Annotated in this window: 44 protein-coding genes (2 of these 44 running past the window's edge); 19 read left to right on the forward strand and 25 right to left on the reverse strand. The window is 62.0% G+C overall.

All coding sequences use genetic code 11. From position 1 onward, the window contains the following. Positions 1-329, forward strand: the 3' portion of a protein-coding gene (locus CKW37_RS04325) for a hemagglutinin repeat-containing protein (protein WP_095154207.1). The gene continues 4,204 nt to the left of window position 1, outside the view; the window shows 329 of its 4,533 coding nt (coding positions 4,205-4,533); its start codon lies beyond the left edge, outside the window; the stop codon is at positions 327-329. Between the two features lie 111 nt (positions 330-440). Here the strand turns inward: CKW37_RS04325 and CKW37_RS04330 are convergent, their stop codons facing one another. Together CKW37_RS04330 and purL are read right to left on the reverse strand one after the other, a co-directional pair. Then, entirely contained in the window at positions 441-752 is a 312-nt protein-coding gene (locus CKW37_RS04330; protein ID WP_095154208.1) for a YqfO family protein, read from the reverse strand. Between the two features lie 3 nt (positions 753-755). Next, positions 756-4,655, reverse strand: coding sequence for a phosphoribosylformylglycinamidine synthase (gene purL / locus CKW37_RS04335; protein ID WP_095154209.1), 3,900 nt, complete (start codon positions 4,653-4,655; stop codon positions 756-758). Positions 4,656-4,901: 246 nt separating this feature from the next. Between purL and mltF the strand changes: the two genes are divergently transcribed. Then, positions 4,902-6,362 (forward strand): membrane-bound lytic murein transglycosylase MltF, encoded by a 1,461-nt coding sequence (gene mltF, locus CKW37_RS04340; protein ID WP_095154210.1) that lies wholly within the window; start codon positions 4,902-4,904, stop codon positions 6,360-6,362. Here the strand turns inward: mltF and tadA are convergent. The 6 genes from tadA to CKW37_RS04370 form a co-directional block, all read right to left on the reverse strand. Further along, positions 6,359-6,838, reverse strand: a complete 480-nt coding sequence (gene tadA, locus CKW37_RS04345; RefSeq protein ID WP_095154211.1) for a tRNA adenosine(34) deaminase TadA — start codon at positions 6,836-6,838, stop codon at positions 6,359-6,361. The two genes, mltF and tadA, sit on opposite strands and share 4 nt — an antisense overlap. Further along, on the reverse strand, positions 6,838-8,220 hold the full coding sequence (locus CKW37_RS04350; RefSeq protein WP_095154212.1) for a multicopper oxidase family protein: 1,383 nt from the start codon (positions 8,218-8,220) through the stop codon (positions 6,838-6,840). The genes tadA and CKW37_RS04350 overlap by 1 nt, the downstream gene beginning before the upstream one ends. A gap of 158 nt (positions 8,221-8,378) precedes the next feature. After that, positions 8,379-9,269 carry an alpha/beta hydrolase gene (locus CKW37_RS04355; protein ID WP_095154213.1) on the reverse strand — a complete coding sequence of 297 codons (891 nt, stop codon included), beginning with the start codon at positions 9,267-9,269 and terminating at the stop codon, positions 8,379-8,381. A 64-nt stretch (positions 9,270-9,333) separates the two neighbouring features. Then, the gene (locus tag CKW37_RS04360) at positions 9,334-11,562 is read right to left on the reverse strand and encodes a TonB-dependent siderophore receptor (RefSeq protein WP_095154214.1); all 2,229 of its coding nucleotides are present in this window, start codon (positions 11,560-11,562) and stop codon (positions 9,334-9,336) included. A gap of 76 nt (positions 11,563-11,638) precedes the next feature. After that, positions 11,639-12,985 carry a sensor histidine kinase gene (locus CKW37_RS04365; RefSeq protein WP_095154215.1) on the reverse strand — a complete coding sequence of 449 codons (1,347 nt, stop codon included), beginning with the start codon at positions 12,983-12,985 and terminating at the stop codon, positions 11,639-11,641. After that, positions 12,985-13,680, reverse strand: coding sequence for a response regulator transcription factor (locus CKW37_RS04370; protein WP_095154216.1), 696 nt, complete (start codon positions 13,678-13,680; stop codon positions 12,985-12,987). Before CKW37_RS04370 ends, CKW37_RS04365 begins: the two co-directional genes overlap by 1 nt. Positions 13,681-13,896: 216 nt before the next feature. Between CKW37_RS04370 and CKW37_RS04375 the strand changes: the two genes are divergently transcribed. The 4 genes from CKW37_RS04375 (at position 13,897) to CKW37_RS04390 (ending at position 18,099) form a co-directional block, all read left to right on the forward strand. Further along, a complete protein-coding gene (locus tag CKW37_RS04375) occupies positions 13,897-14,508 on the forward strand; it encodes a glutathione S-transferase family protein (protein ID WP_095154217.1) in 612 nt (203 codons plus the stop codon). Positions 14,509-14,543: 35 nt separating this feature from the next. Further along, positions 14,544-16,589 carry a pyridoxamine 5'-phosphate oxidase family protein gene (locus CKW37_RS04380; protein WP_095154218.1) on the forward strand — a complete coding sequence of 682 codons (2,046 nt, stop codon included), beginning with the start codon at positions 14,544-14,546 and terminating at the stop codon, positions 16,587-16,589. 27 nt (positions 16,590-16,616) lie between these two features. Further along, positions 16,617-17,081, forward strand: a complete 465-nt coding sequence (locus tag CKW37_RS04385; protein ID WP_095154219.1) for a DUF1348 family protein — start codon at positions 16,617-16,619, stop codon at positions 17,079-17,081. A 115-nt stretch (positions 17,082-17,196) separates the two neighbouring features. Continuing rightward, entirely contained in the window at positions 17,197-18,099 is a 903-nt protein-coding gene (locus CKW37_RS04390) for a LysR family transcriptional regulator (protein ID WP_095154220.1), read from the forward strand. Between the two features lie 102 nt (positions 18,100-18,201). Here the strand turns inward: CKW37_RS04390 and CKW37_RS04395 are convergent, their stop codons facing one another. The 9 genes from CKW37_RS04395 to CKW37_RS04435 form a co-directional block, all read right to left on the reverse strand. Beyond that, positions 18,202-20,052, reverse strand: coding sequence for an amidohydrolase (locus CKW37_RS04395; protein ID WP_177454396.1), 1,851 nt, complete (start codon positions 20,050-20,052; stop codon positions 18,202-18,204). A gap of 247 nt (positions 20,053-20,299) precedes the next feature. Then, complete coding sequence (locus CKW37_RS04400) at positions 20,300-21,190, reverse strand: WD40 repeat domain-containing protein (RefSeq protein ID WP_095154221.1); 891 nt, start codon at positions 21,188-21,190, stop codon at positions 20,300-20,302. After that, complete coding sequence (locus CKW37_RS04405; protein ID WP_095154222.1) at positions 21,190-23,097, reverse strand: hypothetical protein; 1,908 nt, start codon at positions 23,095-23,097, stop codon at positions 21,190-21,192. The genes CKW37_RS04400 and CKW37_RS04405 overlap by 1 nt, the downstream gene beginning before the upstream one ends. 3 nt (positions 23,098-23,100) lie before the next feature. After that, a complete protein-coding gene (locus CKW37_RS04410) occupies positions 23,101-23,406 on the reverse strand; it encodes a hypothetical protein (protein ID WP_143501875.1) in 306 nt (101 codons plus the stop codon). A 661-nt stretch (positions 23,407-24,067) separates the two neighbouring features. Next, positions 24,068-28,690: an ATP-binding protein gene (locus tag CKW37_RS04415; protein ID WP_177454397.1), complete on the reverse strand. Its 4,623-nt coding sequence runs from the start codon at positions 28,688-28,690 to the stop codon at positions 24,068-24,070. A gap of 147 nt (positions 28,691-28,837) precedes the next feature. Beyond that, positions 28,838-30,415, reverse strand: coding sequence for a glutamine-hydrolyzing GMP synthase (gene guaA, locus CKW37_RS04420; protein ID WP_095154225.1), 1,578 nt, complete (start codon positions 30,413-30,415; stop codon positions 28,838-28,840). Positions 30,416-30,495: 80 nt separating this feature from the next. Then, positions 30,496-31,965 (reverse strand): IMP dehydrogenase, encoded by a 1,470-nt coding sequence (gene guaB, locus CKW37_RS04425; protein WP_095154226.1) that lies wholly within the window; start codon positions 31,963-31,965, stop codon positions 30,496-30,498. Between the two features lie 85 nt (positions 31,966-32,050). Then, the gene (locus CKW37_RS04430; RefSeq protein ID WP_095154227.1) at positions 32,051-32,608 is read right to left on the reverse strand and encodes a sugar ABC transporter ATPase; all 558 of its coding nucleotides are present in this window, start codon (positions 32,606-32,608) and stop codon (positions 32,051-32,053) included. A gap of 18 nt (positions 32,609-32,626) precedes the next feature. Then, a complete protein-coding gene (locus tag CKW37_RS04435; RefSeq protein WP_095154228.1) occupies positions 32,627-33,409 on the reverse strand; it encodes a sulfite exporter TauE/SafE family protein in 783 nt (260 codons plus the stop codon). Positions 33,410-33,511: 102 nt separating this feature from the next. Here CKW37_RS04435 and CKW37_RS04440 point away from each other — a divergent pair, with 102 nt between their 5' ends. From CKW37_RS04440 to CKW37_RS32310, 6 genes are all read left to right on the forward strand, one after another. Beyond that, the gene (locus CKW37_RS04440; RefSeq protein WP_095154229.1) at positions 33,512-34,411 is read left to right on the forward strand and encodes a LysR family transcriptional regulator; all 900 of its coding nucleotides are present in this window, start codon (positions 33,512-33,514) and stop codon (positions 34,409-34,411) included. 40 nt (positions 34,412-34,451) lie between these two features. Further along, on the forward strand, positions 34,452-35,228 hold the full coding sequence (locus CKW37_RS04445) for a transglutaminase family protein (protein WP_095154230.1): 777 nt from the start codon (positions 34,452-34,454) through the stop codon (positions 35,226-35,228). Between the two features lie 162 nt (positions 35,229-35,390). Further along, complete coding sequence (locus tag CKW37_RS04450) at positions 35,391-35,585, forward strand: PAAR domain-containing protein (RefSeq protein ID WP_095154231.1); 195 nt, start codon at positions 35,391-35,393, stop codon at positions 35,583-35,585. 665 nt (positions 35,586-36,250) lie between these two features. Next, on the forward strand, positions 36,251-36,679 hold the full coding sequence (locus tag CKW37_RS04460; protein ID WP_095154233.1) for a hypothetical protein: 429 nt from the start codon (positions 36,251-36,253) through the stop codon (positions 36,677-36,679). A 210-nt stretch (positions 36,680-36,889) separates the two neighbouring features. Next, positions 36,890-37,318, forward strand: a complete 429-nt coding sequence (locus CKW37_RS04465; RefSeq protein WP_095154234.1) for a hypothetical protein — start codon at positions 36,890-36,892, stop codon at positions 37,316-37,318. Positions 37,319-37,847: 529 nt separating this feature from the next. Beyond that, positions 37,848-38,279, forward strand: a complete 432-nt coding sequence (locus tag CKW37_RS32310; protein ID WP_143501877.1) for a hypothetical protein — start codon at positions 37,848-37,850, stop codon at positions 38,277-38,279. Between the two features lie 57 nt (positions 38,280-38,336). Here the strand turns inward: CKW37_RS32310 and CKW37_RS04475 are convergent, their stop codons facing one another. Genes CKW37_RS04475 through CKW37_RS04510 form a run of 8 tightly spaced genes read right to left on the reverse strand, consistent with a single transcriptional unit; the run spans position 38,337 to position 48,659 of the window. Beyond that, positions 38,337-39,551 carry a DUF1302 family protein gene (locus tag CKW37_RS04475; RefSeq protein WP_095154236.1) on the reverse strand — a complete coding sequence of 405 codons (1,215 nt, stop codon included), beginning with the start codon at positions 39,549-39,551 and terminating at the stop codon, positions 38,337-38,339. 3 nt (positions 39,552-39,554) lie between these two features. Next, on the reverse strand, positions 39,555-42,701 hold the full coding sequence (locus CKW37_RS04480; protein ID WP_095154237.1) for an outer membrane lipoprotein-sorting protein: 3,147 nt from the start codon (positions 42,699-42,701) through the stop codon (positions 39,555-39,557). Between the two features lie 29 nt (positions 42,702-42,730). Continuing rightward, positions 42,731-43,780, reverse strand: coding sequence for an NAD(P)/FAD-dependent oxidoreductase (locus CKW37_RS04485; protein WP_095154238.1), 1,050 nt, complete (start codon positions 43,778-43,780; stop codon positions 42,731-42,733). Further along, positions 43,781-44,125, reverse strand: a complete 345-nt coding sequence (locus tag CKW37_RS04490) for an acyl carrier protein (RefSeq protein WP_095154239.1) — start codon at positions 44,123-44,125, stop codon at positions 43,781-43,783. It abuts the gene before it with no gap. Then, the gene (locus CKW37_RS04495; RefSeq protein WP_095154240.1) at positions 44,122-45,897 is read right to left on the reverse strand and encodes a fatty acyl-AMP ligase; all 1,776 of its coding nucleotides are present in this window, start codon (positions 45,895-45,897) and stop codon (positions 44,122-44,124) included. The genes CKW37_RS04490 and CKW37_RS04495 overlap by 4 nt, the downstream gene beginning before the upstream one ends. After that, on the reverse strand, positions 45,894-47,084 hold the full coding sequence (locus CKW37_RS04500; RefSeq protein WP_095154241.1) for a cysteine desulfurase family protein: 1,191 nt from the start codon (positions 47,082-47,084) through the stop codon (positions 45,894-45,896). The genes CKW37_RS04495 and CKW37_RS04500 overlap by 4 nt, the downstream gene beginning before the upstream one ends. An 11-nt stretch (positions 47,085-47,095) precedes the next feature. Continuing rightward, positions 47,096-47,455 carry an iron-sulfur cluster assembly scaffold protein gene (locus CKW37_RS04505; RefSeq protein WP_095154242.1) on the reverse strand — a complete coding sequence of 120 codons (360 nt, stop codon included), beginning with the start codon at positions 47,453-47,455 and terminating at the stop codon, positions 47,096-47,098. A gap of 28 nt (positions 47,456-47,483) precedes the next feature. After that, entirely contained in the window at positions 47,484-48,659 is a 1,176-nt protein-coding gene (locus CKW37_RS04510) for a LuxE family acyl-protein synthetase (RefSeq protein WP_095154243.1), read from the reverse strand. Positions 48,660-49,088: 429 nt separating this feature from the next. On the opposite strand from CKW37_RS04510, the gene xseA reads away from it, so the two are divergent. The 7 genes from xseA to CKW37_RS04545 all read left to right on the forward strand — a co-directional run. Beyond that, on the forward strand, positions 49,089-50,468 hold the full coding sequence (gene xseA / locus CKW37_RS04515) for an exodeoxyribonuclease VII large subunit (RefSeq protein WP_095154244.1): 1,380 nt from the start codon (positions 49,089-49,091) through the stop codon (positions 50,466-50,468). Positions 50,469-50,472: 4 nt separating this feature from the next. Continuing rightward, a complete protein-coding gene (locus CKW37_RS04520) occupies positions 50,473-51,297 on the forward strand; it encodes a peptidoglycan DD-metalloendopeptidase family protein (RefSeq protein ID WP_095154245.1) in 825 nt (274 codons plus the stop codon). A 324-nt stretch (positions 51,298-51,621) separates the two neighbouring features. Beyond that, positions 51,622-53,295, forward strand: a complete 1,674-nt coding sequence (gene leuA / locus CKW37_RS04525) for a 2-isopropylmalate synthase (RefSeq protein ID WP_095154246.1) — start codon at positions 51,622-51,624, stop codon at positions 53,293-53,295. A 225-nt stretch (positions 53,296-53,520) separates the two neighbouring features. Next, positions 53,521-54,861 carry a hypothetical protein gene (locus CKW37_RS04530; protein ID WP_143501879.1) on the forward strand — a complete coding sequence of 447 codons (1,341 nt, stop codon included), beginning with the start codon at positions 53,521-53,523 and terminating at the stop codon, positions 54,859-54,861. A 9-nt stretch (positions 54,862-54,870) separates the two neighbouring features. Next, on the forward strand, positions 54,871-56,013 hold the full coding sequence (locus tag CKW37_RS04535; RefSeq protein WP_095154248.1) for a merozoite surface protein 3b: 1,143 nt from the start codon (positions 54,871-54,873) through the stop codon (positions 56,011-56,013). Then, on the forward strand, positions 56,010-56,414 hold the full coding sequence (locus tag CKW37_RS04540) for a DUF6384 family protein (protein ID WP_095154249.1): 405 nt from the start codon (positions 56,010-56,012) through the stop codon (positions 56,412-56,414). Before CKW37_RS04535 ends, CKW37_RS04540 begins: the two co-directional genes overlap by 4 nt. A gap of 153 nt (positions 56,415-56,567) precedes the next feature. After that, positions 56,568-57,671, forward strand: the 5' portion of a protein-coding gene (locus CKW37_RS04545; protein ID WP_095154250.1) for a hypothetical protein. It continues 228 nt past the right edge of the window; the window shows 1,104 of its 1,332 coding nt (coding positions 1-1,104); it begins with the start codon at positions 56,568-56,570; its stop codon lies beyond the right edge, outside the window.

Consider the following 57,671-nt stretch of genomic DNA (forward strand, 5'->3'; position numbering starts at 1 on the left):
GCCGGCTGAGCGGGCAGGAAGGCGTTGCCTTGCAGGTCGGCGGCGATGTGAAGCTGTCGGGGGCGGATGTTCGTTCAAGCCAGGGAAAGGTCGAACTGGGTAGCGAGCGGATCAGCCAGGAAACCCTGAACGGCCGCGATGTGCGGCGAGTGGTGGGGACCAACCTGTCGAATGCGCCAGTGGAGCTGGGCAGCGATCTGGTCAATACCTACAAGAATGGCGGGATGAATCTGGAGGACGGGGATTCTTCGCTGGATCTGGGGCTGTTGCGCACCGGGGGACATGATCGGGAGGTGAGGCTGGAGTCGGGGATTATTGAGAAAAAATGAGGTTCCGCCCGTCAGTTAAACCAATTGGGGCCCCATCGCGAGCAAGCTCGCTCCTACATCCTGTAGGAGCGAGCTTGCTCGCGATGCGCCGCCGAACCGTCGCGAAGAGCCTCAGATATCCGCCAATTTCCACGCCTCATACGCCGGCGTTTCATACGGATGACTCTGCTTCAGCGCACCGACGACCTGATGAATCAGCTCGTCGGCCACCACCAATTCCACTCGCCATTCTTCCACCTGCTCGACCACCCCGCTCTGCCCGATAAACGGCTGGCTGCCGTCCAGCGGGCGGAACTGACCCTGGCCCAGCACTTGCCAGGCGCAGCAGTCGTAGTCGCCGATGCGCCCGCCGCCCGCGGCGAACACGGCCTGCTTGACCGTGTCGACGTGGCTCGGCGGAACGAAGAAGGCGAGCTTGTACACCCTTTAGTTCACCCACACCCGCGCGTTGCGGAACATGCGCATCCAGGCGCCGTCTTCGTTCCAGTCGTCCGGACGCCAGGAGTTCTGCGCGGCACGGAAGACCCGCTCAGGGTGCGGCATCATGATGGTGACGCGACCGTCGCGGCTGGTCAGGCCGGTGATCCCGCGCGGCGAGCCGTTCGGGTTGGCCGGGTAGGTTTCGGTGACCTTGCCGTGGTTGTCGACGAAGCGCAGTGCCACGCAGCCGGACAGATCGGCTTCAAGCAGGGCTTCTTCGCTGGCGAACTCGGCATGGCCTTCGCCGTGGGCGATGGCGATCGGCATGCGCGAACCGGCCATGCCCTGCAGGAAGATCGAGTTCGACTTCTGCACTTCAACCATGGCGACACGGGCTTCGAACTGCTCGGAACGGTTACGCACGAAGTGCGGCCAGAACTCGCTGCCCGGCACCAGTTCGTGCAGGTTGGACATCATCTGGCAACCGTTGCACACGCCGAGGGTGAAGCTGTCGGTACGTTCGAAGAAGCCCTGGAAAGCGTCGCGGGCGCGGCTGTTGAACAGCGCCGACTTGGCCCAGCCTTCACCGGCACCGAGGACGTCGCCGTAAGAGAAGCCACCGCAGGCCACCAGGCCCTTGAATGCGTCCAGGTCGACGCGACCGGCGAGGATATCGCTCATGTGCACGTCGATGGCGTTGAAGCCGGCGCGGTCGAAGGCCGCGGCCATCTCGACCTGACCGTTGACGCCCTGCTCACGCAGTACCGCCACCTGTGGACGCACACCTTTCTTGATGAACGGCGCGGCGATGTCCTGGTTGACGTCGAAGCCCAGCTTGGCGCTCAGGCCCGGGTTGTCTTCTTCCAGCAGCAGGTCGAATTCCTGGTCGGCGCACTGGGCGTTGTCGCGCAGGCGCTGGATCTGGTAGCTGGTCTCGGCCCACTGACGTTGCAGCAGACGACGATTGCCGTCGAACAACACCTCGCCATTGAGGCTGATGGAGACGCTATCGCTGTTGACCGGCTTGCCGATCACCGCGACGCAGTCTTCGCCGAGGCCGGCGGCGCTGAACTGGGCCAGCACGTCCGGGGTAGCGTCCTGGCGAACCTGGATCACCGCGCCCAGCTCTTCGTTGAAGAGGATGGCCGAGACTTTCTCGCGCTTGCTGGTCAGGGTGTCCAGTTCCAGGTCCAGGCCGCAGTGACCGGCGAAGGCCATTTCCAGCACGGTGGTCAGCAGGCCACCGTCGGAACGGTCGTGGTAGGCCAGCAGGTGACCGTCGGCGTTGAGGCCCTGGATTACCGCGAAGAAGGCCTTGAGGTCTTCGGCGTCATCGACGTCCGGCGCCTGGCTGCCCAGCTTGCCGTAGGTCTGCGCCAGGATCGAGGCGCCCATGCGGTTCTGCCCGCGGCCCAGGTCGATCAGGATCAGGTCCGTCTCGCCCTTGTCCATGCGCAGCTCTGGGGTCAGGGTCTTGCGGATGTCCGTGACTGGCGCGAAGCCGGTGACGATCAGCGACATCGGCGAAGTAACGCTCTTCTCCGCGCCCTCGTCGCTCCAGCGGGTTTTCATGGACATGGAGTCCTTGCCCACTGGAATGGTAATGCCCAGCTCAGGGCACAGTTCCATGCCCACGGCCTTGACGGTGTCGTACAGACGGGCGTCTTCACCCGGATGGCCGGCGGCGGACATCCAGTTGGCCGACAGTTTGATGTCGGAGAGTTTTTCGATGCGCGAGGCGGCCATGTTGGTCAGCGTCTCGCCGATCGCCATGCGACCGGATGCCGGAGCATCGAGCAGCGCCAGCGGAGTACGCTCGCCCATCGCCATGGCTTCACCGCTGTAGACGTCGAAGCTGGTGGCGGTCACGGCAACGTCGGCTACCGGAACCTGCCACGGGCCGACCATCTGGTCGCGCGCGACCAGGCCGGTGATGGTGCGGTCGCCGATGGTGATCAGGAAGCTCTTGCTGGCCACGGCCGGGTGACGCAGCACGCGCTCGATCGAGTCGGTCAGTTCCAACTGGGCCGGGTCGAAGTCATCGCCCAGCTCGGCTTCGCGGGTCACCGAACGGTGCATGCGCGGCGGCTTGCCCAGCAGGACTTCCAGCGGCATGTCCACCGGGGTGTTGCCGAAATGGCTGTCGGTGACGGTCAGGTGCGCTTCTTCGGTGGCTTCGCCGACCACCGCGAACGGGCAACGCTCGCGTTCGCAGATGGCCTGGAAGCGCTCGAAGTCGACCGCGCTGACGGCCAGCACGTAACGCTCCTGGGATTCGTTGCTCCAGATTTCGTGCGGGGCCATGCCCGGCTCGTCGTTGGGCACGTTGCGCAGTTCGAAGCGGCCGCCGCGGCCACCGTCGTTGACCAGCTCGGGGAAGGCGTTGGAGATACCGCCGGCGCCAACGTCATGGATGAAGGCGATCGGGTTGTTGTCGCCCAGTTGCCAGCAGCGGTCGATGACCTCCTGGCAACGGCGTTCCATTTCCGGGTTTTCCCGTTGCACGGAAGCGAAGTCGAGGTCAGCGGAGCTGGCGCCGGTGGCCATCGACGAGGCAGCGCCGCCGCCCAGACCGATCAGCATGGCCGGGCCGCCGAGCACGATCAGCTTGGCGCCGACGGTGATTTCGCCCTTCTGCACGTGGTCTTCACGGATGTTGCCCATGCCGCCGGCCAGCATGATCGGCTTGTGGTAACCGCGCACTTCTTCGCCGTGCGGGGTGTTGATCGACTGTTCGAAGGTACGGAAGTAGCCGGTCAGGGCCGGACGACCGAACTCGTTGTTGAACGCGGCGCCGCCCAGCGGGCCTTCGATCATGATGTCCAGCGCGTTGACGATGCGCTCGGGCTTGCCATACGCCTGCTCCCACGGCTGTTCGAAACCCGGGATGCGCAGGTTGGAAACGGTGAAGCCGGTCAGGCCGGCTTTCGGCTTGGCGCCGCGACCGGTGGCGCCTTCGTCGCGGATCTCGCCGCCGGAGCCGGTGGAGGCCCCCGGGAACGGAGCGATGGCGGTCGGGTGGTTGTGGGTCTCGACCTTCATCAGGATGTGCACCGGCTCCTTCACCGCGCCGTACTGGCGGGTTTCAGGATTCGGGAAGAAGCGGCCGGCGACCGAACCGACGATCACCGAGGCGTTGTCCTTGTACGCGGACAGGACGCCTTCGCTGTGCATCTGGTAGGTGTTCTTGATCATGCCGAACAGGCTTTTTTCCTGGCTTTCGCCGTCGATATCCCAACTGGCGTTGAAGATCTTGTGACGGCAGTGCTCGGAGTTGGCCTGGGCGAACATCATCAGTTCGATGTCGTGCGGGTTGCGCTTGAGGCCCTGGAAGGCGTTGACCAGGTAGTCGATCTCGTCTTCGGCCAGGGCCAGGCCCAGCTCGACGTTGGCCTTGGCCAGGGCTTCGCGGCCACCGCCAAGGATGTCGACGGCGGTCAGCGGCTTGGGTTCGGCGTGGCTGAACAGGCCCGCGGCCTCTTCCAGCCGGGCCAGCACCACCTGGGTCATGCGGTCGTGCAGCAGCTCGGCAACGCCAGCGGCGTCGGCTTCGCTCAGTTCACCACTGATATAGAAGGCAATGCCCCGCTCCAGGCGACGGACGTTTTCCAGGCCGCAGTTGTGGGCGATATCGCTGGCCTTGCTCGACCAGGGCGAGATGGTGCCGAAACGCGGCATGACCAGGAACAGGCGACCGGCAGGTTCCTGTACCGGTACGCTCGGGCCGTACTTGAGCAGGCGCGCGAGCACTTGCTGTTGGTCGGCGGTCAGATCGCCGTCAACCTCGGCGAAATGAGCGAATTCAGCGTACAAACCACTAACAGCGGGGACTTTCTGGCTCAATTGCTCGAGTAATTTACCGTGGCGAAAGGCAGAAAGGGCAGGAGCGCCGCGCAGGATCAACATCGTCGGGACAGCCTCAGGAAGGGGGTGTGCTTAGAGGCCGTGCATTCTAGCCTAAACCTCTGCGTCAGGCACCCGAAACGCTGCATTGGCGGCCATCCGAATGTCGGCAAGTGCGTTCCAGGGCGGCCGTCCGTCCGCAAGCAAGCTGCAACTGCGCTGAAAAGTCGCAAGCACAGGCGGCGATAGCAGACAAGCTATCAGTTGTCGAGATATGGCGCGGCAGGCCCTTTGCGTATACTGCACGTTATGTTTGCCCAGACTGCTTTGCGCCAGCGTTGCGCCAAATGGCTCATCGCAACCGGACTCTTCCTGATGCTCGGTGCCTGCGTTGAAAAACCCAGCACCCTCGAACGCATCAAGGAGGATGGTGTATTGCGCGTGGTGACCCGCAACAGCCCGGCCACCTATTTCCAGGATCGTAACGGCGAGACCGGCTTCGAATACGAGCTGGTGAAACGCTTCGCCGACGATCTTGGCGTTGAACTGCAGATCGAAACCGCTGACAACCTCGACGACCTGTTCAGCCAGCTCGGCAAACCGTCAGGCCCGGTGCTGGCCGCCGCCGGCCTGGTCAGCAGCGAGCAGCGCAAGGGCCAGGCGCGCTTCTCCCACCCTTATCTCGAAGTCACCCCGCAAGTCATCTATCGCAACGGCAAGACCCGCCCCACCAATGCCGCCGGTCTGGTGGGCAAGCGCATCCTGGTGCTCAAGGGCAGCAGCCACGCCGAACAGCTCGCCGAACTGAAGAAACAATACCCGGGCCTGGAATATGAAGAGTCCGACCAGGTGGAAGTGGTCGACCTGCTGCGCATGGTCGATGAAGGGCAGATCGACCTGACCCTGGTGGATTCCAACGAACTGGCGATGAATCAGGTGTATTTCTCCAACGTGCGGGTGGCCTTCGACCTCGGCGATGCCCGTGACCAGCGCTGGGCCGTGGCCGCCGGCGAAGACAACAGCCTGCTCAACGAAATCAACGAATTCCTCGACAAGGTGCAGAAGAACGGCACCCTCCAACGCTTGAAAGACCGCTATTACGGGCACGTCGACGTGCTCGGTTATGTCGGCGCCTATACCTTCGCCCAGCACCTGCAGCAGCGCCTGCCGCGCTTCGAAAAGCACTTCCGCACCTACGCCAAGCAAGAACAGGTGGACTGGCGCCTGCTGGCGGCGATCGGTTATCAGGAATCCATGTGGCAGCCGGAGGTGACCTCCAAGACCGGCGTGCGCGGCCTGATGATGCTGACCCAGCGCACCGCCCAGGCCATGGGCGTTTCCAACCGCCTCGATCCGGTGCAGAGCATCCGCGGCGGCGCCAAGTACTTCATGCACGTCAAGGAACAGCTCGACGACTCGATCAAGGAGCCGGACCGCACCTGGTTCGCCCTGGCCGCCTACAACGTTGGCGGCGGTCACCTGGACGACGCGCGCAAGCTAGCCGAGCGCGAGGGCCTGAACCCGAACAAGTGGCTGGACGTGAAAAAGATGCTGCCGCGGCTGTCGCAGAAGAAGTGGTACAGCAAGACCAAGTACGGTTACGCCCGCGGCGGCGAGCCCGTGCATTTCGTCGCCAACATCCGCCGCTACTACGACATCCTCACCTGGGTGACCCAGCCGCAGCTCGAGGGCAGCCAGGTCGCCGAAGGCAATCTGCACGTGCCCGGCGTGAACAAGGACAAGCCGGCGGAGCAGACCCCGCCGCTTTAAGCCTTGGCTCTTCGGGCCTTGAAGAACTCGCTCAGCACCGTCCCGCATTCCTCCGCCAGCACCCCGCCTTCATAGATCACGCGGTGATTGAGAAAACCCTGGGTGAAGAACTGTCCCTGGCTCTGCACGATCCCGGCCTTGGGCTCCAGCGCGCCATAAACCACGCGGTTGACCCGCGAATGCACGATCAGCCCGGCGCACATGCTGCACGGTTCCAGCGTCACATACAGGGTGCTGCCCGGCAGCCGGTAGTTGCTGGCGGCCTTGGCGGCGGCGCGGATGGCGACCATTTCGGCGTGGGCGCTGGGGTCGCTGTCGATGATCGGCCGGTTGAAGCCCTGCCCGATCACTTCGCCGTGCTGCACCAGCACCGCGCCTACCGGCACTTCGCCGAGGGCGGCGCCCTGGGCGGCCAGTTCCAGGGCCAGGCGCATGAATTCCTGATCGCGGCTGCGATCGATGATCTGCGGCCGCATCAGACCACCGCGATCGCGGCCATCAGGCCGGTTTCCATGTGGTCGATGACGTGGCAGTGGAACATCCAGGTTCCCGGGTTATCCGCCACCAGCGCCACCTGGGCGCGTTCATTCTTGCCCAGCAGGTAGGTGTCGGTGAACCACGGCTCGACAATGTTGTGGCGATTGGACGCGATGACCTTGAAGCTCATGCCGTGCAGGTGAATCGGGTGCTGGTACTGGGTCATGTTCTTCAACTCGAAGATGTAGCTCTTGCCCTTCTGCAACGTGGCGATCGGGCGGTCAGCGCAGGTCTTGTCGGTAATGTCCCAGGCCTGGCCGTTGATCTGCCAGAGGCTCGGCGGCCTGCCGTTATCGGTATCCACCGAGACCTTGCCGGCCCATTCGAAATTGAAGTTGAGTTTCTCGGCGTTCTCCAGGTCTGGCTCGGCGACCGGATTTTGCGGCAGCGCTGGCGGCCAGTCGCCCGGCTTGTCGGAGCTGGCGACCGAACGCAGGGTGCCGAGGCGCACGAAGCCGTCGCGCAGGGACACTTCCTCGCCCGCCTCGGGAATGCGGATCGCCAGGCAGATGCGCATGCCCGGGCCGAGCCAGTAGTCGTCTTCCAGCGGGCGCGGGGTGATGGGGTTGCCGTCGAGGGCATAGATCATCGCCTCGCAGTTGCCCTTGAGGTTGAGGCGGTAGGTCCAGGTGTTGTCGAGGTTGAGCAAACGCACCCGCACCACCTGCCCGGCCGGCAGTTCGCTCACCGCGTTGGCCTGGCCGTTGATGGTGATCAGGCGCCCGGCGGTGCCGTTGCGCGCGGCCTCGCGGGGGATGCTGAAGGGCAGGAAGGCGCCCTGCTCGTCTACATGCCAGGTTTTCAGGCTCAAGGTGCGTTCGTGCTTGAAGCCAGTCGGCTCGCGCTCTTCGACGATCAGCGGGCCGACCAGACCGCGGCCGAGTTCCTCGCTGCTGCTGACATGCGGGTGATACCAGTAGCTGCCGGCATCCGGCACGCGGAACTTGTAGTCGAAGAACTCGCCCGGCTTTACCGGCAGTTGCGACACATAGGGCACGCCGTCCATTTCCAGCGGCAGGCGGATGCCGTGCCAGTGAATGGTGGTTTCCACCGGCAGGTGGTTGATGAAGCGCACCCGCAGCCAGGTGCCCTGGCGCACCCGCAACTCGGTGCCCGGCGCCGACGGGCCGAAGGCCCAGGCTTCAGTCTTGAAGCCCGGCACCAGTTCCACGTCCAGCGGCGCGGCGATCAGTTCGTAGTCGTGCCCGGCGTTCTCGTCCTCGACCTTGCCCAGCCAGTAACGGGCCGCGCCACCGGCGCCCAGGCCAACCACCACCAGGCCGGTCAGCCCCTTGAGCATTTGTCGACGGGAAAAGGACATCGGAACAGGCACCTCGTACTCGCGGAAAACAACAGTTGGCCTTTATCTGGCCAGCGTGAAGGGCGAATACGATACACCCGCATTTATCAAAGATTAAGTGAAGTCTTGTCGCAGGGTGGGTTGCCAGCGATGAGGCCATCAGCAACAACACAAACCTGTCAACGCGACATCCGCTCGATCACCACCCCCAACGACGCCGGCAACATCGGCCCATGGTTCAACCCTTCGAAACGCTGGTAGCTGACCTGCAGCCCCGGAACCTGCTCCAGATCGGCAACCAACGCCCGCGCCGGCGCTTCCACATCACCTGTGCTCGGTCCGCGTGGCTGGGACGGTTCGGCGCTTCCGCGCATCAGCAGCAGGCGCGGATGGCTGTCGCCCAGTCGCGCCGACAAGCCTTCGGCCTCGCGCACGATCGCCCCGTCCCGCCACCACAACGAAGGACTCGCCGCCGCGTAATCGCTGAACTCGCCGGGCCGGCGGAACAACGCATGCAGCACGGCCAGGCCACCATAGGAATGCCCCCAAAGGGTCTGGCGACGACCATCAATCGGCGCAACCGCGGCGACCATCGGCCGCATGCGCTGATTCAACAGGTCAAAAAAACCATCCACACCGCCACTGGGCTGCCCGGTCAATGGATCAACCTGCTCCGCCAGGCCCGGCACCGCCGGGGTGTAGTCGTAAGTACGGGCGTTACGCTCAATGCGCTGCTCGGTCTGGTAACCCACGGCGACCAGCAGCGGCGCCTGGCCGGCGGCCAGTTCGCGCAACTGCGACGCTTGCAGGGTGCCGAGGGCGGCGTTGCCGTCGAGCATCCACAGCACCGGATAACCGGCAGCGGGTGCCGGGCGGTCCGGTTTGCCGACCCACAACTGGTAATGGCGCTTGCCGTCAGCGGAGTCGAGCGTGAGGGTGGTGAAACGGTAAGCGGAGTCCTTCTGCTGCAGCACGGCGGCATCCATTTTCTGCTCGGGCTCCGGCTGCGCCAACGCAACAGAGCCCGACGCCATCAGCGCCAGGCTCAGGAATAACGGGGTGAGGTTCATCAGGCATTCTCGTTATGTGCGCGATCAGCCGCCGCTTCCACGCGGAAGCGGCGGCCGGGGCCTTTTAGAAGGAGGCGGTCAGGCTGGTGTAGAGCGTGCGGCCCGGCTCGTTGTAGGTGGCGGCACCCGCACCATCGATGCCGTTCACGCCCTGAGCGTTGCCTTCGCGGAACAGGCGTTTGTCGAAGAGGTTTTCAACCCCGGTGGTCAGGCTCAGGTTCTTGGTGAAGGCGTAGGTGCCGCTCAAGCCCACCAGCGCATACGGCGACAACTGGTTATTGCCGTTACCGGTCACGCGATCACCGTGATAGTCGTACTTCTTCGGCGTCTGCTTGCCATACCAGGCCACGCTGGCCTGCAGCGACAGCGCGTCGGTGGCCTGCCAGTCAAGCATCGAGTTGAGGGTGTACTTCGGGGTCACCGACAGGGTCTCGCCGGTGGTCTTGTTCTTCGATTGCAGCATGTAGGTGAAGTTGTTGTTCCACTTCAACTGCTCGGTCAGCGGGATGGTCAGGGTGCCTTCGAGGCCCTCGACCAGCGCCTTCGGCACGTTTTCCCACTGGTAGACCGCGGAGTTGACGTAGGTGCCGGTGCCACCGGTGGCACGACCGACCGGGCTCATCCCCGATTCGATCTTGTTCTTGTAGTCGTTGCGGAAGTAGGTCAGGCCGGCGACCCAGCCGTCGTTCTGGTACTCGATCCCCAATTCCTTGTTGACGCTGGTCTCGGCTTCGAGCTTGTCGTTGCCTTGCAGGTAGCAACTGGTGCTCTGGCCGTAGCAGCCCTGGCCGCGGCTGTAGAGCAGGTAGTCAGGATTGAGCTGGTACAGGTTCGGCGCCTTGTAGGCACGGGCGATGCCGGCTTTCAGGGTGAGGTTGTCGGTCAGCGCGTGGGACAGGTTGAGCGACGGGCTCCAGTTGTCGCCGACGATGCTGTGGTGATCGAAACGCAGGGCCGGCGTGAGCATGGTGCCGGGCAGCAGTTCGATGTTGTCTTCGGCGAAGAACGAGACGATCTGCGCTTGCGAGCTGGTGTCGCGACCGGCGCTGGTCAGGCCGCTGACCGCGCCGCCTTCGCTGGTGGTCTGGGTGTTGGCGCTCGGGTCATCGAGCTTTTGCTGGCTCCACTCGGCGCCGAGGGTCAGGGTCTGGTCACGCAGGGCGTGCAGCGGCAGGTTCACTTCGCCGTGGGCGGTCAGGTCGCGCAGGGTCGAGGTGTAGAAATCGGTGTTGCTGAAAATGCCTTCGGTGCCGCCGGCCAGGCCTTCGTTGATCCGCTGGTTGCGGGTCTTCTCGTATTGCAGATAAGCCATGGTGCTGCCGAAGTCCCAGTCGCCGCGATGGGTGAGCGCGTAGTTCTCGCGGTAAAGGATGTTGGTCTCGTGGCCCAGCATGCTTTTCACGTTGGCGTTGGAGTTGGTGTTCTGGGTGTCGCCGGTATAGATGTTGCCCTGGCGGCTGAAGCCTGCTTCCAGTTCCAGGGTCTGCTCGGGGCTCAGGTGCCAGCTCAACTGGCCGTTCACGTCCTTGTTGCGCACACCTTCGCGGCCAGCCGGCAGCGTGCCGACCTGGTTACCGGTGCGGGCGGATTCGTGCCCGGCGTTGATGTCCCAGTCATCCGAATCGGTTTTCGCCACGTTGCCGTAGACCCGGTAGCTGAGGCTGTCGGTCAGCGGGCCGTTGAGCCCGAAGGTCACCCGTTTGCTGGTGCCTTCTTCGCCGTGCTGCGGGAAGTTCTGGTAGACGGTCATGTTGCCGTGGGTTTCGGCGCCGGCCTGCTTGGTGATGATGTTCACCACCCCGCCCATCGCGCCGGAGCCATAACGGGCCGCCGCCGGGCCGCGAATGACTTCGATGCGCTCGACCTGATCGGCCGGCACCCAGTTGGTGTCACCGCGCGAATCGCGCTCGCCGCGCCAGCCGTAACGCACCGAGCTGCGGCTGCCGACCGGCTTGCCATCGACCAGGATCAGGGTGTTTTCCGGGCCCATGCCGCGGATGTCGATCTGGCGGTTGTTGCCGCGCTGGCCGCTGGTGGAGTTGCCGGTCAGGTTGACCCCGGGCATGGTGCGGATGATCTGCGACAGGTCGGTGGCCGGCGGGCGCTTCTTGATGTCCTCGGCGGTGATGATCGACACGCCCGGCGCCTGCTTGGTCTCTTCCAGTGCAGTGGCAACGACGTTCTGGCTTTCCAGCTCGACGACCTGCGGTTCGGACGCCGCCTGCACGGCGGTGGACAACAGGCAACTGGTCAGCAACAGGAAGGGAATGCGGGGGACTGGGCGGGGCAACATCTTTCGATCTCCGGAACGTCGCGCTGAATGCAAGAGATCACGAATGATAATGACTGCCAATTGAGAGTAAAGCTCATTAACTTTCTAAACATTCCTCCGCGACGGGCAGCACCAGATGAAGCACCAAGCCCGGATGGCCATTGCTGGCCCACAGCGTTCCGCCCTGCAACGCGATGCCGCGACGGGCGATCGCCAAGCCAAGGCCGAAACCCGCGCCGCTGCCGGCCAGACGCTGGTAAGGCTCGAAGATGCGTTCAAGGTCGGCCTCGGCGACGCCCGGCCCCTGGTCCGTCAATTGGAAATGCCAGCAGTCGCCCTCGCGCACGCCATCGAAGCGGATCGTCCCACCTTCCGGCGAGTGGCGAATGGCGTTGCGCAGCAGGTTTTCCAGGGCTTGGGCAACGCTGTCCAGATGGCCCTGAATCCGGCAGTCGGCGGACAGTGTCGAAGGCAAGCGCGAGCGCACCCAGCCGCTTTCGAAACAGGCGTCTTCGCACAGCGCCTCCCACACCGAGAGCATCTGCACCGGCTCGGTGGACAGCTCCGGTTGTTCGGTGTCCATCCAGGCCAGGTCGAGGGTGTCTTCCAGCAGCCGCTGCATGCCGTCCACTTCCCGGTCCAGCCGCTCGCGCAGTTGCTCCGGCGGTACGCCGCTGTCGTGGGCGATGCGCAGCCGCGCCAGCGGCGTGCGCAATTCGTGGGACAAGGTACGTAGCAACAACCGTTGCTGATCGAGACTGCGCCGCAAGCGCCCGGCCATATGTTCGAAGGCCTGGGCCAGTTCGCCCAGTTCATCGCGGCGCTCCTGAAGCGGCAGGCCGGGGCTGTTCAGATCATCCGCGCGCAAGGCGTCGGCGCGGTCGCGCAGGCGATTGAGCGGCACCACCAGATGGCGATAGAGCGCCAACCCGAGCAGCAACGCCAAAACCGCCGGCGCTATACCGTGGGTGACCAGATGGGTCCAGGGCGTCAGGCCGGTGGGCAGCAGGCGCTCCGGCAACTGAATGACCAGCCGGCCGTCTTCGGGATGCTCGGGGAATTCGATGCTGACATACGGCAATTCATCTTGAAGCCGCCGGCTCATGGGCCAGTCGAGCTTGCGCATGAAGGTCAGATGGCTGGCATCTTCAGCGCTCAGCGGCGTGGTGCCGAGGCTTTGCAGATAGGGCCCGACCAGCGCCACCCAGGTGTCTTCCTGCTGTGCGAGCTGCTGGCGGTAAGCCTCGGCGCCCTCGGCTCCGCCGTCGCGCCACGCCCGTTCAGCCTGCTCGGCATAACGCGCCAGATAGGTTTGATCGGCGGCGCTGAGAAAGTAGGTGCTGCGCTCCACCGACAGGCCCCAGGTCCAGATCAGCCACGTCAGCAACAGGCAGAAGCTCACCAGTATCAGCGCCAGCTTCCATAACAGCGGATGACGACGCATCAGGACGGTTCCGCTTCCACCAGGATGTAACCCTGACTGCGCACCGACTGGATCTGCACATGCGCCGCGCCGATGGCGGTCAGCTTGCGCCGCAGGTTGCAGACGTGGACGTCGAGGCCGCGGTCCAGCCGGGTGTAGGCGCGGTGCAGCACCGTCTGATAGAGAAACGCCTTGCTCAACGCCTCGCCGGGGTGGGCGCGCAGCGTTGACAGCAGGCGGAATTCGGAACCGGTGAGCCCGGCGTTGCGGCCCTGGTGAACGACGTCCTGACGCTCCTGATCGAAGGTCAGCGAACCGCTGTCGCTGCCCTGCTCGTCGCGCCGCCGATCCAGCGCCACCCGCCGCAACAGCGCATCGACCCGGGCGTCCAGCTCGGCGAGGCTGAACGGCTTGGGCAAGTAGTCATCGGCGCCGCGGGTGAAGCCACTGATGCGATCCTGCTCGGCGCCGAGGGCCGACATCAGCATCACCGGCACCGACTGATGCCGACGCAGATTGTCCAGCAGGCTTAGGCCATCGATCCCCGGCAGCATGATGTCCAGCAGCACCAGATCGAAACCGCCCTGTTCCATCGCCGCCAGGGCCTGGGTGCCGTTTTCGCAGGCATGAACGTGAAAACCACGGCGCTGGAAATGCTGCTCGAGGTCCTGACGCAGGTTGAGGTCGTCTTCGGTAAGGAGAAGTCTGGGGGACACGGACAGTGGCTCTGGGTGGTAAGTGATTGCAATTGCGAATCATCCCATTTCACCCCGGACGGGAGCAATGACATCGGTCAGCCCGGCGCGATTATTCCACCTGACGCAATAAAGAACTGCCAACAACGCCTATTCCGCCAAAAAGCGTTCGGTTCCACACTGGCCTCACGGATCGGGACTCACCCCGCCCCGCTCACTCAAGCCAGGAGCCGGAACATGAAGATCCATCACCACCCTCTCTCGGGCCATGCCCATCGCGCAGTTCTGTTCGCCTCGCTGCTGGGCGTACCCCATGAGCTGATCGAAGTCGATCTGGCCGCCGCCGCGCACAAGTCGCCGGCGTTTCTCGCCCTGAATCCGTTCGGCCAGATTCCAGTACTGGAGGATGGCGAGATCGTGATCGCCGACTCCAATGCCATCCTCGTCTACCTGGCGAAGAAGGCCGGGCGCACTGACTGGCTGCCCGAGGACGCGCTGGGCGCGGCACGGGTCCAGCGCTGGCTGTCCGTGGCCGCCGGCGAACTGGCCTACGGCGTTTGTGCTGCGCGGCTGATCACCGTGTTCAACGCCAGTTTCGACGCTGACGAAGTCATTGCCCGCGCCCATGTCCTGCTGGGCCGACTGGAACAGCACCTGGCCGACCGCGAGTGGCTCGCTGCCGCCCATCCGACCATCGCCGACGTGGCCATCTACAGTTACGTCGCTCGCGCCCCGGAGGGCAATGTCGACCTGTCCGGCTATCCCGCCGTCAATGCTTTCCTGCGTCGGGTCGAGGCGCTGCCGGGCTTCGTGCCCTTCGCCCAGAGCCGCGCCGGGCTGAGCGCCTGACCCACCCGGGTTCAATTCCCACGGGAGCAACGGACATGGCCGAACACCTGAACACGCTGTCCACCTGGCATGAAGGCGAGAAATTCATCCAGGAGAAAGTCGGCGTCGCCGAGCGCATGGAAGGTGTCGGCCAGCGGGTCATACGGGATTTCATGCCCGACCAGCATCGCGACTTCTACCGCCAACTGCCGTTCATCGTGCTCGGCAGCGTGGACGCCGAGGGCGATGCCTGGGCGACCTTTCTCGAAGGCCGGCCTGGTTTCATGAGCTCGCCGTCAGCCACTGCCCTCGATATCGCCGCCCGGCCGGACCCACTGGATCCGGCTGGCCTGGGGATGTTCGATGGCGCCCCCGTCGGCCTGCTCGGGATCGAGATGCACAGCCGGCGGCGCAACCGTATGAACGGGGTGCTGTCGGGTCTCGCCCAAGGCTTTCGGGTCGAGGTCGACCAGAGCTTCGGTAACTGCCCGCGGTACATCCAGTTGCGGGACTTTTCCTTTGCCCGGGATCCGCAGGCTGCGTTCGCCGGACAGATCGAAGCACTCCCCACCCTCGATGCCCGGGCGCGATCGCTGATCGAGGATGCCGATGCCTTTTTCGTCGCCACCTACGCCGACCGCGAGGAACGCCGTCAGGTCGACGTGTCCCATCGCGGTGGCAAGCCGGGCTTCGTTCGCGTCGGCGAGGATGGCCTGCTGACCATCCCCGACTTCAACGGCAACCTGTTCTTCTCGACCCTGGGCAATATCCATCTCAACGGCAAGGCCGGTCTGTTGTTCGTCGATTACCAAAGCGGCGATGTGTTGCAGATGACCGGCGATGCCGAGGTCATTTTCGATTCGCCGGAAATCGCGGTATTCCAGGGCGCCGAGCGGCTCTGGACGTTCAAACCCCGGAAGATCGTCCGCAGACCCGGCGGCCTCGCCCTGCGCTGGGCATCCCGCAAAGACGGCGAGGCTGACAGCTCGCTGATGACCGGCGACTGGCAGCAGGCCGACGAGCGCCTGCGCGCGGTCGAACTCGCCACCCGCTGGCGGGTGCTAAAAGTCTCCCGCGTGGTGCAGGAAAGTGCGTCGATCCGTTCCTTTCACCTCGAACCCACCGACGGTGCGGGACTGCTGCCCCATCTGGCGGGCCAGCACCTGCCCATCCGCGTCCGCCTCCCCGGCGCGGACAAACCGGTCATTCGCACCTACACCTTGTCGGTCGCGCCGTCCGACAGCCATTACCGCATCAGCGTGAAACGCGACGGCCGGGTGTCCGGCTATCTGCACGACGAACTGCGCGAAGGCGACACGCTAGAGGCGCGGGCGCCGGCGGGCGATTTCACCCTGGACGCCGCGGACCCTCGCCCCGCGGTGCTGATCGCCGGCGGCGTCGGTATCACGCCGATGCTGGCGATGCTGCGCCACCTCGTCTTCGAAGGCGCGCGCACCCAGCGAATCCGCCCCGCCACGCTGTTCTACGCCGCCCGCTCGACGGCGGAGCGTGCCTTCGATGAGGAACTGGCGGCGCTGGTCGCCATGGCCAACGGCGCCGTCAACGTGGTCCGGGTGCTGAGCGACACCCAGGACGCTGCGCACGGCATCGACTACGACGCCGCAGGCCGCATCGACATGCCGCTGCTCGGGCGGTATCTGCCCTTCGGCGACTACGCGTTCTACCTGTGCGGCCCGCCCGCATTCACCCAGGCGATCTACGACGGCTTGCGCGGCTACGGCATCGCCGACGAGCGCATTCACGCCGAGGCTTTCGGGCCCGGCTCACTGACCCGCACCGGCGCCAGCGCCGCGCCCGTGCGCCTGCCGCCCGCAACAGCGCCAGTGGCGGTCACCTTCATGGACTCGCTGAAGGAAGCCCGCTGGACGCCGGAGTCCGGCACCTTGCTGGAACTGGCGGAAGCCCGTGGCCTGTCACCGGAATACAGTTGCCGCGAAGGCCATTGCGGCACCTGCCGCACCCGCCTGCTCAAGGGCGCGGTCACCTATATCAAGGAACCCAGCGCCAGCGTCGGCGACGATGAAGTGCTCATCTGCTGCGCGGTCGCGGCCGGTGAGGACCCGATCCAGCTTGAACTTTGACTTCTCTCATCACCCAGGAGCCTGACCATGTCACGTCCCCCGCTGCCACCGTTCACCGAACAGAGCGCGATCGAAAAAGTCCGCCTGGCCGAAGACGGCTGGAACAGCCGCGATCCTGCCAAAGTTGCGCTGGCCTACACCACGGACACCCGCTGGAGAAACCGCGCCGAGTTCGTCCACAACCGCGCCGAAGCCGAAGCCTTCCTCACCCGCAAATGGAACCGCGAACTGGACTACCGGCTGATCAAGGAACTGTGGGCCTTCACCGGCAACCGCATCGCCGTGCGCTACGCCTACGAGTACCGCGACGACAGCGGCCAGTGGTTCCGCGCCTACGGCAACGAGAACTGGGAGTTCGCCGAAGACGGCCTGATGCGCGCGCGCCACGCCAGCATCAACGAACAGCCGATCCGCGAAGAAGACCGCCAGTTCCACTGGCCGCTGGGCCGGCGCCCGGACGATCACCCGGGCCTCAGCCACTTCGGCTTCTGAAGCCGACACTGGAAGGATGCGCAAAATGGCACATAATCCCGGGCACCCCGACGGCGTCCCGGGACTCACCGGAGATGCCCATGACACGTCCCTGACCCGAAGGAAACCCACCGCAATGGACCGTTGGCTGGCGATGCGCGTCTTCGTGAACGTTGCGCAAACCGAGAGCTTCGCCAAAACCGCGCGGCAGATGCACATGAGCGCACCGGCGGTGACGCGCATCGTGGCGGCGCTGGAAGACCTGGTCGGCGCCCGCCTGCTGGTGCGCACAACCCGCTCGGTGAAAACCACCGAAGCCGGCGCACACTATCTCGCCGACTGCCGGCGTATTCTCGGTGATATCGCCGAAGCCGAAGCCGCTGCGGCCGGTCACTACAGCGAGCCGTCCGGGACATTGGCGATCACCGCGCCGATCCTGTTCGGCCAGTTGTACGTACTGCCGATCGTCACCGACTACCTCGACGCCTACCCCGGCATGCATGCGCGGACCCTGTTCATCGATCGTCAGGTGAATATCGTCGAGGAAGGGCTCGATGTTGCCGTGCGCATCGGCCATCTGGCGGACTCCGGCCTGACTGCGGTGCGGGTCGGCGCGGTACGTCACGTGATCTGCGCGGCGCCGGACTACCTTGGAAAACGCGGTACCCCGACCGCCCCGACAGACCTCAAGGACCACCGCATCGTCGCGTCCAACAGCTCATGGGCTTCGCCGGAATGGCGCTTCGCCGGTGGTCAGCGAATCGGCATCGACCCGGTGCTGATGTGCAATACCAACCAGGCGGTGATCGATGCGGCGCGTTCGGGTTGGGGATTGACCCGGGTGCTGCATTACCAGGTCGGGCCAGCCTTGCTCGCCGGTGAATTGCAGGTGGTGCTGGAGGAATTCGAAGAGCCACCGCTGCCGATTCACCTGGTGTATCCCGAGGGCCGGAAGGCGCCGGCGAAGGTGCGGGCGTTCGTGGATATGGCGGTGGAGCGGTTGCGGGGCAATCCGCTGTTTGGGGGTGTTCGTCAGTAACGGGTCTTTGCCGGCAAGACCGGTTCCCACAGGTTCCAGGCTGGTGCTTGCCAGCAATGAATCGAGCAAGCCCCGGCCAATGGCCGGGGCCCCATCAGCTCATTACGCCGAATGCACCTTGCGCCCACTGACCCAGGTTTCCTGCACCGGGATATCGCGCATGCCAGCCGCATCGGCGGCCTTCCATTGCAGCGGATCCTTGGCCAGGATCACCAGGTCGGCCTGCTTGCCCGGCAGCAGCGAACCGACCTGATGGTCAAGATGGCATTGCCAGGCCGCATCGATGGTCACCGCGCGCAGGGCCTGGTGCACATCGAGGCGCTCTTCCTTGTTGAGAATCCGCTTGTTGTCATCCTGCTCATCCACCACGGCTTCCATCACCCGGCCAATCGCCTGCTCCATGTAGCGCAGCGGACCGAACGGGGTGACGAAACGGTCGCTGTGCAGGCTGATGCGCAGGCCACCTTTCAACGCCGAGGCGCAACGGTCGAGCATGTCGGCGCGTTCCTCGCCGAGGATGGTTTGCTGGAATGCCTGGCCCCAGTAGCCGACATGACCGATCAGGAAACTCGGTGAGATCGCCATGCGCTTCATCAGGGCAATGGCGTCGTCGTGCAGCAGCGAGCAGTGTTCGATACGGTGGCGCTGGTTGGCCCAGGCCGGCACGCTGTTGAACGGCGGCTCGGGCAGCGGGGCCTTGTCGGTCGGCGGATTGCACAGGGCCAGTTGGTAGGCGGACAGCACGTTGTCGATCGCTTCGTCGCCGTTGGCGTGGGTCAGGATCGGCCAGCCCTTGGCGGTGACATCGGCCATGACATTGGCCAGTTCGCGCACCGGGTTGTAGTTGAACAGGCCGTAGGCGCCGACGCCTGGTACCTGATGCTCATGGCAACACTTGTAGGGCTCGCTCTGCAGCCCGGTGAGCCCCTGGTTCGAGCCGTCGGCGATCAGTTTCATCGCGCGCAACGTGAACAGCTCGTTGCCCTCGCTGTCCAGTTCGGGATGGTAGGACTTCAGCCACATCTTCAGATCGGCGTCATCGCTGCCATACAAGGCCCCGCCTACCCGCAGCGTCAGTACATGAGTCTTGGCCAGCAGCCTCATCAGGCCGATTTCATACTGCTTGCCGACCAACCCGACGCTCGCATCGAATACCGTGGTGATTCCACGCTTGTTCGCGTCACTGAAGACCTGTAACAAGTTGCGGAAAAACTGCAACGGTCCCGGTTTAGGCAGATGCGGGATCATCAGGGCCGATTGGGTTTCGGTCAGGACGCCATCTTTGTATTCCTTGTCGAGACCGGCCAGCTTCAGGGCCTTGGTGTTCGCATAGCTGATATGACCGGACGCGTTGAGCAGGAAGATCTTCAGCTCAGGCAACTCGGGGTAAAGGCCATCAAGCGTGGACGCCTGGATGTCCTGCCAATCCTTCATCAACGAGGGGTCGACACCGAACCCGGTCACCCATTGCTGATCCTTGGGCTTGTCTTTCACCGCCTTGGCGGCCTTCACGATCTCGGCCTCGACGTGGGCGATGCTGTATTCCCTGTTCAGGCTTTGACCCTGAATGGGCGACAGATCGGTCCATCCGGTGATCAGTGCGGTAGACATCAGGTGCGCATGGGCATCGATCAAGCCGGGCAACAAGGTTTCTTCCGGCTTCAGCCGGCGATCGACCGGCGTGTACTGCTGCATCGCCTTGCGGACATCGTCCAGTGCGCCGCTCGCCTTCACCTCGCCCTCGGCGATACCGATGGCCTCGACCTGCTGCCCCGCCCGCTCGGGATCAGGGTAGATATTGCCGCCAAAGAAAATCACGGCTTGCTGACCTCCATGGGGGGCCAGTGTCTCGGCCTCGGCGTGCAGGGCCTGCCAGGCTTCGGCTGCGTGCTCGAAGCGCGGCAGCATGTTGGGGGTACAGCAGGCACAGCCGAATTGAGGTTGTTGCGACATGAGTGATTCCTTTCAGTTTCAGAGAGGGTCTGTGGAATGACGATGAACATCGCATGGCACGATTTCAGTCCGGTTATCCTCGCGTCCGGCAATGCGAAGAGGTCGAGAGGCCGTCCTGGTCCGTGCTCGATCGCCCGGCTAACTTAGCACCGCAGCGGGTGCTTGTAGTCAGGATAAAGTCAGTGTGCATAGCATCTAGCCATCACTCACCCGCCACAGAAAAGTCCGCAGCGTGCGACCAAATGCTTCAGCCGAGCAGCTCGACGCCGCGCGCGCGATCCACAACTTCTGCACCAGTCTTCGCATCGACGACCCCGAAGCAGCCCTGCGCGTCGATCCAGCCGATCCGGGCACCATCGGCTTGCCACACCACTGCCCTGATTGCGTGGGTGCTCGGTTGCAACGCCATGGTTTGGGTCTGCCCGTCCTCGATGACAACGAGCTCCCCGTCGCGAGTACCCACCGCAAGCCGACGCGCATCGTCGCAGAGCGCGGCGCACCGGGCACGGTGGACGATCGATCCTTCGAAGGCGATATCTTCGGTCCCGGTGGTGATGACGAGGTAGTCGTCCCAATGAATGAAGTAGTGCCCACCGCTTGCACTCAGGCCGAAAAGGCCGTCGAGGTACGCGAGGCGCATGCCGTCGATCGGATGGTGTTCGGAGACGACACTGTTCGTTGCGCGGTCCCAGATCATCCAGTCAATGGCCGTTAGCAGGGTCAGTTGTGCCTCCCCTCCGCCAAAGCGATCGAACCGGACCGCAGTTGTGCCGTCCTCGCAGATTGGGGTGGAACCGATAGGGCCATCGCCATTCGCCGACCAGAGGAGCCCACGACGCTCGTTGTCGACCGTGACATAAGTGCGCGGCGCCACAATGCTGCCTTGAAGCACAGGGCCCGCACACGCAAGGCTGTCGATGAGCGAGCCGTCGGCTGTCTTGAGGATCGAAACCGCGCCAGCGGGGCCGGCCACGAGCAGCGACGCTCCGTCACTAGATACGGCAAGCGCACTGATGGGCCCGGATGTGTACGCACGCATTCCCCATGCCGACTCATCCGCGAGCCGCACAAGGATGCCTTCACGCGTACCTATCCAGATCGCGGCCGGCTCAAAGGCAATGGCGGTGGCAAAACTCATCAGCACTGTCTCCCGAAGACCAACGCGTTCTCGATGTTGGGCTCGCCTGGATTGAAATTCCACTGGCTATACCACGAGGGGTGGTGGTCGTTGCTCGTGAAGTTGGTGTTGTAGTGCACGAAGGTGTCACGCCCGTCCCACGGCGCGATGTTGGCCATCGCGGGTTCGTTAGTGACGCCGAAGGTGAACCCGGCGGTAAGTTCGCGGCTCCAGTGCACTGATCCATGGATATACAGCCATCCACCAGCCCTGACGACCGTCGGTCCGTAATGCCGATAGCAACGCAGGAGATACCCCTGAAGCCCCAGCGTGTCGCTCACGGACGAGTAGTGGGTTTGCACGTTGTTGTTCGCGAATTCGTTCAGCGCTCCGTAATTGACAATGGCGCTTCTGTCGGACTCGTAGACGAATGCGGTTTGGATATCGATGTTCCTGGCTGAGCAGTCTGCGGGGTCGTACTGGCCGAAAACAACGGTGTCGGGAGCATTCAAATGGTTCAGCCGACCGCCGCCGTTTCCTCGCACGAAGTCGCGCTGGCGGCCAATTGACTTGACGGTCGCCGCCGGGGCCCTGAGAGCAACCGTACCCAGGAGGGGATCGAGCTGAGGGCGGGAGAGCGGTGCACCGTTATATCCAAGCGAGTAGACGCTGACCGCCATGCCGTTCTTGCTCGCGTAATTCTGCGCCCTCCTGGACGGAGCGTCGTTCCCTGCTCGCCATTGTGTCAGCCCCATCACGACGCACATGTGCATGCCATAACCGATATGAGGGTTGTTGAAGATGCACGCGTCGAACGCACCGTAGGTGGCGAGCACATTCTGCCAGTGTGCCAGGATCGTCGCATCGAACTGCGTGTTGCGGCGAATCATGTTCTTGTCGAGCGCGGCCTGGACGCTCTGTCGCTGGTTGTGATTATGGATTTCCGTGCCATCGACTCCGTTGAGGACCATCATGTCGTCGGAAACTGCGCCGGGCAAAACGACGTCGTACTGGGTGACGACGATCCATTTGAATTCGTTAGCCACGTTGCTGGCATCGCCGAACTTTTGAGCGAGGTTGACGGCGTATTCGTACGACGTCCCTTCACCAACGATAAGGAATTGCTTGAACTGGACGAAATACTCGACGTCGATGACCGCGCCGTGGCGTTCGACAGCCAGGCGAAGCACGCGGTTGTCCTGACTTGAGTACTGAACCTGGTCGTGGTTGGCGTTCACTGCGCTCGCGACAGGCTTGGCGACGCCATCGACCGAGAGTCGCACCTGGCACGAAGCGTCGATGACGCCGAGGATCCTCTGGATGCTGACGTCGTGGGAAGAGACACAGTCGAGGTTATCGATAGTGAGTTCCACTGCGGGAGCCGGATCGGCCGAGCCGGCCAGATCGGTATCGACCGCAGCATCGGCACCAGCAGCATCGGGCGTCGTCACCCGCCGGACCTGCGCCGCGAGAGTATTCCACGCCCGTACCCAGCGGATGTCAGCGGCCTCGCCTGGCCTTCGCGTCGTCACACGGACCTTGAGGGTGAACGTCCCCGCAACCGGGACGCTGATCTGCGCCGCCGTCTGGTTTGCCACCCCCGTTGGATTGGCGGCAACGCCTGCGGTGCTTCCCCGCCCTTCCCACAGCCGGGTGGGCGCACGAAGGAACACAGCGACCTCGGCGTTCGCGAAGTCTGCGGCCGCATCGTAGACCAGGGTAACCAGGCCATTGCCGTCGGTGGTCAGGTCCTGCCCAGGGTAGCCCTCGACCCTCACTTTGATATCTGTGTTCGCGAGCACGGGCTGGCCGTTCGCACGTCGATTGCGCACCTGGATGACGAGGAACCCACGCGGGTGGATACAGGGCACGATGGCACTTCCCGCCAAACCCGGCGGCGGCCCCAAGCGCGCTTCAAGGAATGCCATGCGTCACCCCGCTGCGCGCTCGAGCGCGTCGAGCTTGCCCGCACCAAGGAGATCAGGATCGCGGAGTATCGGCCCGAGGATCTGGTGATCTACGGGGTCCATGCCGATACGAATCGCGAGCAGACAGAGTCGGCGAAGGTCGTCGGTGAGAAGGACGCCATGGGCCTGGACCTCATGGACCACGTCGCGCAGTAATACACGCAGATCAGCCGTTGTCTTGTCGCGGCAGGCATCGGGGGTCTCGATGTACGCACGCTCGATCACGCTGTCGAAAAAGCGGTCCCAGCTCGCTTCTTCGAAGAAGCGCATCTGCTCGCGGCGAATGACTAGCATGGAGAGGATAGGAAACGCGCTTCACCCACAGGGAAAGCGGTGCTCTGAATACAGGTTTCAGGTGCCGAACGACGGCCATGAGGGTCGCTGGAAAGCATGTAACCGATCCTCTCGAGAGTGGACAAGGGAATGTCGAGTCGAAAGGAACTTAGGTTAGGCGGGAAGGAAACTCAACTGACGCACCGCAAATATCTGCCCTGAAACGGTTGACCCGTCCAGGGTTCACGCCTCGCAGGCAAGTCGATAGAGGAATTCCGGGAAATAACTGTCACTACGCAGCTTCGGAATCCTGGATCGACTTGCCCGCTCGGAGTTCGCAGGCACAGTCGCGCCTGCTAACCGAAAGGAAACGTTACTCCCACTCTATTATCAATAGGCACATATAAACCCTTGGAACCGCACTCTTTAAAGCAACTGCTATTTCGAGACCATGAGAAATACCATATGGGAAACTCCTCTTGAGGGTGATATCGCTAGGAAACACCTCCCCGGGGCAACGCCGGTAAAAGTTGCCGCATCAACACCGGAATCCGGAGAACATCAGCCCATAATCGAATCGGGCGACTGATTGGGATATCGTCTCATCCAAGCTGTGAGAGGCAGGAAGCGGACGGGTTGAGCGGATACGGCTTGGGCCTTAACGGCGCAGCGCAAATGCTGCAGCGTCCTCTGCGCCGTGAACCTCGGCGTCAAGCAGGCGCTCGTAGATCGTCATCGCACGAGTTTTGATCTCTATTGGTGAGCGCTGAAGTGCAATCACAAGCCCTATAAATTCGCCGTCGTACAACCCTCCAACATTCCTATCTGGCGATATACGTGCAAGATCAGTTGCAGCCTCTGCGATTTCAAGCACAAGCATTTCAAAGCCTGGATAAAGCAACAGGTGCTGAAGCGAGCGTACAAACAGCATTCCCATCGATTCTCGGAGCAGATCAATATTTACTGCAACAGAAGCCAGCAGAGCTCGCGTCATCTCATCGGGAGGTAATCGCTCGCCACGATCTACAGCTGTAGATAGAGCATGAGCCTCAAACCCACTGACAATACTGGCGACAGGAATGAGGTAGGCATGCGAGCGGCTTCGAATATCAAGATCAAGTTCACCCCACCCCGCTGCAGCCGCAAATAACACGCCAGACCTGGCAGAAATATCATTCCCGGCCATCACCGCTTCGACTATCTCGCCCATCCCACAGGAAGCAGCGCTATCGACAATCACGCTAGCAGCAGAGAACTCACCACCAATCTGCCTAAGCTTATGATCGCTATGACTGAGCCAGAAGTTGACAATCTCCTGCTGTAGGCTCGTATGCATGCGAAAGCGCAGTCGCCACAACGACTGGACTACAGCTGCATCTTCGAACGCCGCTGGAAACCTCCGCCAGATCGCCTCAATCAGTTCGCCCACTCTTGCCGCGTCCGCCCACCAAAGTTCATGCGACCTGAACATTAGAATCGCACTCCAAACATCAGGATCCTCAGGATGACTAACGTGTAGTTCCAACTCCGCGAGCCAACCATCACAATCCACGCCGTCACGATGGAGATATCCCGCTGCGATCGCTGACAGCAGCGTGAAATTGCGCTGAGGGAGAAAATGGATCCCGCCGCCCCGGCCAAACAGCATGGCCTCAGGGCGTTGATCTGGTTTCTCATTCCGCTCACGATTGGATTTTTTTAACTCGGCATGACGTACTGTTTCTGCGGCCAGCACATTGGGGTCGCGCTGCAGCCAGCCCTTGAGCAACTCGATGTCGCGACCCTCAAGACCTTTCAGGCGTTTAGCGAGTGCCTCCATGGCGCTGGCAACATCATGGCGAAAGCTAGTCGACGAAAAGCCACGGGATTGGGCATCCCAAATCAAAGTTTTTTGTGTCTGAGCGTCAACTGCCTCAACCGCCGACAACTCCCTAATCGCGGCGCCCGTAACTTGCTCGTGCAGACCCGGTTGTAAACGCGGAATGATACGAAGAACACGATCTGGAGACGACTTCGCAAACGCGGCAAAAGCCCGAGACAACTCAGTAACACCGCCCTTCAGCCAGTGAATCGGGTGCTCATGGCGGCCAGTATGGTCATTTACTGCATCGAACATTTTGATAATCGCATCGTCACCGGCTTTCGCCATCTGATCGTGGCTCATGGGTGATCCAACGAACTGCGCCATCCTCCGACCGCCGCGCTTTGCTTGCAGCGTGGGCTGTTCGACCTGCCACTCCTCAACTTGCCTACGACGACGGGGCGTCAGCACTTGCACAGGTAATTCGGCAAGTAAACGTAACCTCTGCTCATCAGACCAACGGAGCAATTGCCTTCTGTGGGCAGGATCTCGCTCTTCCTGTAACTCTTCCCCCCAAGGCTGCCAAGCCTCGATGTAATCGCGCATCTGCTCAATATCAGCGAGAGAGAGGTAGGGAGTGATCTGGGCAATCAGTGTCCTTGACGACCAACCGCAGATTATGTGGCCGACACTTCTTTCATCGTCGAACGTGTCGCTACCTAGATGAAGACGCCGCTGATCGGCCAGGAGAAACGCGAGCGCATACTCAGCAAATACAGCCGAGTTCGCCGCCAGGGTATCGGCCACTAGCGACTGGACCTCGTCAATTTCTACAGCAACAACAGTAGCAAGCAAGGTGCGCACACCTAGAGGGTCAGAAACTGCTGACTCTTCGAGCACACTCCGCAGAAGCTGCGTCAAATGCCCCCCGCCAGAGTCATATTTCCAATCGTATGGAACAGATATCGATTGCGGATAACGACGCCCCGGCCGCCCATCACCAACCTCTCGCGATGCCACCCCGACAAACCAAGGCAGGAGCCGTTCGGCACAATAGAGCGGTGCGGCTGCCGCGATCTTTTCAACACCATAAACCCTGATGCCATTGTGCCGATCCGCAGGCTGCAACTCAGCCCAAAATGAGATGAGATCCAAAGCAACGCGGGTGTTACCGTTTTCATGCAAAGTCTTGGCGTAATGGGATATCGCCCAATCTGCCAACTTCGTTCGATTAAAGATCGTACGGACATGGGTGATTGCACGGTCGGTCGCAATACCAGAACGCTCAAAGAGACTAAACACGTCTCCGTCATGTGAAGCATCCGACCAATAGCGGTCGACCAGATCCATAACTTGGCTCGAGTCCTCAGCAACTTCTCGAACGAGCAGCATAGTCGCATTCCAGCGATGCTTTTCGTCCTGCAGAAGAAACGGAAGGAGCGGCAGCACCCCTGACCTCCAGCACGGCCATCTCATCGCTACCTGCCTGAATGCCCGATTCGCAAGTGCATGATCGTTACGCACCATCCAATCGACCCAAGCAATATCACTTGCGCTCGGATCATCAGCACTCGCCAAATAATCGGCCACAAGATGGCGCAAATGTCTGCGTGTCTTGGGGTTTGGTAGCAACAAGCGGATAGACACCTCATAGGAAGCCATATCAACCCTTCGCATGTGCTCAAGGCCGCGCAAGACTGTTCCCCGCGCAAATAACCCTTCCTGGCGACTCCATGCGTAATCAGCCAACTCTTGTGCTGTTCGGAGTGTCTTAGCCTGGAAATCATCAAGCCATGACTGATGACTGAATCCAATACTGGCGTCTTCACGGATGACGATGCCAATCGACTCGGCCCAACGCAGCATCTCGCTGTAGTCCGGGTCATAGTAAGCGGCCGGCCGCCAGAGACTCTCATACTGCGTCATGTCAGCTGCGAGCTGGCGCAAGAACGCCAGACACGAAGCACGCGCGGTCCCTACAGGTAGTTTTTTGTCGAGCCATCGATCAAGTAAGTTTGCTGCTGTAAAATCCGCAGGATTCAAGCCAGATTTGGCAAGATCGACGTATATACCGAGAGCAAAAGGTGTACGCAGCGCTTCTTTGAGACTATCCGGAACGACCGTGGAGTCGATACCGAGCTCACCAAGCAGTGTGGATATCCGCTCGAACGGAGGCAGAGTAAGTAGTAATTCATCCGCATCAAGCAACCTAAATCGAGCGTCGAACTTCGCCTCAAATGGTCGCGAAGAAACGATGACATGAATGGGAAGCTTATTGCCCTCTTGACTCTCTGCCTCCTGTAGCCGAGACGCAAGGCGAAGTAAGACCTGCATACGCTGTGAACTCTGGTCCATCACTTCACTGACAGCGTCAAGCTGATCAATGATCAGCACAACCGGGGCTTCAACCGCCAGCGAGAGAAGCTCCTGTTCGATATCACCTGACATACCAAGATCGCGAGCTAGGTCGGCGAAATTCACAATATTAGGACTAAGCATGTCGGCCTTTATCGCTAGCACAATCTGGCCGCGGGCTTTGAGGGCACAATACAGCTCAGCGAGAAGTGCTGACTTCCCAGTCCCTGCTCCTCCGACGACCAGCGTGGAGCCTGCTGGATGCCGATTGATCCGCTGGATCAGATCGTCGAACTCTGGTCGCTCTATATGCTGCCCCCAAATCAGTTGAGGCCAGTCGGCCAGACCGCGCGACCCGCGCGTAATGTCTTCCTCAACATCAGCTCTGGTGAATGTTTGTGTGCTCTTTGAGACCAAGCCAACTGCAGCGAACCGAGCCTCAATCATGGCCTCGGCATCCTCCACAGCCACGACAAGTTGAACTTTGAAAAACCGCTGACGGACAGCAGGGATGCACTCCAGTAACGCGTCTAGGTCGACTGGTCTTAGAAGCTCATATTTCAAGTTCTTCAGGGCCGTCCTGATGCCTGGCATGACAGCCTCGATCTTCAGCATCGAGAATGCTTCATACTTTTTAATGACGTCGGTAGCCAGACCTAAAAGCTCTGTTTCATTGGCAGTTAGCCAAGCCTGAGGCACATCGAAAAAATCGGTTGTAGTACTGGCAGGATCCGAAGCAAGGGCAAGAATAAATCGGAAACCGGCCGGGTCGGGCATAAGCGCCGGCTCAAGCACGACATTTAGAAGGAACTTGATTACCTCACGGAGCGTGTCCGGCCGGGTGAAACCAGCCTTAACCTTTTTGCACTGAATAAGCCCAACTGGCCGCTCATCCTTCGTGAGCCAAACATCCCGCCCTTGATCAGCCCCTGTGACCATCAAGCGAGCATTGCTGTACCACGACGACTCAGATGCACACCCTCGATAGATGCTGTAGAGGAGAAGTTCAAAATCAGCGTCTATTAACGCAAGATAATTTGCTCTATCTGGTCCCACACGCCCTTCGTCTACTGCCCTGACGTGAGCGTACGCAACGTTAATCTCATCATCTGTGAGGACTTTCATACTAGTCTTCCGTATTTGACGATTTCTAGCCACCGACAAAGAGCTGCTGCCAACACAATACGGCACTTTCAATAGCGAGACTAAGCGCCACTAGCGCGGGCATGAAAAAACCGGCCGAAGCCGGTTCTTTTATTCAGCGGTGCGGGATCATTCCCACTCAATCGTCGCCGGCGGCTTGCTCGACACGTCGTAGGTCACCCGCGAAATCCCTTCGATCTCGTTGATGATCCGGCCGCTGACAGTTTCCAGCAGCTCGTACGGCAGGTGTGCCCAACGCGCGGTCATGAAGTCCACGGTCTCGACGGCACGCAGTGCGACGACCCAGGCGTAGCGACGGCCATCACCAACGACGCCCACCGATTTCACCGGCTGGAACACGACGAAGGCCTGGCTGGTCTTGTGGTACCAGTCGGCTTTGCGCAGTTCTTCGATGAAGATGTGGTCGGCACGACGCAGCAGGTCGGCGTATTCCTTCTTCACTTCGCCAAGGATGCGCACGCCCAGGCCCGGGCCCGGGAACGGGTGACGGTAGACCATGTCGTACGGCAGGCCCAGTTCCAGGCCGATCTTGCGGACTTCGTCCTTGAACAGTTCGCGCAGCGGCTCGACCAGCTTGAGGTTCATTTCCTCAGGCAGGCCACCAACGTTGTGGTGCGACTTGATCACGTGAGCCTTGCCGCTCTTGGCGCCAGCCGACTCGATCACGTCCGGGTAGATGGTGCCCTGGGCGAGGAACTGGATGTTGTCCAGCTTGCTGGCCTCGGCATCGAACACGTCGATGAAGGTGCGACCGATGATCTTGCGCTTCTTCTCCGGGTCGGACTCACCGGCCAGGTTGCCAAGGAACTGCTCTTCGGCGTTGGCGCGGATCACCTTGACGCCCATGTTCTCGGCGAACATGGCCATCACTTGCTCGCCTTCGTGCAGACGCAGCAGGCCGTTGTCGACGAAGACGCAGGTCAGTTGGTCGCCGATGGCGCGGTGCAGCAGCGCGGCAACTACAGAGGAGTCGACACCGCCGGACAGGCCCAGCAGCACGTTGGCCGAACCGACTTGCTCGCGAACCTGGGCAATGGCGTCCTCGACGATGTTCGAGGCGTTCCACAGGGCTTCGCAGCCACAGATGTCGAGGATGAAGCGCGACAGGATGCGACCGCCCTGCTTGGTGTGGGTCACTTCCGGGTGGAACTGCACGCCGTAGTAGCCGCGGGCATCGTCGAACATGCCGGCGATCGGGCAGCTCGGGGTGCTGGCCAGGACGTGGAAGTCCTTCGGCATCTGGGTGACCTTGTCACCGTGGCTCATCCACACGTCCAGGCCGAAGACGCCGTCGTCGTCGACGTGGTCTTCGATGCCGTCAAGCAGGCGGCTCTTGCCGACCACGTCAACGCGGGCATAACCGAATTCGCGAAGGTCCGAACCTTCGACCTTGCCGCCCATCTGCTCGGCCATGGTCTGCATGCCGTAGCAAATGCCCAGTACCGGTACGTTCAGGTCGAAAACGGCCTGCGGCGCGCGCGGGCTGTTGGCTTCGTGGACGGACTCTGGACCGCCGGCGAGGATGATGCCGCGCGGGTTGAATGCACGAATGGCTTCATCGTCCATGTCGAACGGGTGCAGTTCGCAGTACACGCCGATTTCGCGCACGCGGCGGGCGATCAGCTGGGTGTACTGGGAACCGAAGTCGAGAATCAGGATGCGGTGAGCGTGAATGTCGAGGGCCATGACTCAATCTCGTCAGTGGTAATCGGAAACGACGCGGGGCTGTTCGATAACAGCCCCGCTTAACGGTGTTGCCAGGAGCATCAACCTACGCGGTAGTTTGGCGCTTCTTTGGTGATCTGTACGTCATGCACATGGGACTCGGCCATGCCGGCACCGGTGATGCGCACGAACTCAGGCTTGGTGCGCATTTCTTCGATGTCGGCGCTGCCGGTGTAGCCCATCGAGGAACGCAGACCGCCCATCAACTGGTGGATGATCGCGGCCAGTGCGCCTTTGTAAGGAACGCGGCCTTCGATGCCTTCCGGAACCAGCTTCTCGGCGCCGGCCGAGGAATCCTGGAAGTAACGGTCCGAGGAACCTTGTGCCTGAGCCATGGCGCCCAGCGAGCCCATGCCACGGTAAGCCTTGTAGGAACGGCCCTGGAACAGTTCGACTTCACCCGGCGCTTCTTCGGTACCGGCGAACATCGAACCCATCATCACGCACGAAGCGCCCGCAACGATGGCCTTGGACAGGTCACCGGAGAAGCGGATGCCGCCGTCGGCGATCAGTGGAACGCCGGTGCCTTCGAGGGCGGCGGCGACGTTGGCGATGGCGCTGATCTGCGGCACGCCGACACCCGCAACGATACGGGTGGTGCAGATCGAGCCAGGGCCGATACCGACCTTGACCGCGTCAGCGCCGGCTTCAGCCAGGGCCTTGGCGGCAGCGCCGGTGGCGATGTTGCCGCCGATCACCTGCACTTGCGGGAAGGTTTCCTTGACCCAGCGAACGCGGTCGATCACGCCTTTGGAGTGGCCGTGGGCGGTGTCCACCACCACTACGTCAACACCAGCGGAAACCAGTGCGGCAACGCGCTCGGCGGTGTCCTTGCCGGTACCGACAGCAGCGCCGACACGCAGACGACCCTGGTCGTCCTTGCTGGCCAGCGGGTAGGCCTTGGCTTTTTCGATGTCCTTGACGGTCATCATGCCCTTGAGGCTGAAGTTGCCATCGACGATCAGGACTTTTTCCAGGCGGTGCTTGTGCAGCAGCTCGCGGACTTCGTTCTTGTCGGCGCCTTCGCGGACAGTGACCAGACGCTCTTTCGGGGTCATCACGTCGCGGACGGCGATGTCCAGGCGGGTTTCGAAGCGCACGTCACGGGAGGTGACGATGCCGACCAGGTCGCCGTTGTTCAGCACCGGTACGCCGGAGATGTTGTTCAGGCGGGTCAGTTCGAACAGATCGCGAACGGTGGCGTCGGCGTCAATGGTGATCGGGTCGGTGACTACACCGGCCTCGAACTTCTTGACCTTGCGGACTTCGGCAGCCTGCTGCTCGACGGTCATATTCTTGTGGATGATGCCGATGCCGCCTTCCTGCGCCATGGCGATGGCCAGGCGGGCTTCGGTCACGGTATCCATGGCGGCGGAAACCAACGGAATGTTCAGCTCGATGCCACGGGTCAAACGGGTCTTGAGACTGACTTCGTTAGGAAGTACCTCGGAGTAGCCAGGTACAAGGAGAATGTCGTCGAAGGTCAGGGCTTCTTGGCTGATACGCAGCATCGCGGGGGCTCCCGGGCGGGAAAAATGGAAGCGCGCCATTATACTCATGCGCGCCTGTTCACTCAATGCAAAGATGGGCCTTCGGTCAGTTGACTGGCCGCTTCACCCGCACCACCGCCACCGGCTGATCCAGCCAGTCGGCGAAGGCGTCGAGGAAGGTCTGTTTGAAACCGGCGTCGGCCCACCCGTTGAAGATGAAGCCCAGGTTGGAAAAGGCACACGGCTGCAGAAACAAAAAGCCGTTGATGTCGTCTTCATGGCCGCATTCAGGGCAGGTGAAGTTATCGGTCTGCGCCGGCATCCAGTCTTCCAGGCTGTCGAACAGCGCCTCGCCGACCTCCCGGCGACATTCCGGGCAGCCCGCTTCTTCGAGGAAATCATCCAGCGGCGTATAGATGCAGCGCTTGGTGATGACTTCCAGACCATTGATGCGCTTGCCATACGGCAGCAATTCCGGCCGCTCCACCACCTTGCGCGCACCTTCGCCGATGGCGTGGCCCATGCGGCTGCCGGTGAGGCCGCAGGTGCTGAGGCCCTCTTCGACGATCTTCTCGCGTACCAGCCAGCGCAGGATGGCTCGCGCACGGGCTTCGTGCACGGGGATGGTGGACATGCGGGGAACGATGATGCTCTGGGTAATCATGACAGCGGCCAGACGTGCTCAAAGCTGCCAGTTTACCTCACTCAGGTAACGACCGATCAGCGCGATGCCGCTGCCCAGCACCAGCCAGGTCACCAGGCGCACGAAGGCTTCGCGGGACATGTTCAGGGTCAGCCGGCGGCCGACGCGCAGGCCGAGGAACATCATCGGCAGCAGGCACACCGCGAGCAGCAGCAACGGCCAGTCGGCATAGACCCCGGCAATCAGGAACAGGCTCAAGCGAACCACGGTGCTGCAACTGATCAGCGCGCTCTGGGTCGCCCGCGCCTGCTCGGTGGAAGTCAGGCGGGCATTGAGGTACAGCGCATATAGAAAACCGCCGCTGCCGAACAACGCGCCGAACAGGCCGCCCACTGTCCCCGTCGGCACCGCCCAGGCCGGTGCCAGGTTGGCCGGTTTGACCTTCACCGCCAGGCTATAGAGTGCGTAGGCAGTGACGAACAGGCCCATCAGCAACATCAGCACATCGGCCTTGAGCTTGAGCAGAAAGATCACCCCGAGGGTGCAGCCCAACGCCATGAACGGCAGCAGGCGCAGCAGTTCGCTTCTGACCACCGCCTTGCGCGACGGCAGCCAGTTGCCGAACGCGGCGACGAAATCCAGCAGCACCAGCAACGGAATGATCTGCGACAGCGGCATGAAGTTGATCAGCACCGGCCCGGCCACCAGCGCAGTGCCGAAGCCGGCGATGCCGAACACCACATAGGCGGCGGCCACACCGAGCAGGATCGGCAGCCAGTCGAGGGTAGAAAACGGCAATTGAGCGAATAGATCCGACAGCATTCGGGAGGCACCTTGCAGAAGTTTCAGATCACCTTAACCAGTCGGCACCTATGCCGACTAATATGCAATATCGCCATCAGCCATCTCGAAACGGCATAGCTCATGATTTCTACCCGCCAACTGCGCTACTTCGTTGAAATCGCCGAAAGCGGCAGCTTCAGTGCTGCCGCCGAACGCCTCTTCATCGCCCAGTCGGCCCTGAGCCGGCAGGTCCGCGAACTGGAGCAGCAACTGGACACAGCCCTGTTCGAACGCACCGCCCGCCAGCCGCGCCTGACCGCCGCCGGCCTGGCCTTCCTGCCACGGGCCCGCCATCTGCTGCAGGACCTGGACAAGGCCAGTACCCTCGCCCGCGAGGTCGGCCAGGGCTTGCGCGGCAGCCTGCGCCTGAGCCATTCGAGCACGGTGCCGCTCACCGGCACGCTGCTGCAACGGCTGGGCGGCTATCTGCGCGAGAACACCGGGGTCTCCATGGAAATAGCCCAGCTTTCGTCCGAAGGCCAACTGGAGGAACTGGCCGATGGTCGTCTGGATATCGGCCTGCTGCGTCTGCCGGTGCTGCGCCAGCATGAAGGCCTGTGCGTGGAGCCGCTGTTCGAAGAGCCGCTGTTGCTGGCGGTAGCCGATACCCACCCGCTGGCGACGCACAACAGCGTGCACCTGCAAGACCTGCGGGAAGAACCGTTCATCTCCATCCCCCATCGTCAGCGCGGCGGTCTGAGTTACCTGTCGGCGGAACTGTGCATGAGCGCCGGCTTTTTCCCGCGGCCGGCGCGGGTGGTGTCGCGCAAGACCACCCAATTGCAACTGATCCAGGCCGGCTTCGGCGTCGCCTTGCTGCCGCGCTGCATGCAGGATATTGCCCCGACGTCGGTACGTTTTCTGCCGATGGCCGACTTGGGCTGCGTCAGTACAGTGGCCATTGCCTATAGGCGCGACGCCGGACCTCTCGTCAGGCAATTCCTCAATCATCTCCACGAAGCGACCTTGACCCTGAAGTAACTACAGGGACCATCCTCGGCAAAAACACGGAGGCTTTGCCATGCGCACGCAACAGGATCAGGACTATCTGCAACCCACCGGGATACTCGATTTCAACGCCCCGGCGATCACTCACCTTATCGACACCCGCGGCTGGCGCCAGTTGCCGCCCGAACAGGCGGCCCGCGCCGTCTACGAGTTTTGCCGCGATGAAATCCTGTTCGGCTACAACGCCGGCGCCGACAGCCTGCCGGCGTCGGCGATCCTCAAGGAAGGCCTGGGCCACTGCAACACCAAGTCGAACCTGCTAATGGCTTTGCTCCGCGCCCTCGACATCCGCTGCCGACTGCGCGCCTTCACCATCGACAAACGCCTGCAGAAAGGTGCCATGACCGCCTTCGTCTACTTCATGGCGCCTCGGGAAATTCTCCACACCTGGGTCGAGGTCGAGTTGCATGGCCAGTGGGTGGTGCTCGAAGGCGTGATCCTCGATGAGCAATACCTGCGCGCGGTACAGAACAGGTTCAGCAACTGCCAGCACGCGTTCCTCGGCTATGCCGTGGCCACCCCGTCCCTGGCCGAACCTGCGGTGCAATGGACCGGACGCGACACCTACATCCAGCGCGAAGGCATTGCCCGGGAACTCGGGCTGTACGCATCGCCGGACGATTTCTACCGCGAGCACAAGACCAACCTGAACGGCGTGAAAGGCTGGCTGTACCACAACTTCTTCTACAAGGTGCTCAACGACAACGTGCGGCGTATCCGCGAAGGCGCGCTGGAGGGTGCCGGCAGCCAGGCCTGTGCTCACCAGGACAGCACCGCGAGAATTAAGTGATTTCCCACCAACCGTAGAGAACGGTCCTACATAACCTTCCAACCATAGTGCCCATCCTCTGGCCGGTCGGCCTGCAGACCTTCAGAAAACCTGAAGGCTCTCGCAGGCCATACCCCGTATTCGAATACGACTCGAGTACCCAGCCATGAGGAACTCAACCCTATGCAAGGCTACTTCATCCGCATCGGCGACAAGACAAGCTGTGGTGGCAAGGTCATCGAAGGCAGCAGCGGCACCATAATGGGAGGACTGCCCCAATCGCGCCTAGGTGACACCGTCACCTGTGGCGTCACCGGCGGCTTCTTCCAGATCGTCGGAGGTGTGCCATGGATACTCATCCCGCACCTTAAGGCCTGAAGCCGATGGGAAAGTTGGGGATTTTCGTAGCTAGCCTGCTGGGGCTGTGGCTCGCCTCCGAATGGTGGGAAAAAGGCCTTGCCTCCGCTAAAAGAGAACCAAGACTAAGCCCAAACGGATGCTCAAGCCTTCAGACCTTCAAACCTTTCTGGTTGTTGCCCGACATACTGCACCGTGAATTTGCACCCAACGACGATGGCGAGGGTCAATGGTTTCCCACTTGGGAATCACCCGGTTTCTACCGCTTATATGACAATTACAACAACCAACTGATCGGCGAAACCGTCATCTATGACCTTGCATATTCCGGAGGCAGATTGAGCTGGGACCGTGGCGGAGGCGTATGGGTCGGAATGACCTACGTGGGCCCTAGCATCCGGGATTGCATCGGAGCCAAACCTGTTCCCCAAAATGAGCACTGAACAATCCCGCACCTTAAGGCCTGAGGCCTGCTGCTCAGCGCAGCAGGCCTCGTTCATTCCGACGTCACCCGCTTCGAGCGAGGTTTTGTCGGCTACGCCATCACCGACAAAGTAGGCAACCGACGAATCCACCATGGTTAGAAATAATGATTTCAGGAAATACAGGAAAAAAACCGGCATGGACGGCGGCGACGTTCTCTACCCCGATGTGCTGTGGAAGAGCGTTGATATGGGAGATGCCCCTTGAAATCGATCTGGAAAAACTTGGCTATTTGCGCAGCGATCATCCCCGCTCTCTGGCTCGCATCCGAGTGGTGGGAAAAAGGCTTGGCCTCCCCAATGGATGAAGCTGAAAACAGCCCAAACTTGTGTTCCCGTATCCAAACCTTCAAACCATTTTGGTTGCTGCCCGATATTTTCCATCGTGAGTTGGCACCCAACGATGGCGCAAAACTTCGATGGTTTCACTTCTGGAAGGTTCCTGGCTTCTACCGCTTATATGACAACTACAACAACCAACTGATCGGCGAAACCGTCATCTATGACCTTGCATATTCCGGAGGCAGATTGAGCTGGGACCGTGGCGGAGGCGTATGGGTCGGAATGACCTACGTCGGCCCTAGCATCCGGGATTGCATCGGAGCCAAACCTGTGCCCCAAAGTGAGCACTGAACAATCTCGCGCCTTCAAGGCCTGAGGCCGACGTCAACCGCTTCGAGCGAGGTTTTCTCGGCTACGCCATCACCGACAAAGTGGGCAACCGACGAATTCACGATGGTTAGAAATAATGATTTCAGTAAATACAGGAAAAACCGGCATGGACGGCGGCGACGTTCTCTACCCCGATGTGCTGTGGAAGAGCGTTGATATGGGAGAGGCCCCTTGAAATCGATCTGGAAAAGCTTGGCTATTTGCACAGCGATCATCCCCGCTCTCTGGCTCGCATCCGAGTGGTGGGAAAAAGGCTTGGCCTCCCCAATGGATGAAGCTGAGAACAGCCCAAACTTGTGCTCCCGTATCGAGACCTTCAAACCCTTCTGGTTGCTGCCCGATATTTTTCATCGTGAATTAGCACCCAACGATGGCGCAAAACTTCGATGGTTTCACTTCTGGAAGGTTCCTGGCTTCTACCGCTTATATGACAACTACAACAACCAACTGATCGGCGAAACCGTCATCTATGACCTTGCATATTCCGGAGGTAGATTGAACTGGGACCAAGGCGGAGGCGTATGGGTCGGAATGACCTACGTCGGCCCTAGCATCCGGGACTGCATCGGCGCCAAACCTGTGCCCCAAAGTAAGCACTGAACAATCCCGCACCTTAAGGCCTGAGGCCGGCTGCTCAGCGCAGCCGGCCTCGTGGGGATTTTTCGTTGCTAGCCTGCTGGGACTCTGGCTCGCCTCCGAATGGTGGGAGAAGGGCTTTGCCTCCGCTAAAGGAGAACCGAGACCAAGCCCAAACGGATGCTCCAGCCTTCAGACCTTCAAGCCTTTCTGGTTGTTGCCCGACATCTTACACCGTGAATTTGCACCCAACGACGATGGCGAGGGTCAATGGTTTCCCACTTGGGAATCACCCGGTTTCTACCACTTATATGACAACTACAACAACCAACTGATCGGCGAAACCGTCATCTATGACCTTGCATATTCCGGAGGTAGATTGAACTGGGACCAAGGCGGAGGCGTATGGGTCGGAATGACCTACGTCGGCCCTAGCATCCGGGACTGCATCGGCGCCAAACCTGTGCCCCAAAGTGAGCACTGAACAATCCCGCACCTTAAGGCCTGAGGCCGGCTGCTCAGCGCAGAAGATTATTGATTTGGGAGATCAACCTTGAATCGGCGTTCTGGCAAAGGCCTCTTAATTTTCGTTGCTGCCATCACCTGTCTTTGGTTTTCCTCCGAATGGTGGGAAAAAGGCTTCGCTTCTCCATGGGGAGAAATCAGACAAAGTCCAAACGGCTGCTCCAGTCTTCAGGCCTTCGAACCTTTCTGGTTATTGCCAGACATACTGCATGGCCAAACCATTCCCAATGAAGATGGGAGAGTACAGTGGCCGCACACATGGGAACTACCCGGCTTCTACCGCCTGTATGACAATTACAATGGGCAATTGATTGGTGAGACCGTTATATACGACCTGGCTTTTTCCGGCGGGCGCCTGAACTGGGACCAAGGCGGAGGCGTATGGGTCGGAATGACCTACGTCGGCCCTAGCATCCGCGATTGCATCGGCGCCAAACCTGTTCCTCAAAGTGAGCACTGAACAATCCCGCACCTCAAGGCCTGAAGCCGGCTGCCCAGCACAGCCAACCCCGCCCCCTCAGAACACCAGACTCAACTCCATGAACGTCACGCTGTTCTTCTTCCTCACCCCGAAATAACTCTGCCGGGCGCCGTGGAAGTGATCCACGCCCGCCCCCAACTTCACCGAGTCAGTGAGCGAATAGCTGGCCCGTGGCCGAACCACATAACTGCTGCCGGTGAGGTCGGCTACGGCGGACATTTCCAGCTTCAGCCGCTCATTGAAGAACATGTCGGAAATCCGTGTGGTCAGTCCCCAGTCGCGGCGGCCGAACTCGGAATTCAGGCGATCCTCGCCCTCTTCGATCAGCCGCAAAATCCCGCTGTCAGCCGGCTCCCGGTAGTCGCGAAAGACCCCGAACAGTTGCAGATTGACGTTGGCCGACTCGCCGAAATTACGGTCGGCGCCCACCACGATCCGCGTGTTTTTGCGCCGTTCGTCACGGCACCCCGAACAGTCCAGCGACAAACGCTCATGAGCGAACTCGCCGCGCACCGTCCACTCCCCCGCGGCCCAGGCAAAGTCCGCGCCGATGGCGCGCTTACGTTCGTAGGCGCTGATGAAACGTAGCGCCGGGGTCATCACCGCCTGATAACGCGGCGCCCGTTCGTAGCCATCGAACCACGACAGCGACCAGTCCAGGCTGTCGCCGGCATGGTCGAGTTTCAGTGCCGTTTCGAGGGCATCGGGTTCGTCGCGCTTGTCCAGGTTGCTCGGCAGGGTTCCCTGAGGCATGCGGTTGGCGTCGAAATCCGCCAGCACCGCGGTCAGCGACAGGCTGTCATTGAAGCCATGGCGAACCTGAACCGCATTGAGCCCCATGCGCTGCTCGTCGTCTTCGGGAACCAGCAGGGTGAAGTCCCGCGGCGACAGGTAATCGGTGGGATTGATCCGGTCCGAACGCCCCCAGGCGATGACCTGCCGTCCCACTCGCCAGCGCCACGCATCGTTGCCGGTTTCGATATAGCCATCGCGCAGGCGGCCGCTGTAGCCGTCCGCCTGCCCGCTGTCGTCGATCCCGGCGCGAGCCGCGAGCACCAGGCGCGTCTGCTCGGCGAGATCGAGGTTCCAATTGATCAGGCAGGTGCCTTTGGCGATGTCGTCGTGGTCGTCCAGATTGCGGTTGGACGACCAGTAGCCGGTGCGGCACTCACCGAACGGCAGGCTCTGCGAGCGGGCAAACTCGCTGAAGGCGCCGACGACGGCAAACAGGATAAGCAGTTGGGCGCGCATGGTTCACTCTTGCCGTTCGAGGTAGCCGTTGGTGAAGTAGTTGTCGCTCACCGCGACGTTGGCTTCGAAGCTGTCCATCCGCACGGTGGTCGAGTGGCCGGTCTGGTGATTGCTGACCTTGACCAGCATCGGCTGGTACTTTTGTCGCGCCGTATCGACCGCCTTCAATTCGCTGCTGAGCACGGTTTTCTGTAGTGCCTGGCTGGCGTCGTAAAGCTCCGTGCGGACCGCCACGAAGGAGTCGTTGGCAACCCAGCTGATGCGCTTCGAATAACCGGTATTGCTGGCGATTTCCGCAGACTTCGGCAGCGACTCGATGACCTGGGTGGGAACGCCCTCCAAGGTCTCCTCGCGCAGCAGGCGGTGGGTCCAGTCCTGGGGCTTGTGGCCAATCAGGTCGCCGTAGGTCAGGTCGGTGCCGACGAAGCTGCGGTTGTTGTTGCTGCTGGCCAGGCGCCGAGCCTTTTTCAGGGTCGGCAGGTACACCCAGACATCATCCTGCGCGGGCTTTTCGATGATCAGCGTGGTGGTGTTGCGCACATCGCCCGGCGACAGGAAACGTATGACCCGGCGGTTGTGCGTGCCGTCATCCTGCAGGCGGGTCGCGGCGAAGGTCTTGCGCACCCGCTCCTGGCCGGAGGCGTTGGTCAGGGTGAAGGTCGATTGCGACAGGGAGCTGTCCATGCGCGTCGCCTGGTAGCTGCGCGACATGATGTCGTCGGCATTGGCGTCCGCGGCCAGCGCGCTGTCCGGCCGCAGCAGCACGCCGATGGCAAGGGCAAACAGCAGCGGCAGGACCGCGCCAGGCAGTGGCTTTTTCATCGCTTGGGCTCGCAGGAAAGTTGGCGGGAAGGCCTTCATCAGCGCCGGGATCAGCACCAGAGCGCACAGCGCGCTGACGATCATCGACAGCACGATGAGGAAGCCGAACCAGATGTGGATATAGAAGTTGAACGACAGCATCAGCACCGAGTAGCCGCCGGCAATCGCCGTGGCGACATAGACCACCGCCTTGCCGGCGGTGCGCATGGTTTCCCGCAGGGCCAGGTCGAAATCCTCGACCCGCTGCAGTTCCTCGCGCATGCGGTAGAGGATGTAGATGGCGTAGTCGGCGCCGATCCCGATGGCCATGGCCGACGCCACCGAGTTGGGGGTGTTGAGCGGAATGCCGGTGGCGCCCATCACGCCGAGGTTGACCAGTACGGTCACCGCCAGCGGCACGACGAGGTAAACGCCGCCCATCAGCGAGCGGAACACCAAGGCGCCGGCCAGCAGGATCACGCCCATCATCTGCAGGATGTTCATGATCTTGCCGTGCACCAGGGTTTCGCTGAGGGCCGACGACTGCGGAACGCTGCCGCCGATCTGCACCTTCACCCCCGGCGGCAGGCGCTCCTGCACGAAGCCGCGAATCGCTTGCACCAGGCCGGCGGCGTAGGTGCTGCTGTCGTTGCGGGTCCAGACGATCAGGCTGGCGTTGCGGTACTCGTAGTCGATGTAGGCGTCGAAGTCAGTGGGATCGCCGGACATGGAGTACAGCAGCAGGTACTGGGAAACCATGTCCTGGGCGTCCGGCACGCGGAAGTAGCGCGGGTCGCCTTCGTTCATCGACTGGCTCATCTGCTTGATGAAATCGACGATGGAGGTGGTCTTGCCCACGTCCGGCAGGGTTTCGACAAACCGCTGGGTGTCTTCGATCAGGCGCAGGGTGCGCGGGTCTTTCAGGCTGTCGGTCTGCAGGCCCTGGAACACCACGTAGAGGGTGTTGGTCCCGGCCAGCTTGCGGTTGAGGAATTCATCGTCCTGATACACCGCCAGGCGGCTGCCGAAGTAACTCTTGGTCGAGTTCTCCTTGTTGAGAAACAGCAGGCCGATGGAGGACAGCAACGCGACCGCCATGAACAGCGAAACGATCAGCCCGCGGCGCTTGAGGATCAGCCCGGTCAGGTGGTCGGCGAGGCGATCCCATACCCTCGGCCCCTTGACGTCTGGTGCCTTGACCGCAGGCGCCGGCAGGTAACTGCGCAGGGCCGGAATAAAGGTCAGCTCGATGAACAGCGCGCTGAGAATGCCAAGGCCGGTGAACAGGCCAAAGGTGCGGATGGTGGCGATCTCGAAGGTGACCAGGGAAAAGAAGCCCAGCACCGCCACGCCACCCGCCGTCAGCATCACCGGCGCGGCCCGACTGAGGGACTGGATGATCGCCTGGTCGTTGAGCTGCTGCGGCGAGCCCGGCGCGCCGCCGAGGGTGAGCTTGTCGTACTCCTCGTAATAGCGCTTGAGGATCTGCACGGCATGCCCGGCGGCGACCGCGAGGATCAGGATCGGCGTGGTGGCGTTGAACGCATCCATCGGCACGCCGACCGCGCCCATGATGCCCAGCCCCCAGATCACCGCGAGCACTGCGGTGAGCAGCGGCAGGATCAGGCCCTGCACGGTGCGGAAGGCTTCCAGGTGGATCAGGCCGATGATCAGCAGAGCGATGGGAAACAGAATGGCCATGCGCTGGGCGAAGCGTTCCACCGCGGCGAAAAACACCGGCGAGCCACTGGCGGTGATCTTCAGGTCCGGCGCGCGGTGTTCGTCGATGACCTTCTGCACCCCGTCCATGATCTTGCGGAAACCGCCCTGGTCGGCATGGATCGCAAACGACAGCGACACCAGGCTGCCATCCTCCGACACCAGCGTGCCGCGATACACCGGATTATTGGCGAGGCGCTCCTGCAGGCGGGCGATGGCGCCGGGGTCGATCGGTGTGTCCAGCAGCGGTTCGACGCGCATTTCGTCGGCGGCCCCGGCAATCGACTTGGCCTTGTTCGCCGTGACGCTCATCAGCGTATGGCCCTTGACCCCGGGCAGCGTACTGATCTGCGTGGAAAGCTCGCCAAGGGTCGTGAGAATGCGCGGGGTCAGCGCGCTACCGCCCTCCGCCGCACTGATGCCGATGACCACCACATGCTTGGAACCAAACAACGATTCGGCCAGGTTGGTGCCAATCACACTCGGGTGCGCCTGCGGCAACATGGTGTTGGGGTTGATGACGATCTGCAGGTTTCTGACCTGGGTGGCGAACAGCACCGTGGCCAAACTCAGGGCAATAAGAACCCACAACCGGGATCTGACGATCCAGGCAACTGTATTTCTTATCATGTTCAACTCATCCTTCAGATGAACTGCGGTTAGTTGCCCAGATACTCCCGGACATATTCGACGACGCGGGCAGCGTCGTTATTGGCGCCGACCACGAGTTCCGACGCGCGACAACTCAGCCACTTGCGGCCCATCAGGAAAAAGCCCGGTTGCGGCGTGCGGCCTTCGTGGCCGATACCGACGCCAAAGGCTTCGGCGCCGGGCAGTTGAATCCAGCCGGTGTCTTCCCGATAACCGTTGCACCAGATCACCGCCTGGACCGGCTCGTGACGCTGGTCCTGGAAGATCAGCCCGGTTTCATCGGCATCGATGGCGCGTGCTCTGATCTCCACACCCCGTTGTGCCAGTGCGTTGTTGTTGGCACTCGCCACCGGAATCGGATCGCGCTTTCTGATGATTCCCGCGACCCAGGTATCGTGCTGGGCCGACAGGATTCCCAGGCTGTTCAACCACCAGAACACGTCCTTGCCCAGCACCCGATTCGGCACCAGCTTGCGCTGACGCCCACAGGCCAAAATCACCCTGTGTTGCGCGGCCAGTTCCAGGGCGATCTGCCGCCCGCTGGCGCCGTCACCGACCACGGCGATCCGAGAGCCGGCGGGCATAAAGCCGGCATCGCGAAACTCGCCGGCGGTCAATTGCACGACCCGCGGATCGAGCTTCCGCGCAAAACCGGGCACGACCGGCGCCTGGTTGGAGCCGGTGGCATTGATCACGCTGCGGCAGCGAATGACTTCGCCATTTTCCAGCAGTGCCTCGAAGCCGTTTGCAACCGCGCTCAACCGCGCCACGCGGGTAGCGAAGGACACCCGCACCTGCTTCGCCCGGGCGAACGCTTCCAGGTAATCGGCAAATTCATGGCCTGAGGCATAGCCCTCGGGGTCGCCGAGCATCGGCAGATCCGCCAGACGACAGAACTGCCGCGAGGTGAACAGCCGCAGGCTGGCAGGCCGTTGCCGCCAGACCTCGCCGGCGCGCGGACCGGCATCGAGCACCCGGTAGTCGATGCCGGCCCGCGCCAGTAAATGCCCGCACAGCAGGCCCGATTGCCCGCCGCCGATAACGAGACAGTCGAGCATTCAGACCCCCAGCGCGGCTTTCAGGTCGAGGGATTCGCCGGACAGCTCCGACCAGACAAAGCTGGCCAGGGCGCCGACGGTGACGAAGTCATAGGCGGCGGTCGGGTCGAGGGCGATACCCAGGTGCCGCTCCAGCGCTGCCACCAGTTCGACCCGGGCCACCGAGTCGAGGCCGATATAGTCGAACGACAGGTTGTCGTGGATTTCTTCGACGAAATCCGGCTGATGCACCCGCAGGTAATCCCGCAGGCGTGTCTTGATCAGCGCTTTGACGGCGGCCAGGCCTTCCTCCGCGGACCAGGCGGCATTGGGCAACGGGACGGTCAGGTTCAGATCGGCGGTCATGGCGCGATGGCCTCCAGGCAGGACGGGGTCGGTTGGCGGGTGGAGTGGATCAGCAGGCGGTGCTGTTCGATGCTGCCGTCGAGGTGGCGGCTGGCGCACAGATGACGCTGCACCTTGCCGCTGGAAGTGCGCGGAATCGCGCCCTGGTACAGGTAGGCGATGTCTTCCAGGCGCACTTCGTGGGCGGCCATCAGCACCGCACGCAACTGGCGAGTGAGACTTGGGAAATCCAGGTCGCCGGCGCTGCGGTCGCGACGGGGAAACTCGATCCAGGCAACCACCTGCGGGCTCGGGCCGGCCTCGACGGCGAACACCGCAATGGCGGCCTCGCCGAGTGCTGGATGCACATCGCGCAGGCTGGTTTCCAGGTCATGGGGGTGAACATTGCGTCCGCGCAGAATGATCAATTCCTTGATCCGGCCGGCGATATACAGGCTTCCATCGTGGACAAAACCCAGGTCGCCGGTGCGCATCCACGGGCCTTGGCCGCAAGCGGTGGTGGCGCCGAAGGTGGCAGCACTGGCCTGGGCGTTGGCCCAGTAACCTGAGGCGACGCTGGGGCCGGAAAACCAGACCTCGCCCGTCTGGCCGTCGTCGACGCGGCGACGGCTGTCGGGATCGACGATTGCCACCTGATGATCACGCACCACAGGACCGCAATTGACCAGGGCCTGCGCGTCCTGATCGACCTCGCTGGCGATGATGGCGATGCCGTTTTCCAGGTCCTTGCGGGCGACGTTCAGCACCCTTTGCCCATTCGCCGCCACGCCACCGGACACGATCAGGGTCGCTTCCGCCAGGCCGTAGCACGGCGTGACCGTTCCCGTGCGCAGGCCGTAGCGGGCGAACTTTTCTTCGAAACGCTCCAGCACCGTGGCGCTGATCGGTTCGGCACCGCAGAAGAGCACGCGCAGCGCCGACAGGTCCAGTTGCGCCGCCGTGCGCTCGTCGACCTCGGCCTGCACGCACAAGGCCAGGGCGAAGTTCGGTGCTCCGGTAGCCGCTGCGCCGTACTGGCTGAGCAAGGTCAGCCAGCGCAGCGGCCGCTGCAGGAAATGCAGCGGCGACATGAACACATAGTGGCCGCCCAGAGAGATGGGTTGCAGCAGCGCGCCGATCAGGCCCATGTCGTGAAACTGCGGCAACCAGCCAGCGCCGACAACACCCTCGCCCAGTTGCAGGACGGAATGGATCGCGCGCTCGTTGGCGATCAGTTGCGAGTGCCGGACCATCACGCCCTTGGGCACACCGGTGGAGCCGGAGGTGTATTGGATGAACGCCAGTTGCTCAGGGTCCGGGCGGGTCAGTTGCGCACAGGCCGGGTTTGCAGCAAGCGGCTCGCAGTAAAACTTCAGGTCCTCACGCCGGCCCAGTCCTTCGGCGATCGAGGTTTGCAGCTCGGGCACGGTCAATACTGCAGCAGCGCCGGCGTTTTCCACGATCTGTCCGAGGCGGGTGTAGTGATGGCTGTTGCGCGCCAGATTGGCCGGAATCGACACCGCTCGCGCATAAGCACAGGCGAAGAACGCCACGATGAAATCCAGCCCGGTGGGAAACAGCAGCAGGACATTCCTGTGCGCCAGCCCGGCGTCGCGCAGAACCGTCGCATAGCCCGTGGCGCGCTGGTGCAACTCGCCGTAGCTGAGCACCTGCCGGTCCTCCTCCTTGTGGCCGACGAAGGTGTAGGCCGGCGCGTCGGGCTGGGACGCCGCGTAGTGATCGAGGCAGTCGAGGATGGTGCCGGCGCGGTCCAGCGGGATCAGTCGGCTCATGCTGGCACCTCTCCGCTGATCCGCCGCAGCATGCGGATCCCCGCCTCGACCGCGCCGACGAAACGTTCGAGGCTGTCCTCGGTGGTCAGCGGACCGAGGCTGACGCGCATGGTCGACTGGATCGCCGCCTCGCCAAGTCCCATGGCCACCAGCACATGGGACAGCGACTTGGCGTTGTTGCTGGAACAGGCGGAACCAAGCGAGACCTGGATGCCATGCATCTGGTCCAGCAGCGCCGCCAGGGACTCGGCGCGAATCCCCGCGATGCACACGCTGAGGGTATTGGGCGCCTGCTTCGCCGGGTCCGCCGAGCCATGGATGGTCACGCCGGGAATCCGCAGTTGCAGTTGCTCGATCAGGTGCTCGCGGTAAATGCCCATGCGCGCGATGGTGTCGGGCATGGCCGCTGCCGCCACCTCGGCGGCCACGCCCATGGCAGTGACCAGCGCCGACGCCTCGGTGCCGCCGCGCAACCCACCCTCCTGGCCGCCGCCGTGCAGCAGCGGCTCAAGGACCACGCCGCTGCGCATGTACAGGCCGCCGACGCCCTTGGGCCCGCAAAACTTGTGCCCGGCGAACGACAGGGTGTCGATACCCAGCGCCTGGACATCCACGGGTATCTTGCCCACCGCCTGCACGCCATCGACATGGAAATGGATGCCGCGACCCTGCAGTACCCGGGCGATCTCGCCCACCGGCTGCAAGGTGCCGACTTCGTTGTTCATCAGCATGATCGAGACCAGCCGGGTGTTTTCCCGCAGGGCCTGGCGTACCCGCTCCGCGCTTACCAGGCCTTCACGGTCCGGCGCCAGGCGGGTGATCTCGAAGCCGAAGACCCGCTCCAGGTGAGCGGCGATCTCGAGGATCGACGAGTGCTCGATCGCCGAAATGATGATGTGGGTGGGCTGTGCCACTCGACCGATGGCGCCGCAGGCGAGCAACGAGCCCTTGATCGCCCAGTTGTTGGCCTCGGTTCCTCCCGAGGTAAACGTCAGCTCGGCCGGCGCGCAGTTCATCAGACCGGCGACCTGTTGCCGTGCGATGGCCAGGGCGTTGCGGTTCTGTTTGGCCAGCGTGTAGACGCTCGACGGGTTACCGAAGTGGTTCAAGGCCTCGCTCAGTGCATGAGAGGCTTCCTTGTACATCGGTGTCGTTGCGTTGTAATCGAAATAACCGTGAGTCGACATCCTGTTCTTCCTCAGGCGGCGTTGTATTGCCGTAGCTGGATAAAGAGTGACTTGAGCATTTCCAGGCAATGATGTTGCGAAGGTTCTATTTCGCCTAACATCTGTTGCATGTCGGTACTGGTAATAGCCTCGAGCGTATCGAGGGACTTACCATCTATCTGCGCGCAGAATATATTTCCGGTGGCCAGGGAAGTTGCACAGCCCCAGGCCTGATAACGAACATTCTGAATAGCGCGATCGAGCACTTCGAACTGCACGCGAATACGGTCGCCACACACCGGATTACCCAGCTCGATGGCGGCAGCCTGTTCATCAACTTCGGCGGCGTATACAGGGTCGGAAAAGTTTCTGACGATAATATCGTTGAACATACAAAGTCCTTTTGCGAGGTCCACACTATCAACTGGCGATCGGGCAGGTGCTCGAGGTTTGTCCGTCCATGGTTTTTTCCAGGTTCACCGCACAGCAACCAAACTCCAGCGACGATGGCGCTCGCATTACATATTCCATGCGTTGGCCACTGCGTCCCGACGGACTTTCACCCGGCAGCAGGATGACGACGTCCTCGGTCAGGATCATTCCAGGCGTCGCCAGCGCCAGCGGATCGAGAATCCCCAACACGCCCTTCTCGCCCGGCGCGACTTCACGGCTCAGGTCGTTCATGTCGCGCACGGTGAAGTGCACATAGGGCGAAACGTGCTTGACCTGGTGTTCGTCATCAATGGCCATGACGTTGGATTCCACCAGCGCGTAGATGTCGCGCACCGAACCCGGATCGATGCCGAGGTATTCCTGGCACATCAGGTTGAATTCGCGGCGCGAAATCATCTGGCCGGTAAAGCGTTTCCAGCCGCCGAGGGTAATCACCCGGCTGCCGCGATCCAGGGTCAGGCGCTGGCCGGTCTGCTTGAGGAACTGCAGCAAGCGGTAGATCAGGAAGGGCGGGCCGATGATGTGGCGGGTGAACTGGTTTTCCCAGCCCTTGAGCTGTTCGATGGCCTGCTCGGGAACGAAGCGCTCCTGCTTGACCATGAACCGATGGGTATCGAGCATGCCGGCGAGCATGTTCAGTGCCTTGATCATGCCCATTTCCGGGATTTCCTCGGTGGACGGGCAGATATACAAGCCCGCGCCTTTGGAAATACCGAGGAACTCGCGGTACATCGCATAGATCGCCACCACCGCAACATCGACGGTTTCATGGCAGCGCCGGGAAATACTCGGAATACCGCTGGTGCCGGTGCTGCGCATTTCGTGTTCGATCTGCGCAAGCGGCTTGGACAGCAATTCGTGACTGCTGGCGGACTTGAACTTGGCAATCGGCACCAGCGGAATGCGGATCAGGTCATCGAAGGTCGCGATGCTGTCTTCATTGATGCCCTTGCTGTTACAGGCCTGCCGATAATAAGCATTGTTGCGGTAGTGAAAACGGAAGGCATCGACAATCAACGACGTCTTGATCTCATCGAGCGTGTTCTGCGGCAACCGATAAAGTTCCGAAACCGATGCTGCCGCCGCTTTCAACGGGTCGATACCCAGTTCTTTCAGGCGTGCGGAAAAATCGCTGCTGTTCATGAAGTTCCTCATTTCCATTGATGTTTATTGTAAAAACACACAAGCGCAGGTAGCCACGAACCGAACGGACAACGTTCGATAATGTTATTGATGTTTTTCAACGCCCAGCCGACAGCGCAACAGCGGCTCTTCAATCAGGCCGGGTTGTACGGGCGAACTTACGGGCACGCGAAAAGTTACGCTTCGCGTATTAAGGGAGGGGGATCAGGGATCGTTCATTTCATCAACATCCTTGTTGAAGATCACAAACCAGGGCGGTTTGTGCGGTCCATTGAATACTTCGATGAGCGGACGATAAACCCTCTAGTGACTTCAGAGTCAAGCAGTGACTTACAAAGATCGCTGTAATTTCTACAGGCTTTCAGAGTGTTGTCCTATGTACCGGATAGGCAGGACACCCCACCCCGCGATCCTTTATAGTGCCGCCCCATGATCAGAGACCCTTTCGAACGCCTCGGCCTCGACCGTGAAGTCCTCACCGTCAGCCAACTCAACGGCCGCGCCCGCGTGCTGCTGGAAGATGTTTTCAGCAGCATCTGGGTCGAGGGCGAGATATCCAACCTCGCCCGCCCGGCTTCCGGCCACATCTACTTCACCCTCAAGGACAGCGGCGCCCAGGTGCGTTGCGCGCTGTTTCGCAATAACGCCGCGCGGATTCGCCAGGCGTTGCGCGATGGCCTGGCGGTCAAGGTGCGCGGCAAGGTCTCGCTGTTCGAAGGCCGCGGCGACTACCAACTGATCCTCGACACCGTGGAGCCGGCCGGCGACGGCGCGCTGCGCCTGGCCTTCGAAGCATTGAAAGAGAAGCTCAGCGCCGAAGGCCTGTTCGCCACCGAACGCAAGCGCGCCCTGCCCGCTCACCCGCAACGCATCGGCATCATCAGCTCGCCGACCGGCGCGGTGATCCGCGACATCATCAGCGTGTTCCGCCGCCGCGCGCCGCAAGTCGAGCTGAACCTGATCCCCACCGCCGTGCAAGGCCGCGAAGCCATCGGGCAGATTGTCCGCGCCCTGCAAAAAGCTGACGCCCAGGGCTTCGACGCACTGATCCTGGCCCGTGGCGGCGGTTCGCTGGAAGACCTCTGGTGCTTCAACGAAGAAGCCGTGGCCCGCGCCATCGCCGCTTGTGTGACGCCCATCGTCAGCGCCGTCGGCCATGAAACCGACGTGTCCATCAGTGACTTCGTCGCCGACGTCCGCGCGCCGACGCCCTCGGCCGCCGCCGAGCTGCTGGCGCCGGACAACAGCGACCTGCAACGCCGCCTGGAAAGCCTGCACCGGCGCCTGCTGCTGCGCATGCAAAGCCGCCTGAGCCACGATCGCCTGCGCCTCGACAGCCTGGCCCGGCGCCTACGTCACCCCGGCGAACGGCTGCGCCAGCAGGCGCAGCGTCTGGACGACCTCGACATGCGTTTGCGCCGCGCCTTCGAGCAGCGCCTGAACCAGCGCCGCGAGCGTCTGGCGCGACTCGACACGCGCCTCGCCGCGCAACATCCCGGACGCACCCTGGCGCTGCTCAAGGAACGCCTCGACAACCTCGCCGAGCGCCTGCCACGCGCCATGCGCGACACCCTCAAGGATCGCCGCCAACAGCTCCAGAGTCAGGTGCAAATGCTCGAAGTGGTCAGCCCGCTGGCGACGCTGGGTCGCGGCTACAGCATCCTCCTCGACGAGCGCGGCCAGGCGATCCGCAGCGCCGCGCAGACGCACAACGGCCAGCGCCTGAAAGCCCGCCTGGGCGAAGGCGAATTGCTGGTGCGGGTCGAAGACAACCACCAGACGCCGGTCACGCTTTCCCTACTGGACTGAATCCATGCCAAGACTGTTTGCCTCGCTGCTCCTGCTCTGCCTGACCTTCGCCAGCAGTGCCCAGGCCAGCTACATCACCCGCCAACTGAACAAGCCGGTGCCCGGCGGCGTCGCCGTGGTCGACCTCGGCCCGTCCGCCCAGCCACTGACCGCCCGTTTCGACGGCAAGCCAGTGTTGGTGGTCAAGGAACAGGACAACTGGCTGGCCATCGTCGGCATCCCGCTGACCCAGAAGCCGGGCGCCGCCAGCATCACCCAAGGCTCCCGCACGCTGAGCTTCAACGTCGGCAGCAAGAAATATCAGGAACAGCGCATCACCCTGAAAAACCAGCGTCAGGTCAACCCGAACCCGGCCGACCTCAAGCGCATCGACGCCGAACTGGCCGAGCAATTGAAGGCCTACCGCAGCTTCAGCCCGGGCACGCCGAGCAACTTGCTGCTGGACAAACCGGTCAGCGGACCGCTGTCGAGCCGCTTCGGCGTGCGCCGCTTCTTCAACGGCGAAGAGCGCAACCCGCATTCCGGCCTGGACTTCGCCGTGCCCGCGGGCACGCCGATCAAGACCCCGGCCAACGGCAAGGTGATCCTCACCGGCAACTACTTCTTCAACGGCAACACCGTGTTCGTCGATCACGGCCAGGGCTTTATCAGCATGTTCTGCCACCTGTCGAAAATCGACGTGAAGACCGGCCAGGTCCTGAGCCGCGGCGCGGTGGTCGGCAAGGTCGGCTCCACCGGCCGCGCCACCGGTCCGCACATGCACTGGAACATCAGCCTCAACGATGCGCGGGTCGATCCGGCGATTTTCATCGGTGCCTTCCAGCCCTGAGCCACCGCCCGAATGGCGCGCTTGCGCCAATCGAAAAGACCGCGCAACCGACGCGGTCTTTTTCGTTACAAACCGCTATTAAATGTCGATAAAAAGCTGTTTCCGCACATTTCTATCAATTTTCCCCAGGTGCTTGCCATCTTTCACCTCACTGGTTAGGGTTGAGGGCATGAAAACCGCCAAAACCCTCATCCTGCTCCGCCAACACCGCAGCCTTTGCCTGGTCAGTGCACGACTACCAAGCTGAATCGCGTCGCCTCGCCCCTTCCAAAAAAATTCGTATCCGGCAGGCCCGTTCCAGGCCGCATTTAAAGGATTGCTCTGATGTCCATGCTCAAAGACCCTTCGAAGAAATACCGCGCCTTCCCGACCATCGACTTGCCTGACCGTACCTGGCCGTCGAAGACCATCACCCAGGCGCCGATCTGGTGCAGCTCCGACCTGCGCGACGGCAACCAGTCGCTGATCGAGCCGATGGATGCCGAGAAGAAGCTGCGTTTCTGGAAGACCCTGGTCAGCGTTGGCGTGAAAGAGATCGAGGCGTCGTTCCCGTCCGCCTCGCAAACCGACTTCGACTTCGTGCGTACCCTGATCGAAGACGGCCACATCCCTGACGACACCACCATCCAGGTCCTGACCCAGGCTCGCGAAGACCTCATCGCGCGTACCTTCGAGTCCCTGCGTGGCGCGAAAAAAGCCATCGTCCACCTGTACAACGCCACCTGCCCGTCGTTCCGTCGCATCGTCTTCAATCAGGACAAGCAAGGCGTGAAGGACATCGCGGTGAACGCGGCCAAGCTGTTCGTCAAATACGCCGCCCAGCAGCCTGAAACCCACTGGACCTTCGAGTACTCGCCAGAAACCTTCAGCGCCACCGAACTGGAGTTCGCCAAGGAAGTCTGCGACGCGGTCATCGAAGTGTGGAACCCGACCCCGGACCACAAGATCATCCTCAACCTGCCGGCCACCGTCGAAGTCTCGACGCCGAACGTCTACGCCGACCAGATCGAATGGTTCTGCCGCAACGTCAACCGCCGCGACAGCGTGCTGATCAGCCTGCACACCCACAACGACCGTGGCACCGGCGTCGCCGCCACCGAACTGGGCCTGATGGCTGGCGCCGACCGCGCTGAAGGCTGCCTGTTCGGCAACGGCGAGCGTACCGGTAACGTCGATTTGGTGACCCTGGCGCTGAACCTCTACACCCAGGGCATCGACCCTGAGCTGGACTTCTCCGACATCGACGGCGTGCGCAAGGTCGTCGAGGAATGCAACCAGTTGCCGGTGCACCCACGTCACCCGTATGTCGGCGACCTGGTTCACACCGCCTTCTCCGGCTCGCACCAGGACGCCATCCGCAAGGGCTTCACCCAGCAGAAAGAAGGCACCCTGTGGGAAGTGCCGTACCTGCCGATCGACCCGGCCGACATCGGCCGCAGCTACGAGGCGGTCATCCGCGTCAACAGCCAGTCGGGCAAAGGCGGTATCACCTACCTGCTCGAACAGGAATACGGCATCAGCCTGCCGCGCCGCATGCAGATCGAGTTCAGCCAGGTTGTCCAGGGTGAAACCGACCGCCTGGGCCTGGAAATGACCGCCCAGCAGATCTACAACCTGCTGCACCGCGAATACCTCCAGGCCAACGCACCGTATGCGCTGGTCAGCCATCGCCTGCAGGAAGAAAACGGCCACAGCGCCGTGGAAGTGGAAGTCGCCGGTGAAGGCGAGACCACCCTGCACTGGCGCGGCAAGGGCAACGGCGCCCTGGAAGCCCTGGTTGCCGGCCTGCCGGTCGCCGTGGAAATCATGGACTACAACGAACACGCCATCGGCGCCGGCACCAACGCCAAGGCCGCGGCGTACATCGAACTGCGCGTTGCCGGTGGTCGTCCGGTGCACGGCGTGGGCATCGATGAAAACATCACCACCGCCAGCTTCAAGGCCCTGTTCAGCGCGCTGAACCGCTCCCTGAGCCAGCAGGCGGCGAAGGCGGCGTAAGCCAGACCGCGCTGTCGTCACACTGAAAAGCCCGCCTCTCTGGAGGCGGGCTTTTTTGTTTGAACACCAGGGGAAATGCCATTATTTTGCTTGTGCTGCTGGATATACTGCGACGACCGCGTTACCCCCTTACCGCATCGAGATCACGGACGAAATGAGTTTCCCTCCGAGCACCTCCCGATCTGCTCACGGCCTACCGCCTCAAGACTCCGGACACCCCCGCCCATGACTCCCGGCTCCCTCATGGCGCTTGTCGAAGACAACGTTCGCCACTACGAAAACATCCTGACCGGACTTCAGACGACACTGTCGAAAGCCACCGCCCAAGACATGCTGCTGACCCAGGACACCATTGCCAACCTGCGCCGTATCGAAGCCGCGCCGATCGAGCACCCGGCCCTCGATCAGCAGGTGCGCCATGCGCTGCAGGAACGCCAGCAGCAGGAGTCGAAATACCGCGCGCAACTGGCAGAAGTGGAGAACGACATCGCCCAACTGGTCAGCGAGTTCCGCGCGCTGGTCAACCAGCGGGAGCAGCGACTTCCGCAGTTGTGGCAGGCACACATCCTGCATCCGGACTACACCTCGCTGATGCGCCAGGGGCAAGACATCATCCAGGCGCGGCAACGCTTGCAAGACTCGCTGGCGCAGCTCATCGAAGAGCGCGACAAGAAGATGCCGGCCTACGAAACCAACCCGTTCTACGTGTACCTGCGCACCCGGCGCTATGGCACGGACGACTATTCCCGCGGGCGGCTGTTCCGCCAGTGTGATGACTGGCTGGCGAGCAAGGTCAATTACCGCGAAAACCGCCGCAACGAACTGATTCTGCGCTCCATGCCCGACAGCGTCGCAACGTTGGTGGAAGCGCACAACGCCAGGCTGCTGACGCTCGATGAGCAGAATGTGGCGAACTGGGCGAAGGCTGGCGGCGGGCTGCGTGCCGATGCCACGACGCTGCGCAGGACACTGCTGGCCAAGCAGATCATCGCCGCCAAGACGCGGGCCAATGCGGCCTACGACCAGCTTGTGCTCTTCATCGATTGCGAAGACAGCTACACCCAGGACATCGAGCGCTGGATCGACGCCCAACTGGGCAACCACAGCATCGATGACATCCTCGAAATGCTGGTGAACGAGTGCCCCGAACACAGCAACACGCTCAACCAGTACTGGAGCAAGCTTGCTGATTCGAGCAACCGGGTCGAGGGCCTGGAGGAAAACGTCGACAAGGCCCTGGAGGACTATCACCACGCCAAGGAGCTGGAATGGGGCCTGCGCACCTTGCGCGAGGAAGAAACCGACTGCGGCGAGCAGTGCACCTGCGCCTGTCACCGCGATGAGAACTTCCAGGGCCAGTGCCCCTGCGTGTACGACGACGAACGCTATTACACCTATCCGCCCGAGCTGGACTGCACCGGTCTTATCACTGGCTACATGAAACGAAACCTGGCGCTGGACGACCTGATGAGCCTGTTCAACGACCAACGGTTGTCATTCAACGATCAGGTGCCGGAGCCGGCAACAACGGCGCCCGGCGCAGCCACCGAACTCTCTTCTTCGTAAGGACACCCCATGAGCCAATACCTCGAACGTGCCGTCACCGGCCTGCGCACCATCGGCATCAACATGCCCAAGCCTGTTCAGGAAGCGCCGGTGCTGGCGTTGCTGGACAAGGTCGCGCAGTACGACAACGAGAAAGTCACCGCCATCGCCGCCGTGCTGCAGCAGTCCACCAGCTTCAACAGCATGGTCCGCGACCAGATCCAGGGCATGGACGTGTCCACCCGCTTCATGAACATCACCAACAGTTTCACCTCGATCCGCGAAGACGCCGCTGCCATGGCCTTGTGGATGGAAGACGGCCGCCTCGACACCGTGGAGCGCCTCAAGCTGACCTGGATGAACGTGCGTCGCGGCTCGATCCCCAGCCGTTTCGAAGACATCCGCAAGCATTACCTGCAGGCCTGCAAACTGGCCAATGAACAGATCGTGCGGGAAAACGCGATTCTGGAGTCCTACATGGATTTCCGCCTGGCGATGAAGACCGCCGAGGTCAACGCCCAGGAAGTGCTGGCCGTGGCCACCGAGGCCCTGGCACAACGCAGCCGCGAACTGGACGACGCAAACACCAACGTGACAGCTGCCGGCGAACTGGCCGGGGCGGAACGCTCCGCGCTGGAACTGAAACGCGACCTGGCCGTGCGTGAACTGCAGAACGAAGACAAGCGCTACCAGATCATCAAGGACATCGCCGACGACCTGCGGGTCGGCTACAACACGGCGGAAATGGTCTTCGCCCGCATCAGCCAGGTGCATGTGGTGAAAGAGCGCCAATACCAGCGCATGGTGTCGTTCTTCTCCACCAACGAGATCGTCCTCACCAGCCTGGCGGTGTCGTTCTCGGCCAACCAGGGCATGGCGGAAGCGACGCACACCCTCAACGCCACCACCGACGGCATCAGCAAAGGCCTGGAAGCCCTCGGCAGCAACACCCAGCAGCAACTCAACGATGCACTGAAAGCCAGTTACGGTTCGACCATCCGCGTAGACTCCGTGCGCGCCCTGGCCCAAGCCACCCTGGCGTTCCAGAACGATATGAAAACCCTGACCGATACCTACCGCACCGAGTCCACCAAGGCCGCGCAGGACATCGCCAGCGCCGTCGAAGACGCCAAGCGCGCCTTTGCCGAACTGCTGACCAAGGCGGCGCAATGAGCAACGGGCGTCTTTCCGAACAGATGGGGGCCATGGCCCTCGTCGACGACCTGCGCCACCGCCGCATGGAGATCGAGGAACACCTTGATCTCGCCAAGCGCGAGGCGGAAGTCGCGGAGCGTATCCGGGCCTATTACAAGAGCCAGGGCATCGAGTGCGATGACGAACTGGTGAACGAGGGCGTGCGGGAATTCTTCCAGCATCGGCTGGTGTTCGAAGCGAAGCCCATGAACGTCAGGGAGAGGTTTTTCGGCCGGCTCATCATCAGCAATGCGTTCCGCCTGTGGCTGATTTTCATGCTGGCGTTCGCCATTCTGTTTGGGACGTCGTTCTGCAGCGGCTTCAGCCGCGGGTTTTCCAAGGCTTATCAGGAAGCTCAAACACAGACGACTCAGCACTAAACACCCGCCAACAGCGCCTTGCAGGCGACTTTTTTATGGGTGCAGCCGGAGGAATATCTCAGTATTCTGCGTTCGATGCTTGTTGCGCGGCCCCACCGGGACTGAACCGGCAGCACCCCATCAAGAAAGGACACTGATGAGCACTCCTCTCGCATGACACCCGGCACCCTCCTTGCGCTGGTCGAAGACAATTCGCGCCAGCGCGAACTGATTCTCAACGAACGGCGACGAGCACTTTCGAGGCTCACCATGAACGACCTGCTGCTCAAGCAGGACGTCATCTGCGCGCTGAACGGACGGCCCCAGGTCCGCTTCTACCACAGCAATTCCAGCGAGCAACAGGTTCGTCAATTACTGCGCGACCGCGAACAATTGCTGGCCCGCGAGTGGCTGCGCCTGGAGCGCGCCGAGGAAGACATCCTGCCGTTGCTCACGGACTACCGGAGCGTGGTCGCCGAACGGGAAATCAAGCTGCGCGCACTCTGGCGCGAGCATCGCTTCAGCCCTGATTACATAACGCTGTTCAAAGAGCTGGAACTCTCGCGCGCCACCCACAAGCGCCTGGAAGCGGCCCTTCCGCGCCTGATCGAGGAGCGCGACAGCAAACTGCCGGCGTATGAGGCCGACCGTTTTTACAGCTACCTGCGTGAGTACACGCACGATATCGAACGGTACAAAGGCAGTTGGCTACACCAGAAGCTGGTGGCATGGCTGAAGAAAAAAACCAACTTCACCCAGAACCAACGCAATGAACTGTTGCTCAGGGAAATGCCGCGCACTGTCGAGGCCGACCGCGATGTTCAAGCCCAACGGATCGCCACACTTGAGCAACGCAAGCAGGCGGGGTGGAGAGAAGCATTGAGCCCGGTGACAGACGACCCTTCGGCGTTCAAACGCACCCTGCTCGCCAAGCAGATCATCGCCGCCAAGTCGAAGGCGAACATTGTCCATCAAACCTTGCGCCCACTTCTCGACCTGCAGGACGAAGCCCTGCACAAGGCCGCCAGCCTGATAGTCGACCAGGCCGGGAGCTCCGACCTGGGGACATTCATCCAGGGCCTGGTGCCCCGGGCCCCGGCCGAAGCGCAACTCTTCAACAAGCACGCGCAAGAACTGCAGGCGCTGAGCAGCGCACTGGAGGACCTGAGGCGCAGTACACGCAAGGCCGGCGAGCAATATGCCCGTGCCCGCGAACTGCAATATGCGCTGCATGGGCTGCGGATGCGCGACTTCCAGTGTCCTGCCCGGTGCGATTGT

It is taken from the genome of Pseudomonas sp. Irchel 3E13, from assembly GCF_900187455.1.
Lineage (GTDB): Bacteria > Pseudomonadota > Gammaproteobacteria > Pseudomonadales > Pseudomonadaceae > Aquipseudomonas.

Coding starts and splice junctions, on each gene's coding strand:
- CKW37_RS04530 (WP_143501879.1), top strand. CDS start 53,521: ATGACTCCCGGCTCCCTCATGGCGCTTGTCGAAGACAACGTTCGCCAC.
- CKW37_RS04380 (WP_095154218.1), top strand. CDS start 14,544: ATGGCCGAACACCTGAACACGCTGTCCACCTGGCATGAAGGCGAGAAA.
- CKW37_RS04535 (WP_095154248.1), top strand. CDS start 54,871: ATGAGCCAATACCTCGAACGTGCCGTCACCGGCCTGCGCACCATCGGC.
- guaB (WP_095154226.1), bottom strand. CDS start 31,965: ATGCTGCGTATCAGCCAAGAAGCCCTGACCTTCGACGACATTCTCCTT.
- CKW37_RS04540 (WP_095154249.1), top strand. CDS start 56,010: ATGAGCAACGGGCGTCTTTCCGAACAGATGGGGGCCATGGCCCTCGTC.
- CKW37_RS04490 (WP_095154239.1), bottom strand. CDS start 44,125: ATGACCGCCGATCTGAACCTGACCGTCCCGTTGCCCAATGCCGCCTGG.
- guaA (WP_095154225.1), bottom strand. CDS start 30,415: ATGGCCCTCGACATTCACGCTCACCGCATCCTGATTCTCGACTTCGGT.
- CKW37_RS04485 (WP_095154238.1), bottom strand. CDS start 43,780: ATGCTCGACTGTCTCGTTATCGGCGGCGGGCAATCGGGCCTGCTGTGC.
- CKW37_RS04430 (WP_095154227.1), bottom strand. CDS start 32,608: ATGATTACCCAGAGCATCATCGTTCCCCGCATGTCCACCATCCCCGTG.
- CKW37_RS04510 (WP_095154243.1), bottom strand. CDS start 48,659: ATGAACAGCAGCGATTTTTCCGCACGCCTGAAAGAACTGGGTATCGAC.
- CKW37_RS04500 (WP_095154241.1), bottom strand. CDS start 47,084: ATGTCGACTCACGGTTATTTCGATTACAACGCAACGACACCGATGTAC.
- CKW37_RS04445 (WP_095154230.1), top strand. CDS start 34,452: ATGCGCACGCAACAGGATCAGGACTATCTGCAACCCACCGGGATACTC.
- CKW37_RS04410 (WP_143501875.1), bottom strand. CDS start 23,406: ATGCGCTTCTTCGAAGAAGCGAGCTGGGACCGCTTTTTCGACAGCGTG.
- mltF (WP_095154210.1), top strand. CDS start 4,902: ATGTTTGCCCAGACTGCTTTGCGCCAGCGTTGCGCCAAATGGCTCATC.
- CKW37_RS04440 (WP_095154229.1), top strand. CDS start 33,512: ATGATTTCTACCCGCCAACTGCGCTACTTCGTTGAAATCGCCGAAAGC.
- purL (WP_095154209.1), bottom strand. CDS start 4,655: ATGTTGATCCTGCGCGGCGCTCCTGCCCTTTCTGCCTTTCGCCACGGT.
- CKW37_RS04475 (WP_095154236.1), bottom strand. CDS start 39,551: ATGCGCGCCCAACTGCTTATCCTGTTTGCCGTCGTCGGCGCCTTCAGC.
- CKW37_RS04520 (WP_095154245.1), top strand. CDS start 50,473: ATGCCAAGACTGTTTGCCTCGCTGCTCCTGCTCTGCCTGACCTTCGCC.
- CKW37_RS04450 (WP_095154231.1), top strand. CDS start 35,391: ATGCAAGGCTACTTCATCCGCATCGGCGACAAGACAAGCTGTGGTGGC.
- CKW37_RS04360 (WP_095154214.1), bottom strand. CDS start 11,562: ATGTTGCCCCGCCCAGTCCCCCGCATTCCCTTCCTGTTGCTGACCAGT.
- CKW37_RS04395 (WP_177454396.1), bottom strand. CDS start 20,052: ATGTCGCAACAACCTCAATTCGGCTGTGCCTGCTGTACCCCCAACATG.
- CKW37_RS04390 (WP_095154220.1), top strand. CDS start 17,197: ATGGACCGTTGGCTGGCGATGCGCGTCTTCGTGAACGTTGCGCAAACC.
- CKW37_RS04405 (WP_095154222.1), bottom strand. CDS start 23,097: ATGGCATTCCTTGAAGCGCGCTTGGGGCCGCCGCCGGGTTTGGCGGGA.
- CKW37_RS04435 (WP_095154228.1), bottom strand. CDS start 33,409: ATGCTGTCGGATCTATTCGCTCAATTGCCGTTTTCTACCCTCGACTGG.
- CKW37_RS04365 (WP_095154215.1), bottom strand. CDS start 12,985: ATGCGTCGTCATCCGCTGTTATGGAAGCTGGCGCTGATACTGGTGAGC.
- CKW37_RS04350 (WP_095154212.1), bottom strand. CDS start 8,220: ATGTCCTTTTCCCGTCGACAAATGCTCAAGGGGCTGACCGGCCTGGTG.
- CKW37_RS04355 (WP_095154213.1), bottom strand. CDS start 9,269: ATGAACCTCACCCCGTTATTCCTGAGCCTGGCGCTGATGGCGTCGGGC.
- CKW37_RS04385 (WP_095154219.1), top strand. CDS start 16,617: ATGTCACGTCCCCCGCTGCCACCGTTCACCGAACAGAGCGCGATCGAA.
- CKW37_RS04495 (WP_095154240.1), bottom strand. CDS start 45,897: ATGAGCCGACTGATCCCGCTGGACCGCGCCGGCACCATCCTCGACTGC.
- CKW37_RS04415 (WP_177454397.1), bottom strand. CDS start 28,690: ATGAAAGTCCTCACAGATGATGAGATTAACGTTGCGTACGCTCACGTC.
- CKW37_RS04375 (WP_095154217.1), top strand. CDS start 13,897: ATGAAGATCCATCACCACCCTCTCTCGGGCCATGCCCATCGCGCAGTT.
- xseA (WP_095154244.1), top strand. CDS start 49,089: ATGATCAGAGACCCTTTCGAACGCCTCGGCCTCGACCGTGAAGTCCTC.
- tadA (WP_095154211.1), bottom strand. CDS start 6,838: ATGCGGCCGCAGATCATCGATCGCAGCCGCGATCAGGAATTCATGCGC.
- CKW37_RS04480 (WP_095154237.1), bottom strand. CDS start 42,701: ATGATAAGAAATACAGTTGCCTGGATCGTCAGATCCCGGTTGTGGGTT.
- CKW37_RS04400 (WP_095154221.1), bottom strand. CDS start 21,190: ATGAGTTTTGCCACCGCCATTGCCTTTGAGCCGGCCGCGATCTGGATA.
- leuA (WP_095154246.1), top strand. CDS start 51,622: ATGTCCATGCTCAAAGACCCTTCGAAGAAATACCGCGCCTTCCCGACC.
- CKW37_RS04505 (WP_095154242.1), bottom strand. CDS start 47,455: ATGTTCAACGATATTATCGTCAGAAACTTTTCCGACCCTGTATACGCC.